Origin of the sequence: Spirabiliibacterium falconis (assembly GCF_014885015.1) — a bacterium.
GTDB classification, from domain to species: domain Bacteria; phylum Pseudomonadota; class Gammaproteobacteria; order Enterobacterales; family Pasteurellaceae; genus Spirabiliibacterium; species Spirabiliibacterium falconis.
This window is the reverse complement of record NZ_JABMIJ010000017.1, coordinates 57,672-99,761: the sequence shown is the minus strand read 5'-3', so window position 1 is coordinate 99,761 and position 42,090 is coordinate 57,672. Positions and strand designations below refer to the sequence as shown.

At 44.7% G+C, this 42,090-nt stretch carries 37 protein-coding genes (1 of these 37 cut by a window edge); 24 read left to right on the top strand and 13 right to left on the bottom strand.

What is annotated here, in order from left to right:
* Nucleotides 1-47: 47 nt before the first annotated feature.
* Nucleotides 48-1,499 (bottom strand): NAD-dependent succinate-semialdehyde dehydrogenase, encoded by a 1,452-nt coding sequence (locus HPC40_RS08710; RefSeq protein ID WP_208119105.1) that lies wholly within the window; start codon nt 1,497-1,499, stop codon nt 48-50.
* Between the two features lie 162 nt (nt 1,500-1,661).
* Between HPC40_RS08710 and HPC40_RS08705 the strand changes: the two genes are divergently transcribed.
* From HPC40_RS08705 to HPC40_RS08695, 3 genes are read left to right on the top strand one after another with little or no spacing between them, the layout of a single operon-like run.
* The gene (locus HPC40_RS08705) at nt 1,662-2,615 is read left to right on the top strand and encodes a transferrin-binding protein-like solute binding protein (protein ID WP_208119104.1); all 954 of its coding nucleotides are present in this window, start codon (nt 1,662-1,664) and stop codon (nt 2,613-2,615) included.
* Between the two features lie 8 nt (nt 2,616-2,623).
* The gene (locus tag HPC40_RS08700) at nt 2,624-5,020 is read left to right on the top strand and encodes a TonB-dependent hemoglobin/transferrin/lactoferrin family receptor (RefSeq protein WP_208119103.1); all 2,397 of its coding nucleotides are present in this window, start codon (nt 2,624-2,626) and stop codon (nt 5,018-5,020) included.
* Between the two features lie 21 nt (nt 5,021-5,041).
* Nucleotides 5,042-6,199, top strand: coding sequence for a factor H binding protein domain-containing protein (locus tag HPC40_RS08695; protein ID WP_208119102.1), 1,158 nt, complete (start codon nt 5,042-5,044; stop codon nt 6,197-6,199).
* Nucleotides 6,200-6,250: 51 nt separating this feature from the next.
* Here the strand turns inward: HPC40_RS08695 and HPC40_RS08690 are convergent, their stop codons facing one another.
* On the bottom strand, nt 6,251-7,114 hold the full coding sequence (locus HPC40_RS08690) for a YicC/YloC family endoribonuclease (protein WP_208119110.1): 864 nt from the start codon (nt 7,112-7,114) through the stop codon (nt 6,251-6,253).
* 117 nt (nt 7,115-7,231) lie between these two features.
* Here HPC40_RS08690 and rph point away from each other — a divergent pair, with 117 nt between their 5' ends.
* The 3 genes from rph to HPC40_RS08675 are packed head-to-tail and all read left to right on the top strand — an operon-like array spanning nt 7,232 to nt 9,035.
* On the top strand, nt 7,232-7,948 hold the full coding sequence (rph, locus tag HPC40_RS08685) for a ribonuclease PH (protein ID WP_208119101.1): 717 nt from the start codon (nt 7,232-7,234) through the stop codon (nt 7,946-7,948).
* 2 nt (nt 7,949-7,950) lie between these two features.
* Nucleotides 7,951-8,592: an orotate phosphoribosyltransferase gene (gene pyrE / locus HPC40_RS08680; RefSeq protein ID WP_208119100.1), complete on the top strand. Its 642-nt coding sequence runs from the start codon at nt 7,951-7,953 to the stop codon at nt 8,590-8,592.
* Nucleotides 8,593-8,594: 2 nt separating this feature from the next.
* Nucleotides 8,595-9,035: a DUF805 domain-containing protein gene (locus HPC40_RS08675; protein WP_208119099.1), complete on the top strand. Its 441-nt coding sequence runs from the start codon at nt 8,595-8,597 to the stop codon at nt 9,033-9,035.
* Between the two features lie 33 nt (nt 9,036-9,068).
* Here HPC40_RS08675 and HPC40_RS08670 read toward each other — a convergent pair whose 3' ends face one another.
* Both HPC40_RS08670 and HPC40_RS08665 read right to left on the bottom strand, forming a co-directional pair.
* A complete protein-coding gene (locus HPC40_RS08670; protein ID WP_208119098.1) occupies nt 9,069-9,563 on the bottom strand; it encodes a YfbU family protein in 495 nt (164 codons plus the stop codon).
* A gap of 13 nt (nt 9,564-9,576) precedes the next feature.
* Entirely contained in the window at nt 9,577-10,329 is a 753-nt protein-coding gene (locus HPC40_RS08665) for an MlaA family lipoprotein (RefSeq protein WP_208119097.1), read from the bottom strand.
* Between the two features lie 291 nt (nt 10,330-10,620).
* Here HPC40_RS08665 and carA point away from each other — a divergent pair, with 291 nt between their 5' ends.
* From carA to carB, 4 genes are read left to right on the top strand one after another with little or no spacing between them, the layout of a single operon-like run.
* Entirely contained in the window at nt 10,621-11,781 is a 1,161-nt protein-coding gene (gene carA / locus HPC40_RS08660; protein WP_208119096.1) for a glutamine-hydrolyzing carbamoyl-phosphate synthase small subunit, read from the top strand.
* Between the two features lie 42 nt (nt 11,782-11,823).
* Nucleotides 11,824-12,657 carry a PhzF family phenazine biosynthesis protein gene (locus HPC40_RS08655; RefSeq protein ID WP_208119095.1) on the top strand — a complete coding sequence of 278 codons (834 nt, stop codon included), beginning with the start codon at nt 11,824-11,826 and terminating at the stop codon, nt 12,655-12,657.
* A 50-nt stretch (nt 12,658-12,707) separates the two neighbouring features.
* Nucleotides 12,708-13,316 (top strand): GNAT family N-acetyltransferase, encoded by a 609-nt coding sequence (locus tag HPC40_RS08650; protein ID WP_208119094.1) that lies wholly within the window; start codon nt 12,708-12,710, stop codon nt 13,314-13,316.
* Nucleotide 13,317: 1 nt separating this feature from the next.
* Nucleotides 13,318-16,512 (top strand): carbamoyl-phosphate synthase large subunit, encoded by a 3,195-nt coding sequence (gene carB / locus HPC40_RS08645; RefSeq protein WP_208119093.1) that lies wholly within the window; start codon nt 13,318-13,320, stop codon nt 16,510-16,512.
* A 33-nt stretch (nt 16,513-16,545) separates the two neighbouring features.
* Here carB and argE read toward each other — a convergent pair whose 3' ends face one another.
* The gene (gene argE, locus HPC40_RS08640) at nt 16,546-17,688 is read right to left on the bottom strand and encodes an acetylornithine deacetylase (protein ID WP_208119092.1); all 1,143 of its coding nucleotides are present in this window, start codon (nt 17,686-17,688) and stop codon (nt 16,546-16,548) included.
* Between the two features lie 131 nt (nt 17,689-17,819).
* Here argE and argC point away from each other — a divergent pair, with 131 nt between their 5' ends.
* The 6 genes from argC to crcB are packed head-to-tail and all read left to right on the top strand — an operon-like array spanning nt 17,820 to nt 22,526.
* Nucleotides 17,820-18,821 (top strand): N-acetyl-gamma-glutamyl-phosphate reductase, encoded by a 1,002-nt coding sequence (argC, locus tag HPC40_RS08635; protein WP_208119091.1) that lies wholly within the window; start codon nt 17,820-17,822, stop codon nt 18,819-18,821.
* Complete coding sequence (gene argB, locus HPC40_RS08630; protein WP_208119090.1) at nt 18,821-19,597, top strand: acetylglutamate kinase; 777 nt, start codon at nt 18,821-18,823, stop codon at nt 19,595-19,597. Before argC ends, argB begins: the two co-directional genes overlap by 1 nt.
* A gap of 21 nt (nt 19,598-19,618) precedes the next feature.
* Nucleotides 19,619-20,998, top strand: coding sequence for an argininosuccinate lyase (argH, locus tag HPC40_RS08625; RefSeq protein WP_208119089.1), 1,380 nt, complete (start codon nt 19,619-19,621; stop codon nt 20,996-20,998).
* Nucleotides 20,998-21,303, top strand: a complete 306-nt coding sequence (locus tag HPC40_RS08620) for a DUF2288 domain-containing protein (RefSeq protein ID WP_208119088.1) — start codon at nt 20,998-21,000, stop codon at nt 21,301-21,303. The genes argH and HPC40_RS08620 overlap by 1 nt, the downstream gene beginning before the upstream one ends.
* A gap of 11 nt (nt 21,304-21,314) precedes the next feature.
* Nucleotides 21,315-22,133, top strand: coding sequence for a Cof-type HAD-IIB family hydrolase (locus HPC40_RS08615; protein WP_208119087.1), 819 nt, complete (start codon nt 21,315-21,317; stop codon nt 22,131-22,133).
* Between the two features lie 18 nt (nt 22,134-22,151).
* Nucleotides 22,152-22,526 carry a fluoride efflux transporter CrcB gene (gene crcB, locus HPC40_RS08610; protein ID WP_208119086.1) on the top strand — a complete coding sequence of 125 codons (375 nt, stop codon included), beginning with the start codon at nt 22,152-22,154 and terminating at the stop codon, nt 22,524-22,526.
* 46 nt (nt 22,527-22,572) lie between these two features.
* On the opposite strand, the gene adhE is transcribed toward crcB, so the two are convergent.
* Complete coding sequence (gene adhE, locus HPC40_RS08605; protein WP_208119085.1) at nt 22,573-25,203, bottom strand: bifunctional acetaldehyde-CoA/alcohol dehydrogenase; 2,631 nt, start codon at nt 25,201-25,203, stop codon at nt 22,573-22,575.
* Between the two features lie 203 nt (nt 25,204-25,406).
* Between adhE and rraB the strand changes: the two genes are divergently transcribed.
* From rraB to HPC40_RS08580, 5 genes are all read left to right on the top strand, one after another.
* Nucleotides 25,407-25,805 carry a ribonuclease E inhibitor RraB gene (gene rraB, locus HPC40_RS08600; protein WP_208119084.1) on the top strand — a complete coding sequence of 133 codons (399 nt, stop codon included), beginning with the start codon at nt 25,407-25,409 and terminating at the stop codon, nt 25,803-25,805.
* Between the two features lie 148 nt (nt 25,806-25,953).
* Complete coding sequence (locus tag HPC40_RS08595) at nt 25,954-26,664, top strand: helix-turn-helix transcriptional regulator (RefSeq protein WP_208119083.1); 711 nt, start codon at nt 25,954-25,956, stop codon at nt 26,662-26,664.
* A 2-nt stretch (nt 26,665-26,666) separates the two neighbouring features.
* Nucleotides 26,667-27,629 carry a sugar phosphate isomerase/epimerase family protein gene (locus HPC40_RS08590; RefSeq protein WP_208119082.1) on the top strand — a complete coding sequence of 321 codons (963 nt, stop codon included), beginning with the start codon at nt 26,667-26,669 and terminating at the stop codon, nt 27,627-27,629.
* Nucleotides 27,630-27,641: 12 nt separating this feature from the next.
* Nucleotides 27,642-28,889 carry an MFS transporter gene (locus HPC40_RS08585; RefSeq protein ID WP_208119081.1) on the top strand — a complete coding sequence of 416 codons (1,248 nt, stop codon included), beginning with the start codon at nt 27,642-27,644 and terminating at the stop codon, nt 28,887-28,889.
* Between the two features lie 91 nt (nt 28,890-28,980).
* Nucleotides 28,981-30,897, top strand: a complete 1,917-nt coding sequence (locus HPC40_RS08580) for an ABC transporter ATP-binding protein (RefSeq protein WP_208119080.1) — start codon at nt 28,981-28,983, stop codon at nt 30,895-30,897.
* Here HPC40_RS08580 and HPC40_RS08575 read toward each other — a convergent pair.
* The 3 genes from HPC40_RS08575 to recA form a co-directional block, all read right to left on the bottom strand.
* Entirely contained in the window at nt 30,894-31,379 is a 486-nt protein-coding gene (locus HPC40_RS08575; protein WP_208119079.1) for a GNAT family N-acetyltransferase, read from the bottom strand. The genes HPC40_RS08580 and HPC40_RS08575 overlap by 4 nt on opposite strands.
* Before the next feature lie 105 nt (nt 31,380-31,484).
* A complete protein-coding gene (gene recX / locus HPC40_RS08570; protein WP_208119078.1) occupies nt 31,485-31,928 on the bottom strand; it encodes a recombination regulator RecX in 444 nt (147 codons plus the stop codon).
* Nucleotides 31,929-31,972: 44 nt separating this feature from the next.
* On the bottom strand, nt 31,973-33,031 hold the full coding sequence (recA, locus tag HPC40_RS08565) for a recombinase RecA (protein ID WP_208119077.1): 1,059 nt from the start codon (nt 33,029-33,031) through the stop codon (nt 31,973-31,975).
* Nucleotides 33,032-33,214: 183 nt separating this feature from the next.
* Between recA and mutS the strand changes: the two genes are divergently transcribed.
* The 3 genes from mutS to HPC40_RS08550 all read left to right on the top strand — a co-directional run bounded on the left by mutS (nt 33,215) and on the right by HPC40_RS08550 (nt 39,216).
* Nucleotides 33,215-35,794: a DNA mismatch repair protein MutS gene (mutS, locus tag HPC40_RS08560; RefSeq protein ID WP_208119076.1), complete on the top strand. Its 2,580-nt coding sequence runs from the start codon at nt 33,215-33,217 to the stop codon at nt 35,792-35,794.
* Nucleotides 35,795-35,805: 11 nt separating this feature from the next.
* A complete protein-coding gene (locus tag HPC40_RS08555) occupies nt 35,806-36,663 on the top strand; it encodes a DUF808 domain-containing protein (protein WP_208119075.1) in 858 nt (285 codons plus the stop codon).
* A 171-nt stretch (nt 36,664-36,834) separates the two neighbouring features.
* A complete protein-coding gene (locus tag HPC40_RS08550) occupies nt 36,835-39,216 on the top strand; it encodes a polysaccharide lyase 8 family protein (RefSeq protein WP_208119074.1) in 2,382 nt (793 codons plus the stop codon).
* Nucleotides 39,217-39,256: 40 nt separating this feature from the next.
* Here HPC40_RS08550 and HPC40_RS08545 read toward each other — a convergent pair whose 3' ends face one another.
* The 4 genes in view from HPC40_RS08545 to rpe are tightly spaced (at most 15 nt apart) and all read right to left on the bottom strand, a layout consistent with a single transcriptional unit that may run on beyond the window.
* Nucleotides 39,257-40,000, bottom strand: a complete 744-nt coding sequence (locus tag HPC40_RS08545; protein ID WP_208119073.1) for a phosphatase — start codon at nt 39,998-40,000, stop codon at nt 39,257-39,259.
* 3 nt (nt 40,001-40,003) lie between these two features.
* Nucleotides 40,004-41,008 carry a tryptophan--tRNA ligase gene (gene trpS, locus HPC40_RS08540; protein WP_208119072.1) on the bottom strand — a complete coding sequence of 335 codons (1,005 nt, stop codon included), beginning with the start codon at nt 41,006-41,008 and terminating at the stop codon, nt 40,004-40,006.
* 15 nt (nt 41,009-41,023) lie between these two features.
* On the bottom strand, nt 41,024-41,686 hold the full coding sequence (locus HPC40_RS08535; RefSeq protein ID WP_208119071.1) for a phosphoglycolate phosphatase: 663 nt from the start codon (nt 41,684-41,686) through the stop codon (nt 41,024-41,026).
* A gap of 11 nt (nt 41,687-41,697) precedes the next feature.
* A protein-coding gene (rpe, locus tag HPC40_RS08530) for a ribulose-phosphate 3-epimerase (protein ID WP_208119070.1) crosses the window boundary here: on the bottom strand, nt 41,698-42,090 show its 3' portion. Its footprint extends 279 nt past the window's final position; the window shows 393 of its 672 coding nt (coding positions 280-672); the start codon falls outside the window, past its right edge; its stop codon occupies nt 41,698-41,700.

The window sequence follows — 42,090 nt, the reverse complement described above, 5'->3', positions numbered from 1 at the left end:
AATATACAAAAAAGCCACGCATAGCGTGGCTTTGAGCAAAACATAAATTAGATTTTTACGCAGATATATTTTAGCTCCATAAACTCCTCAAGCCCTTGTCGAGCACCCTCTCGTCCGATACCCGATTGCTTAATACCGCCAAATGGTGCGATCTCTGTTGATACCAACCCTTCATTAACACCTACGAGCCCGTACTCTAATGCCTCACTGGCTCGCCAAATGCGAGAGTAATCTTGGGTAAACAGATAAGCGGCTAGACCAAATTCAGTGTCATTTGCCATAGCAATGACCTCTTTTTCCTCATCAAACGCAAAAATAGGTGCAAGCGGTGCGAAGGTTTCTTCCTTAGCCACTGCCATTGCTTGAGTTACACCAGAGAGTACGGTAGGCTCAAAAAAAGTCTGTCCTAAGGCATGGCGTTTGCCGCCGCAATGTAATGTTGCCCCTTTAGCTAATGCATCTTGAATGTGGCTTTCCACTTTTTCGACCGCACTTTGATTGATTAACGGCCCTATGTCGGTGTTATCACTAAATGCGTTGCCTATGCGTAACAACCGCACTTTTTCGACAAGTTTCTGAGTGAATGCAGGCAGAATACCACGCTGTACATAAATGCGGTTAGTGCAAACACAGGTTTGCCCTGCATTACGGAATTTTGAGGCAATGACGCCTTCCACCGCATTATCTAAATCGGCATCATTAAAAACAATGGCGGGGGCGTTACCGCCGAGTTCAAGTGCAACTTTTTTTACACTGCTGGCACATTGCGCCATTAACATTTTTCCGACCCGTGTTGAGCCTGTAAAGGTTAATTTTTGCACATCAGGGTGTTCACTGAGTATTTTCCCGACGCGTTCAGCTTGTGTGGTCGGCAAAACGTTAAAAACACCTGCCGGAATACCTGCTTGTTGTGCAAGTTCTGCCAGTGCTAATGCGGAAAGTGGTGTTTCAGGCGCAGGCTTTAACACCATTGTACAGCCTGCAGCGAGTGCGGGGGCGGCCTTACGCGTGATCATGGCATTGGGGAAATTCCACGGCGTAATCGCTGCTACCACCCCGATAGGTTGTTTTAAAACTAAAATGCGGCGATCGGACTTGTCTTGCGGGATAATTTCACCATAAGCACGTTTACCTTCTTCGGCAAACCACTTGATGAAACTCGCACCATAAGCTATTTCCCCCAAACTTTCTTTTAGTGGCTTGCCTTGCTCGAGGCTTAAAATTTCTGCTAATGTTTGCTGATGAGTCATGATCAGGTCATGCCACGCCATCAAATAGTCTGACCGCACTTTTGCGGGTAATGCTGCCCATGATTGTTGTGCAGCTTTTGCACTGGCAATAGCACTTTCAGCATCAAGTTCGTTACAATCACTGACCTGTGCAATTTCGTCGCCAGTGGCAGGATTATATACCGCAAAGCGTGCTCCACTGTTGCTGGTCATAAATTTTCCGTTGATATAACTGTCCGTTTTAACAAGCGGTAATTGTGATAATGTCATTATTTTTATCTCCCATGTTATCCTCATCTTAGTTTACGACGATAGTCAAGAGATTGCGAATTTATCTCCGTATTCACTAATTAACCACCTATACGCGAACCGCACTTTATAATTTTCTATTGCAAATAATAATTAATATCATTATTATTTGATGGCTTGAGTATGTTAGTAAATAAACCTAAGGATATTGCATTTATGCCGAAACACACATCACTTTCAATTTTTGTATTTTCAATAATGTTGGCTTCCTGTTCTGGAGGTAGTGATGTTAATCCGCCCACAACAGTGGCCGATATTCCAACGGCCAAACCGTTTACTGAAAAACAGCGATTAGATGCAGTCCATAACATTGAGCCAACGTATGGCAAAGTGTTTTTTATTCAGTCTGATTTTAAAGATGAATTTTCATACGATAATGCGGAAGGATTTGCCTATCAGACACCAGATGGCAAAGTGTATCGTTTTAGCGCCTTTGCGACAATGATTGTGCCATCAACTTATACTGGACAATCACTTGCAATGCGTACGAAACATGCCATGCAACCACTAGATAATGGTGGGCAGTTATTTGTCTGCTGTGAAGGTAGCCCAAATCGTAATGCCTTTCCTGCTATGTGGACGGGAAGTGATTTTCGCTATGGTGTTTATGTTTCTCCTCAAGGTGTGCCTGATTACTTTGTGGGTGGCAATATTGCGGATAAAGATAAGTTCAATCATTGGGCAGATAAAGGCTCAGCAAGCTATGAAGTGTTAGCTGTGCGTTATCGCAATAAGAATGTGGCTACATCGGCTTATACACCAGCGGGAGCTTATAACAATAACGAATCAAAAGTGCGGTCGCTGCTGGTTGCGGATTTCGATCATAAAAAACTAGACGGTACGATTATTGGAAATGATGATTTTGGTGGCGATATTCATTTTACTGATGTTGCTATTAAAGACAATACGTTTAGCGGAACAGTCGAATCAGAGGGGCATCAAGGGAATGTTAATGGTGCATTTTTTGGTAATACGAGTTGGGGAGCATTCCATGTAGGCGACAAAATTGGCGGTAAAACGGAATTTGAGGACCGTGATCTTAATGCTGCATTTGGTGGTTCACAGGTTGAAAATTGAGGTTAATCATGCAAAAGAAATTCGCATTATCAGTAATTAGTACCGCACTTTTATTGACTTTTTCCGTACACGCAGAGGAGAAACTTGACACGATTGTAGTCGAAGGTGAACACAATAGGCAAGCGGAACAACTTAATGAAAAACTTGGTGAGGTAAGCACGACACGTTCACAGCTTGACCGCACTTTAACACAAGATATTCACGATATGGTTCGCTACAATCCTGGTGTGAGTGTAGTTGAAGGGGGGCGTGCAGGCTCTAACGGCTTTAGTATTCGTGGGGTTGATAAAGATCGGGTTGCGATTAATGTTGATGGGTTGCCACAGGCAGAAAGTCGCTCATCAAGCGCGTTCCAAGAACTGTTTGGTGCATATGGTAATTTTAATAGCAACCGAAATGCGGCAGAGCTGGAAAATATCCAGTCGGTTACTATTAAAAGAGGGGCGGATTCTCTAACGTCAGGCAGCGGCGCATTGGGTGGAGCTGTGAATTATGAAACCAAAATGGCAAAAGATTTTCTTAAGGATAAACCTTATTTTCTTAGTGCTAAAGGTGCATATAGTGGTAAAAATCGTGAATGGATGCGTTCGGTAACAGCTGCGGCTGAATACAATGGTGTTGATGCGCTGGTTGTATTAACTCGTCGAGATGGACATGAAGTGAAAAACCACAGCAATAATGTCAGTGAAGTCGTACAAGATGAAAATAGTGTGTATAACCCAGCAGGTGGCAGTGGATATTTTGGGGCTATTGGCACAGTTCGAGGGGAACCCGATCCACAAGATTATCATGCTAAAAGTGGTTTAGTTCGCTTAGGCTATCATTTTAATCAGCATAATTATTTAAATTTACTGTTTGAAGATTATCGTAAAGACAGTTATACCAAAGAATATTCTAACCTTTGGTCAGCTGATTGGCAGGGCAAGCCAAGTAATGAAGTACGAAAACGTAATGATGTGAGTTACCGCCAACGCTACGGTGTTGAGTTTGAAAATACGGCAGAAAACACGTTGTGGGATAAGTTTAATATTAAGTTTAATCATCAGCAGATCAATATGGATACCATGAGTTGGGACATGGCTGAAGATATGAGCAAAAGTCCAGCGGGCATTAATAGTGAAGTATATTATATTTATCGCAGCATTAAGCAAACCCTTGATCAAGGCAAGCTCACAGCGGAAAAATTATTAACATTTAATGATTGGTTATGGCAAATCAGAACAGGAGTGAGCGTTGGGCGTTCTCGTAATGAAAATGAAAATTTGTCTTATTTTGTACGAGCGTTTGATCCAAGTATAAAAACAACCAATACAGGGGAAGAAGAGTTTTTAATTGAGGCAAAATCACATAATCGCAGCCTATTTTGGGATAATACCTTTCTTATTGGTGAAAAACTCAAACTCAATGCAGGCATACGGTATGATTGGATCAAGAGTCAACCATTAGCAAATGATAAATTTATTACCGCTATGGCGGATTTAAAATTACTTAATCGCCAAGCTAAATTTCAAGCGATAAGTCAAGGGCTCTCATTTAGTTATCAATTACCCTATGGGTTTAATTTTCTTGGAAAATATAGTTCAGGATTTCGAGCACCAACGACAGATGAAATTTGGTTTAACTTTCCACACCCCGATTTTTATGTGAAAGCAAATCCTGATTTAAAAGCGGAAAAATCCCATAATATTGAATTTGGTCTTGCAAACCAAAGTGAGTGGGGCTATGGACAGCTTTCTACTTTTTATACACGTTATAATAATTTCATTGATTTTGCTTACCTTGGTAAACAAAGTGTGCCATTTTGGGATTCTGTCAATAACAAGTGGCGTAATGAAGATGCTCCTGCGTATCAAAATGTTAATCGCTGTAAAGCCGAAGTTGCAGGCATTGAGTTTAGTGGACATTTAGAACTTGCACCACTCGGTGCACCACAGGGATTTTATACCGCACTTAATGCCAGTTATACCAAAGGACGGCAGTTGCATGATTCAGGTGTGTATATTCCATTAAATGAATTAGATCCATTTAGTGGCACGCTTGGGTTGGGCTATCAGCATCCAGAGGATAAGTGGGGTTTGGCAACACATATTACCTATACTGCGGTCAAGAAATTAGTAGACACGTTTCATAATGACAGTGATGTTTATAAGCCTTGGCCTTATACAACACATTCACGCCATTACACGACGGTAGATATTAGTGGACATTACAAATTGAATAAGCATCTCACTATGCGTGCTGGTGTATTTAATTTATTTAACCAACGTTATTACACGTGGAATTCATTGCGCAGCATTCGTGAATTCGGTACGGTAAATCGGATCGATAATAAGACCCATGCGGGCATAGGGCGGTTTACCGCTCCTAGCCGCTATTTCAGCTTTATGATTGAAGCAACTTTCTAACCACCATTTTAAGGAGCAGACATGTTTAATTTACCCAAAAAAACCGCACTTTGTATTTTAGTTGCACTTGGAGCAACGGGATGCTTGTCAACCAATAATGATCAAGCACCAGAAAAACAACCCATAAATACCGCACAACAAGAGAGTAAAGAGAAAGGTAAACAAGCCGATACTAACGATAATGCTAATGCAAAAGAGGAAAGTGCGGTTAATCCAGATGTCTCAAAACCGACGACTGACGTTTCAACGGAAGTTGATAACACTAAAAAAGACGACAACGTTAGCGATGCTTCTGAGGACTCGGCCGCTAATGACAATACAGATACTTCACTCAATACAGGTGATACATCGGCAAATGATAATACGCATGATACAACGGATAATAATGCAGATAGTCCAGCACCAACCGTTGAGCCAGTTGTTGAAAAAACAGAAGATGATATCACGCGGGAAAAAGTTGCTGCATTCACACAGCGTAATTATCAAGAGAGTGCAAAATCATTACAAGCTCAGAACTATGATGGAGAGCCTCGTTACTATTCAGCTGATGTCAATGTTGAGATGGGGGATGGGACTTCAATCAATGTAGAAAAAGAAAAAGGATTTGTGAATTTACCACTCGGGGATTTTATGCTACCTACGCATGGTCGCGGTAATTATCGTAAAACAGAGTATGGTTATAATAATGTTTATTCCACCATCTTTTTCTCAGATTTTGATGCTAGAACCGCAGCAAGTGTTTATGGAACCCGATTAAATGAGCTAAATGAACTTCCTCAAGACGGTGTTGCGAAATATTATGGGAAATTTAAAGGAGCGAATGCACTTAATGGTAATGTGGTGCTTAATGCAAATTTTGCTGATAAGACCCTAGATGGAAAAATTATCGAGCTCAAAGACGCTAATGCGAGTATTCCTGATATTATTTTAGAAAAAGCCAGTATTAAAAGTGTGACAGATCCATGGTCTTTTGATGATGCAAGTGAAGTTGTGTTTGAGGGGAAAGCAACAGGGGGAAAATCTGAGTGGCAAGATATTAGCTATAAAGGACACTTTTATGGTCCAACGGGTGAAGAAGCCGCTGCTAAGTTGAGTACTGAGGTAGAGAAAGACTATAACGGTTATAAATACAAAGAAAACACAGCAATTGGAGTATTTACGACCACCCGTGATGAATAATAGCATCATTATGCCACATAAAATTAAAACAGCACGAATGTGCTGTTTTTTCTATTCAATATTCTGAATTTGTTCGCGCATTTGTTCGATTAAGACTTTTAACTCAACAGCGGCATTAGTGGTTGTGGTATTGATGGACTTTGAGGCTAATGTGTTTGCTTCTCGATTGAGTTCTTGCATCATAAAATCCAGTCTGCGGCCCACTGCTCCGCCTTTTTGTACGATGTTATGGATTTCTTTTACATGCATTTCAAGGCGGTCGAGTTCTTCTGCAACATCAATTTTTTGTGCCAGCAGGACCATTTCTTGTTCCAGACGTTGAGGATCAGCTTGCAGTTGAATTTCATTAAAACGTTGTTGTAATTTTGTGCGTTGCCATTGCAAAATGTCTGGCATTTGCGACCGCACTTTTGCAGTTTCTTGCTCAATGGCGAACAGGCGTTGTTCAATGGCATCGCGTAGTTTTTCACCTTCACGGGCTCGTGTTGCAATAAAATCATCTAGCAATGTTTCAAATCCGACGAGCAAATCATGGCTGATTTGATCCATATCGTGTTCTGGTGTTTCTATTACGCCAGGATAGCGTAGCACATCCATCAGGTTGATGTTGCCTTCGCCTGCTTGCGTTTTCAGCCAGTGCAAGGATTGCACAATTTGCGTTGCTAAGGTCTGATTAAGCTGTAGTTCAACCGCACTTTGGTTTTTTAATTCAAGGCGTAAGCTGCATTCTACTTTGCCACGAGTGATGCGTTGACGCACTTTTTCTCGTAGCGTATTTTCTAACGCACGCACGGTGTCAGGCAGACGAAAAAAGTTTTCTAAAAAACGCTGGTTCACGGATCGAATTTCCCAGACTGCATTGCCCCAGTTATGTTGTAGTTCAATGCGTGAAAATCCTGTCATACTGTAAATCATCATATTTTTCCTGTTTTTTATAAATATTAGCCATTGTACTGATAATTTCCTGCGCTGTCAGTGGCGAATATGGTTTGACGTGGTAGAATAGAACAATTTTGTGTTTAGGAGAGTGTAATGCGACCACATAATCGAGAAAATCATGCCACCCGCCCAATTACGATCACCCGTAATTATACCAAGCATGCTGAAGGCTCGGTGCTCATTGAATTTGGTGAGACAAAAGTATTGTGCAATGCCAGTATTGATAATAATGTGCCCCGTTTTTTGAAAGGGCAGGGGCAGGGCTGGATTACCGCAGAATACGGTATGTTGCCACGCTCTACGAATGTGAGAATGCCACGAGAGGCGGCGAAAGGTAAACAAGGTGGGCGTACGCTGGAAATTCAACGTTTGATTGGGCGTTCATTGCGCGCCATGATTGATTTAAATGCACTGGGTGAGCGTACCATTACCGTTGATTGTGATGTGATTCAAGCCGATGGCGGCACGCGTACGGCGGCTATCAGTGGCGCATGCGTTGCGGTGTGTGATGCGATTCAACATTTAATCGATAATAACGAATTGAAACGTAATCCCATCAAGGGGCTAATTGCGGCAATTTCGGTTGGCATTGTTGAGCAGACCGCACTTTGTGATTTGGAATATGTGGAAGATTCCAACGCAGATACAGATATGAATATCGTGATGAGTGAAGATGGACGCATTATTGAAATTCAAGGCACCGCAGAGGGCGAGCCATTTAGTGTCGTGCAATTAGAGCAATTGCTTACCCTCGCTAAAGGCGGCATTGCGCACATTATGGATAAACAACGAGACGCACTGGGTAAGTAATTATGCAACAATATAAACGTGATTTTATTGAATTTGCGCTAAATTGCGATGTGTTAAAATTTGGCGAATTTACCTTAAAGTCAGGGCGCATTAGTCCTTACTTTTTTAATGCAGGGCTGTTTAATACAGGGCAGAATTTAGCAAAATTGGGCGAATTTTATGCCGCTGCGATTATGGCACATAAATTGGATTATGACGTTATCTTTGGGCCTGCTTACAAAGGTATCCCGATTGCCACGACCGTCGCCGTCGCACTGGCAAATCAATTTGGCTGTGATAAGCCTGTTTGCTTCAATCGAAAAGAGGTCAAAGATCACGGGGAAGGCGGCAATTTGATTGGTGCAGCCTTATCTGGCAAGGTGTTATTGGTGGACGATGTGATCACGGCAGGCACTGCCATTCGTGAATCTATGGCGATTATTGAGACCAATCAGGCCATGTTAAGTGCGGTGATCATTGCACTTAACCGTCAAGAGCGTGGTAGTGGCGTATTATCATCGATTCAAGAAGTGGAGCAAGAATACGCCTGTCAGGTATTTTCGATTATTACTCTTGATGATTTGATGCAGTTTATTGCCCACGATTCGCGCTATATGCATTATTTACCGAAGATGCAGGCTTATCGTTCACAATATGGAGTATAAACATGAATGCAGGGCAATATTTTGTTTATTGTTTAAAACACACATTTGATTATCAAGGGCGGGCAAGACGCGCAGAATACGGCTGGTTTTTGCTTATTAGCATCATCATTAATCTTGTATTGGGCTGGGTGCAACAAGGTACGGATTTGGCATTGGTACAAATTCCGTTGGGGATTTTTTCCATTTGGTTAACCCTTTCAGGCATTGCGGTTACAGCACGTCGTTTGCATGACTTGGGGTTTTCAGGATGGTGGCAATTGATCCCGTTATTGCCACTTGTGTTAATGGGTGTTATCGCATGGGTGTTTAAGCCAGACGTTGGCATGATTTATGCAATATTGGCATTCTTATGGTTTGCTATGCTGTTGGGATTTCAGATGTTTATTCTCTTCAAGTCAGGGCAACCTTTCTCTAACCGTTTTGGCGAAAATCCGAAAGGCTAATGTAAAAGTGCGGTTAGACCGCACTTTTTAGTTTTACGCATTTAGCACTTGTTTAATTTCCGCTAAACTCAAATGGAACTTGCGTGGGCATTGATTCCAAGCATCAAGCATTTTGATGTATTTATCCCACATTGGTGTTTGTGCATCGCAGCCATTCGGGCATTGTACCAACTCACGGTAGTTTTTATCGGTTTGTGCTACAAAGCCGAGGTAATTGAGGTATTTTTTCTCACGAATAGCGCAGTAACCTAAAAATTTCAAACGATGTGACGTTAAATCACCTTTATCAGCAAGGTTGTTATAAGACACTTGCAAGGCTTGATACATTTCGAGCGTATCACGTACTGTAATACATTCTTCTTCACTTAACTCACTGAAATCTTTATATAACTCTTTCATTTCGAGCTTGTAGCCACCTTGAATAATGCGTTGCATACGTTTATATTCGGCGGCATTATCTTGGTCTAGACGTGCCATTAATTCATATTGATTGACTAAAATCAGGCGTTGGGTCAAGGTAATTTCCATTTATTAATCCTTATTAATCTACATCGTTGAGTATGTCGTTTGAAAGTTGTTCTTGGGCAGGTTTTTCACCGTTGCCGTCATGAATTTTAAATTCTAAATTTTGAAAGTAGGCTTCACGCACTGTTAAATAGGGATCTTGTGCTTGTGCTAAAATAGCATCTTGACTGAGCAATTTGGCACGAGCGTCCACGGCTTGAATGCCTATTTTTAGCCATGACCATGGCCCTAACATGGATAATGTTGGATAGGTGTAGTCAACTAGACGTCCAAGATCTTGGCGTGGCGTGGCAGGGCCGTAAAGTGGAAGCATAACATAGGAGCCTGTTCCCACTCCCCAAGTGCCTAAGGTATCACCAAACGTACGCTTATTTGTGATTTGCAATGGTGGGCTGGCACTGGCAATATCCATAAAGCCAAATAAACCAAAAATGGAATTGAGCCAAAAACGGTTAAAATGCACCATTGCTTTTTGAAATTCGCCTTCGAGTAAGCGGTTAACAAAGCTGGCAGGCTCATCAAGGTTATTTGCTGCATTCGTCAGTGCCGTAGTGAGTGGTTTTGGCACGTGATTTTTCCAGCCTTGTGCAACGGGTTTTAATAGGTATGGATCAGCGACTTTATAGTTAAAATCCCACATAGCGCGATTAAATTGTTGCAATGGGTCAGGGCGTTCGCCTGTGATAGGATCAATTTGTGATGAGCAGCCACTCAAGGCCCCCATCAACATGAGCCCGCAGAATAGTGCTTTTCCTTTTGATAAAAACATTTATCACCTCACTTCTTTATTTTAGTTATTTTAGCAAGTTTGAGCGTAAAGCACAGCATAAAATTTCAGCGTGATTTTTACTTGCATGTTAATAAAATGTTTTGCATAATAATTCAATATTTTTGAATAAAAATTTATTACAGGTAAGGCTTGAATTCTGTAATGTTGTCCATTACAATAATTTGCTCAATTTTGCTACAGTTGTAGCCGTTCAGATACCTATCTTGAATAACGTTGGGCGTTGAGCTTTGCTCTTAACACACAATCACAACATCATTCAGGGAGAGCGTTATGTCTGAACCTGCTATCTTAGTGCTTGCCGATGGATCGGTTTTCCATGGCACAGCGATAGGTCATCTTGGGGTGAGCGTCGGCGAGGTCGTGTTTAATACGGCAATGACAGGCTATCAAGAAATTTTGACCGACCCTTCTTATACTAAACAACTTGTCACCTTAACTTATCCGCATATTGGTAACACAGGCACTAATGATGAAGACACCGAGTCTAATCACGTTTATGCCAGCGGGCTAATCATTCGTGATTTACCGTTAATTCACAGTAATTTCCGAGCAACGCAAAGTCTAAGTGACTATTTAAAAACAAATAACGTGGTCGCTATTGCCGATATTGACACTCGTCGTTTAACACGTTTATTGCGTGATAAGGGTGCACAAGCAGGTTGTATTATGGCAGGTGAGGTGGATGAGCAAAAAGCGCTTGAGCTTGCGAAATCGTTTGGTTCAATGGCGGGTAAAGATCTTGCAAAAGAAGTCAGTTGTGCGAAGCCTTATGAATGGACGCAAGGACAGTGGGCATTAGGGCAAGGTTTTAGCCAGCCATTAGGTGCACGTTTTCACGTGGTTGCGTATGATTTTGGCGTGAAGCACAATATTTTACGCATGTTGGCGGAGCGAGGCTGCCGCATTACTGTGGTGCCAGCACAAACGCCAGCGTCAACCGTGCTAGCGTATAATCCTGACGGCATTTTTCTTTCGAATGGACCAGGCGATCCCGAGCCGTGCGAGTATGCAATAGAGAATATCAAAACACTATTAAACAGCAAAAAACCGCTCTTTGGGATTTGCCTTGGTCATCAACTGCTTGCCTTATCGGTTGGTGGCAGAACACGCAAAATGGTGTTTGGACACCATGGAGCGAACCATCCCGTGCAAGATCTTGACAGTCAGCAAGTGTTTATTTCCAGCCAAAATCACGGCTTTGAAGTGGATGAAACGAGCTTGCCCGATTATGTGCGCATTACCCATCGTTCATTATTTGATAATTCGGTGCAAGGATTGGAACTGACCACACAATCGGCGTTTTCATTTCAAGGGCATCCTGAGGCAAGTCCAGGACCACATGATTTGAGCGGTTTGTTCGACAAATTTATCCAAGAGATGGACAGGCTCCGCCACACTCACACAGCGGCAAGCTATGTGGTGCGGTACTAAACCTAAAGTGCGGTCAGTTGCGCGATAAAAGGAAGCCATGTTATGCAGACTTACGCCTATGTCATCGTCAACGTCTTTGCAGAAAGCCATTTTGGGGGGAATCCGTTAGCGGTTTTCCCCGAAGCGGATGGGCTATCACAAGAGACTATGGAATTGATCGCACGGCAGTTTAATTTATCGGAAACTGTGTTTGTGCAACAAGCGCAACAACAAAGTGCGGTCAAAACATTACGTATTTTCACCCCAGCGTATGAGCTGCCCTTTGCTGGGCATCCGACATTGGGCGCGGCTTTTGTGTTACACCAACGGCTCAATTTGCCAGATCATTATCTGTTAGAAACGCAAGCAGGAATGGTGGAAATTACTCATCAAAATGAACAGGTAACATTTGGTCTGCGTCATCCCGTGTGTATCACGCCAAGTGTCATTTCGCCTACTGAAATGGCGAATATGTTAGGCTTAATGCCTGAAAATATTGTCGGGGATGTGGTCAATGTGGATACGGGTAGCGTGCAAACGTTAGTACAATTGGACAGTGAAGACGCAGTAACACGTTGCAATATTGCGACCGCACTTTTCTTACCGTACTTTGCTCATCACGCTTTGTATGTGTGGTACGAAAGTCAAGGGCAAGTGACATCACGCTTGTTTTTCGCACAACAAGGGGCGGTGTTAGAAGATCCTGGAACAGGCTCTGCTGCGGCGAATCTCGGCGGCTGGGCAATCAAACATCAGCGTGCGCCATTGGCGTGGCAAATTGCGCAAGGGGATGTGATAAACCGCCCGAATCGGCTGAGTTTGAAAGTGGATAACGAGAACACCATTTGGGTGGGCGGAAAGGTCATCGAAGTGGCAAATGGTACGTTTTTGGTTTAGCTATTGGGTTAAAACCGCACGTTGACTGAAGTGAATGAAAAAGGACGATTATGCAGCAACAGTTTGATACTCCCGTCATCTTAAGCGATAGCAAAGTGCGGTTACGCCCACTGCAAGCACAGGATGTTGACGCATTTATACGCATTGCAAAAGATTGCCCACACACGTGGCGTTACTCGTTGGCGAACCCTGCGCAAAGTGAGCAGGCGATGCGAGATTATATCCAAACCGCACTTTCAGCCAAAGAACAAGGTGTAGCATATCCCTTTACGGTTGAGCTTTATGACACAGGTGAGGTGATCGGTAGCACCCGTTTTTATGAGATTGACCCATCACGTCAAAGCTTGGCGATTGGTTACACTTGGTTACATGAAAAAGAACGAGGAACGGGCATAAATAAACGTATGAAGTGGCTTATGTTAGATTATGCTTTTCGCCAACTTCAACTAGCACGCGTGGCATTTTATGCCGATGCACGCAATGAAGTGAGCCTTAACGCGATGAAAAGCATCGGCTGTATACTCGAAGGTGTACTACGTGAAAATGTGCAAGCGCCAGACGGCACTCGCCGCAACTCCGCCGTGTTGAGCATATTGGCTCACGAGTGGGAAGACAAATTACGCACGCAATTATTAGCAAAAATTAAAGGAAATCAGTGAGATGCCAAAACGTACAGACATAAACAGTATTTTAATTATCGGAGCAGGGCCGATTGTGATTGGGCAGGCGTGCGAGTTTGACTACTCTGGCGCGCAGGCGTGTAAGGCGTTGCGGGAGGAGGGCTACCGTGTGATTTTGGTCAACTCCAACCCCGCGACCATTATGACCGACCCGAATATGGCCGATGCCACTTATATTGAGCCGATCCGCTGGGAAACGGTGGAAAAAATCATTGAACGTGAACGACCTGATGCCATCTTGCCAACCATGGGCGGGCAGACCGCACTTAACTGCGCCCTCGATCTTGCAAAACAGGGCGTGTTGGAAAAATACGGCGTGGAACTCATTGGTGCCAGCGAAGATGCGATTGATAAAGCCGAAGATCGTGGGCGGTTTAAAGAGGCAATGGCGAAAATTGGCTTAAACACGCCAAAATCCTTTGTGGCACATACCTTTGAAGAGGCTTGGCAGGCGCAAAGTGCGGTTGGTTTTCCAACGCTGATTCGTCCATCATTCACTATGGGCGGCAGTGGCGGCGGGATTGCCTATAACCGCGATGAATTTCAAGCGATTTGTGAACGCGGCTTTGATGCCTCGCCAACCCATGAGTTGCTGATTGAGCAATCGGTATTGGGCTGGAAAGAGTATGAAATGGAAGTGGTGCGTGACAAGGCGGATAACTGCATTATCATCTGCTCGATTGAAAACCTCGACGCCATGGGCGTGCACACGGGGGATTCCATCACCGTCGCGCCTGCACAAACTTTGACCGATAAAGAATACCAAATCATGCGAAACGCTTCGCTGGCTGTGCTACGGGAAATAGGCGTGGATACGGGCGGCTCGAATGTGCAATTTGCCGTTAATCCTGAAAATGGCGAGATGATCGTGATTGAAATGAACCCGCGCGTAAGTCGCTCTTCTGCGCTAGCCTCCAAAGCCACAGGCTTCCCGATCGCCAAAGTGGCGGCGAAGTTGGCGGTAGGTTACACCCTAAACGAGCTGCGCAATGACATCACAGGCGGGCTAATTCCAGCCTCGTTTGAGCCATCGATTGACTATGTGGTCACCAAAGTGCCTCGCTTTGCCTTTGAAAAATTCCCGCAAGCGGACGATCGCCTTACCACCCAAATGAAATCCGTCGGCGAGGTGATGGCGATGGGGTGCACTTTCCAAGAGTCTTTACAAAAAGCACTGCGTGGGCTGGAGACAGGTATTTGTGGCTTCAATCTCAAAACGGAAGACACCGAAAAATTGCGCACCGAGCTTTCCAACCCTGGCCCTGAGCGTATTTTGTATGTCGCTGATGCGCTGGCGAGTGGCTGGGATATTGATGAAGTCTATCATTACAGCAAAATTGACCCGTGGTTTTTAGTGCAAATTCGCGATTTGGTGCTTGATGAGTTGGCATTGGAGAAAAAAACGCTCTCTGATCTCGATTACCACGAATTGCGTCGCTTAAAACGCAAAGGATTCGCGGATAAACGCATTGCACAGTTGGTGAAATGCGATGAAAGTGCGGTTCGTGCTAAGCGTCATGAGCTTGGGCTGCACCCTGTATATAAACGTGTGGACACCTGTGCCGCGGAGTTTACGTCCGATACGGCGTATCTCTATTCTACCTATGAGCAAGAGTGCGAAGCGCGCCCAACGGATCGCAAAAAAGTGATGATTTTAGGCGGTGGTCCGAACCGTATTGGGCAAGGGATCGAGTTTGATTATTGCTGTGTGCATGCCGCTCTTGCGCTGAAAGAAGCGGGGTTTGAAACTATTATGGTCAACTGTAACCCTGAAACCGTCTCCACGGATTTTGATACCGCCGATAGGCTCTATTTTGAACCCTTGACCTTGGAAGAAGTGTTGGAAATTGTACGCATTGAAAATCCGTTTGGCGTGATTGTGCATTACGGCGGGCAAACACCGCTCAAACTGGCGAATGCATTGCATGAAAATGGCGTACGCATTATTGGCACCTCAGCCGATAGTATTGATGCCGCGGAAGACCGTGAACGCTTCCAGCACATTTTACAGCAATTGAACTTAAAACAGCCAGAAAACCGCATTGCACAGAGCAGTGAACAAGCCTTGACGCTAGCGCAAGAGGTGGGTTATCCGCTGGTGGTGCGCCCGTCTTATGTGCTTGGTGGGCGGGCGATGCAAATTGTCTATAACGATGAAGAATTGATGCGCTATATGCGTGAGGCGGTCAAGGTCTCTGACGATAGCCCAATTTTGCTCGACCACTTCCTCAACGACGCGATTGAAGTGGATGTGGATTGCATCTGCGACGGGCAAGCGGTGGTTATCGGCGGGATTATGCAACACATTGAGCAAGCAGGCATTCACAGCGGTGATTCTGCCTGCTCGCTGCCGCCGTATTCCTTAAGTGGTGAGATTCAAGATGAAATTCGTCGCCAAACTGTCGCAATGGCGAAAGCCTTGAATGTGGTGGGCTTGATGAATGTACAGTTTGCCGTGAAAGATGGCACAGTTTATGTACTGGAAGTTAACCCGCGTGCCTCACGCACGGTGCCGTTTGTTTCTAAAGCGACAGGTGTGCCACTGGCAAAAATTGCTGCCAAAGTGATGGCGGGCATTTCGCTTGTCGAGCAAGGCGTGCTGACAGAAACGATACCGCACTTATATTCTGTCAAAGAGGCGGTATTCCCGTTCATCAAATTCCCAGGTGTTGACACGATATTAGGGCCAGAAATGCGTTCTACTGGGGAAGTAATGGGCGTAGGCGAAACCTTTGCTGAAGCCTTTGTGAAAGCGCAACTCGGTGCAGGTGAGCGTTTGCCAGCATCAGGTAAAATTTTCCTCTCTGTGGTGGATGGTGATAAAGCGAAATTGGTGCCATTGGCGAAGCAGTTACAGCAACTTGGCTATGGTTTGTGTTCCACCCGCGGCACTGCACAATTCTTGCGTGAGCAAGGCTTAGGCGTGCAAATCGTCAACAAAGTGCGCGAAGGTCGCCCACATATCGTTGATGCGATCAAAAATAGTGAGATTGCGATGATCATTAACACCGCTGGCGCACAGCCTGAATCGGTCGCGGATAGTCATTCCATTCGCACCAGTGCGTTGCAAATGCGTATTCCGCTTTACACCACGATTGCAGGCGGGGAGGCATTGAGCCAAGGATTGGAAAGTTTACAACACACGCACGTTTATCGCTTGCAGGATATGCACTAAAACATGAAAGTGCGGTTAGACCGCACTTTTGTGTTACCCACAGAAATGTTGGATCAATTTGGCAAGTAACACACGAGTCGGCTCGATGAATTTGGCATCGAGAAATTCATCGGGTTGGTGGGCTTGCTCTATGGAGCCAGGACCGAGCACCAAAGTGGGGCATAGTTCCTGAATAAATGGGGCTTCGGTGCAGTAGTTGACGGTTTCGGCCTTTTCGCCGACCAGTTTTTCCACCACCTGCACTGCCTGCGCACTGTGCTCGCATTCATAGCCTGGGATCGGCTCATAAAGTGCGGTCAATTGCACCCGATCGCCCCAGCGTTCCATCAGTGGGGCGAGTGCTTGTTGCATCATGTCGTTTAAGTCTTCCAGCTTCAAATTCGGCAGCGGGCGAATGTCGAATTGCAGCTCGCAGCAGGCGCAAATACGGTTGAGGGCATCACCACCGTGAATGTTAGCAAGGTTCATGGTTGGGTAAGGAATGGCAAATCCGTCGTGATGAAAGTGCGTTTTGAGATGATTGCGTAAATCAATCAGCTTAGCAGTGGCTTCGTGCATGATCTCGAGTGCGTTCACGCCTGCATCAGGATCACTGGAATGCCCCGATTTGCCTGTTACCCGAATCGCATTGCCGATGTAGCCTTTATGCGCCCGAATTGGTTTTAATGATGACGGTTCGCCAATAATGGCGCAGTCGGGGCGAATGTGGGCGTGCTTGGCGAAGGTGCGTGCACCGATCATCGTTGTTTCTTCATCCGCTGTCGCCAAAATGCGTAGCGGCTTTTTGAGTTGCGTTAAATCCAGCGTGGCGAGCGTATCCACGATAAAGGCGAAAAAGCCTTTCATATCGGCGGTGCCGAGGCCATAAAATTTACCGTCTTTTTCGGTTAAGGTGAATGGATCGCTATTCCAACGTCCTTCATCAAAGGGAACAGTGTCGCTATGCCCTGCAAGTAACAAGCCGCCATCACCTTGTCCATAGGTGGCGAGCAAGTTGAATTTGTTGCGTGCATTGTCAATGGGCAGAATGTCGCATTGAAAGCCGAGCGTTTCTAACCACGTTGCCAGTGTGTCAATAAAAGTGCGGTTGCTGACATCTTCACTTTCCACAAGGCTGGATACGGTGTTTTCGGCAATTAATGTGCGGTAAAGTGTAAGAAATGGGGGCAGTTGCATAAGGTCTCCTTCATCAATGAGGATACCAACATACTCAATTTTGCCTCAGCTCGCAATAAAATTTCGGCGAGTGTGGCAATATCAGTAAAATTGGTTACAATACGGAAAATCAATAAAAAAGAGGGCTTGAGATGTTAAATGCAGTGATTATTGGCGCAAGTGGCTATACTGGTGCAGAGCTTGCACGGATTTTAACTCGCCACCCCAAATTTGAGCTAACCGCACTTTATGTTTCACGCCAAAGTGCGGATGCCAACAAACCACTCAGTGTGCTTTACCCGCATTTAGCGAACTGTGTTGCGTTGAACTTGCAGCCACTTGACGACGTTGCCGCTGTTGCGGACAGTGCAGATGTGGTGTTTTTAGCCACCGCTCATGAGGTGAGCCACGATCTTGCACCGCACTTTTATGCCAAAGGTTGCCAAGTGTTTGACCTCTCAGGTGCGTTTCGGGTGAATGATCGTGATTTTTACCCGCAATTTTATGGCTTTTCACATCAATATCCTGAATTGTTAAAAAGTGCGGTTTATGGCTTACCTGAGTGGACGGGGGAGCACCTTCGACAGACAAATTTGGTCGCCGTGGCAGGGTGTTATCCAACGGTTTCGCAGTTAAGTTTGAAGCCACTCATTGAGGCGAATTTACTGGATGAAAACACCTTGCCTGTGATTAATGCCGTAAGCGGCGTGAGTGGCGCGGGGCGCAAGGCGAGCTTGAAGAGCAGTTTTTGCGAAGTGAGCTTGCAGCCTTATGGTGTGTTCAGCCATCGCCATCAGCCAGAAATCGCCACACATCTTGGGCGGGAAGTGATTTTTACACCGCACTTAGGGAATTTTAAGCGGGGTATTTTAGCCACCATTACCGCCAAATTGGCTGCGGGCGTGAGTGAGGCACAAGTGCAAGAGGCCTTTGAACACGCTTATGGGAATGCACCATTGGTACGCCTTTGCCGTGAATTGCCCGCGGTGGCACAGGTGCAACATACGCCGTTTTGCGACATTGGATTTCGTGTGCATAATGGGCATATCATTATCGTGGGGGCAGAGGATAATTTATTGAAAGGGGCGGCGGCACAAGCAGTGCAGTGCGCGAATATGCGTAATCAATTTGAACAAACACTAGGATTATTTTAATGCAAACATTGGTGCTAAAAGTCGGCGGTGCATTGCTCGACAACCCGCAGGCGATGGATAATCTCTTGACCGCACTTTGCACGTTTCGCCAGCACTCACGACGCGATGTGGTCATCGTACATGGCGGCGGCGTGGTGGTGGACAATTTAATGGCACAACTCAACTTGCCTGTGCGTAAAAAGCACGGCTTGCGTATAACGCCATCGGATCACATCAACCCTGTGGTGGGAGCGTTAGCGGGCACGGCGAACAAAACGCTACTTGCACAGGCATTACAGAAACATCTCAACGCAGTTGGGCTATGTTTGGGCGATGGGCATATGACGCACGCTGTGCAAATTGATGTGGATTTAGGGCATGTTGGGCAGGTTGAACCTTATGATGCAACACTATTGCGCACGTTGCTCCATGCGGGATTTTTACCGTTAATCAGCTCTATTGGCATGGATAGTCGTGGTCGGCTGATGAATATTAATGCTGATCAAGCGGCTGTGTGTGTGGCGAAATTATTGCAGGCGCAGTTGGTATTTTTATCCGATGTTGAGGGTGTACTGGATAGCACAGGGCAATGTATGCCACATTTAACGCGCACACAAATTGATGCCTTTATTCAAGACGGTGTGATTCGTGATGGTATGGCGGTGAAAGTGAATGCTGCGTGGCAGGTGGCGTATGATTTGGGGCAGCCTGTTATCATCGCGAGCTGGAAAAATAGCGACAAGTTGACCGCACTTTTGGCGGGTGAGCCAATTGGCACAATGATTCAAGCAAATTAATAATAAAAGAGGATAACGATTATGGCATTATGGGGTGGGCGTTTCACTCAAGCAGCGGATGTACGTTTTAAACAGTTTAATGATTCCCTGCGTTTTGATTACCGACTCGCTGAGCAAGATATTGAAGGCTCAATTGGGTGGTCAAAGGCTTTGTTGAATGTGGGCGTATTGAATGCACAGGAGCAACAGCAATTACAAACCGCACTTGAGCAGTTGCACCGTATTGTAGCGGAAAATCCAGAGATCATTTTGCAAGATGAGCATGAAGATATTCACAGTTGGGTGGAGAGCAAACTGATTGAGCGCGTGGGCGATTTAGGCAAAAAATTACATACAGGACGTTCACGCAATGATCAAGTCGCATTGGATATTAAGTTGTGGTGCAAACAGCAGGTAACAGCGTTGCAAAAAGCGATCCGCGCATTGCAACGCCAATTAGTCAGCACCGCCGAAAAAACACAAAGTGCGGTTATGCCAGGTTATACCCATCTGCAACGTGCGCAGCCCGTCACGTTTGCGCATTGGTGTTTGGCGTATTTTGAAATGCTGGATCGCGATTATTCTCGCCTGCGTGATGCCTATCAACGGATGAATACTTGCCCGTTAGGCTGCGGTGCATTAGCGGGTACAGCCTATCCCGTTGACCGTGAACAGCTCGCCCGTGATCTTGGCTTTGCTTGCGCTACTAACAACAGTTTGGATACGGTATCTGATCGTGACCATATTTTAGAATTGCTCTCCATTGCTAGCATCGGTCAAGTGCATCTTTCACGTTTTGCGGAAGATTTGATTATTTTTAACAGCGGCGAGGCAAATTTTGTGGAATTGTCTGACCGTGTAACGTCAGGTTCATCATTAATGCCGCAAAAGAAAAACCCTGATGCCTGTGAGTTGATTCGTGGTAAAACAGGGCGTGTAGTCGGCGCATTGACAGGTATGTTGGTCACGATGAAAGGGTTGTCGTTGGCATATAATAAAGATATGCAAGAAGACAAAGAGGGGATTTTTGACGCATTGGATAGCTGGCATGCATGTTTGGATATGGCGGCTTTGGTGCTGGATGATATTAACGTGAATGTAGAAAAAACGAAAGATGCTGCCCTTAAAGGTTATTCCAACGCCACAGAATTGGCAGATTATTTGGTTGCTAAAGGCATTCCGTTTCGGGATTCACACCACATCGTGGGTGAGGCAGTGGTGTATGCTATCAGTCAAGGCAAAGCATTGGAAGAATTGAGCGTGCAGGAGTTTCAGCAGTTTAGCGATGTGATAGGTGAGGACGTTTACACCGCACTTTCATTAGATTCATGCCTTGCACAACGTTGTGCAAAAGGTGGTGTTGCACCTGAGCGTGTTGCTGAGGCGATTGCCAATGCAAAAGTGCGGTCGGAGCAGGATTAATGCAAAACGATTCATTAGAAGAGCTCGATCTTAACCAAGAGATTGCCAAAATTCACTGGCACGAGTTGCAGGTGCATTTTGCCCGTGGGCGAGTGGTTTATGTTGCGCCAGAATTGGATTTGGTCGCATTGGGGCAGCAGATGCTAAATGATGACAGTGCGAGCATCGCCGCATTGATTGAACAAGGGAAAATCCATGCGGTGACCGCTGAACAGGCGCAGTGCTTTTATGCAGAAAATCACGAGCTGTGGGCGGTGGTGTTGCCGCCGTGGATCTTGGTGCAGGAAATCATCACACAGCAATAACAGGAGAATTTATGGCGTTTAATAACACATTTCGCGCGGTGGTGTCGGATTTGGACGGCACGCTACTGAATGCCCAACATTCTGTGGGTGATTTTACCATTGAGACGTTGCAACGCCTTGAACGCCAAGGGGTTGATATTGTGCTTGCCACTGGACGCAGTTACCCTGATGTGGCAGGCATTGTTAAGCGTATTGGCTTACAACGCGGTGTAATGATTACCGCGAACGGTGCACGAACACATGATATTTCAGGGAATTCGCTTGATGCGCACTTTCTGCCAGATGCTGTCGCACAAGCGTTGCTTCAAGTGCCGTTTGATCGCCAAAATGTGGTCATGAATACCTATCAAGATGGGCAGTGGTACATCAACCAAGCCGTACCAGAATTTGAGCGTTATTTTACAGATTCAGGCTATGGCTATAATGTGGTTGATTTTGCAACGCATTCACTACACACCTGTGAAAAAGTCTTTTTTATCGCGCGTGAGCCTGAATTTCTTGTGCCAATAGAGCAACATGTACAAGCGCAATTTGGGGACATTGTGAGTATTACCCACTCTGGCCCACGTTGTGTTGAGTTTATGCACAAAGGCGTAAGTAAAGCGGCGGCCTTGACCGCACTTTTGGCGCAGCGAGATTATACCCTTGCAGAGTGTGTTGCGTTTGGTGATGGGCTAAATGATTTGGCGATGTTGCAAGCGGTGGGGCGTGGTTGCATGATGGGTAACGCTGACCCACGTCTGAAAGCGCAGGCGAGCGGGGTGGTGCAGATTGGCACGAACAGCAATGAGTCTGTCGCCAGTTATTTGCGTGCATTGTTTGGGGTATAACCGCACTTTGGAGGAAAAATGAAACTGGTGTTGCTCATCGCGTTGGGTGCCAGCATTGGGGCGGTGTGCCGCTGGTTGCTCTCGTTGTGGCTGAATCCACTTGGCGAGCAATTTGCCGTTGGAACATTGCTTGCCAATCTCATTGGGTGCTTTATCATTGGGATAATGATGGCCGTATTTTTTACGCACCCCAACATCAGTGCGCAATGGCGTGTTTTTATTGTTACGGGCTTTTTAGGGAGCTTAACCACGTTTTCGTCATTCTCAGGTGAAGTGCTGGAAAAATTACTCAGTGAGAAATGGCTGAATGCCTTTGGCGTGATGGCGATACATTTAGGCTTGGGGCTTGCGTGTACCGCACTTGGTTATGGGCTTTGGCGTTGGTGGCACTAAAATAAAAAAACCGCACGTTAAAGTGCGGTTTTTGTTTGCCAATAGATTACTGGCGTTTTTCAGGGCCGTAGTAGGCATCAGTTAAGATCTCTACCATATCATCGACTAACGGCAAACGTGGGTTAGCTGGTGAGCATTGATCTTCAAATGCCAACAGCGCAATATCACGCCGTGCATCAAGCCATGTTTTTTCATCAATGCCTTGTGCTTTAAACGACATCTCAATGCCGACTTTCTCTGCCAGTTCAGTACAGGCCTTAGCGAACGATTCTACCCCTTCCGCCGGTGTGCTGGCTGGTAGGCCAAGCATTTTAGCGATATCTTGATATTTCACATCCGCTTTGTAGAAGTTGTATTTCGGCCAGGTCGCCGTTTTTTGAGGGCGTGTACCGTTATAACGGATCACGTGCGGCATTAAAATCGCATTGGTGCGCCCGTGTGGGGTGTGGAAATGCCCACCGATTTTGTGTGCTAATGAATGGTTCATGCCCAAAAACGCATTAGCAAATGCCATACCCGCAATGGTGGACGCATTATGCATGCGCTCACGCGCTTCTGGATCTGACGCACCATTTTTCACAGACCGTTCTAAGAATTCAAACACCAATTTAATGGCTTGCAGTGCTAAGCCATCAGTGAAGTCGTTGGCAAGCGTTGATACATACGCCTCAGTTGCGTGGGTTAATACATCAAGCCCTGTATCTGCGGTGACTTTCGCAGGTACAGTCATCGTGAAAGAGGAATCCACGATCGCCACGGTTGGGGTGAGTGAGTAGTCAGCGATTGGATATTTTTTGTCCCCTTCCGTAATCACCGCAAATGGTGTGACCTCAGAACCCGTCCCCGACGTGGTTGGAATGCCAACAAAACGTGCTTTGCGACCTAATTCAGGGAATTTAAACGCACGTTTGCGAATATCCATAAATTTTTGTACTAAATCGCGGAAATCCACTTCGGGTTGTTCGTAGAACAGCCACATCACTTTCGCTGCATCCATCACGGAGCCGCCGCCGAGCGCAATAATGGTATCAGGGCGGAAGCTGCGTAATAGCTCGGTGCCACGGCGTACAGTTTCAATGCTCGGATCAGGCTCAACATCAGCAAATAATTGATAGGTTACACTATTGCGGCGAAGGTTTAATTGAGCGACCACTTTTTCCACAAAACCGAGATCGACCATTGAACGATCGGTGACGATAACCGCTTTTTCTACCCCTTTCATGGATTTTAAATACTGAATTGAGTCACGCTCAAAGTAGATTTTCGATGGCACTTTAAACCATTGCATATTATTTCTCCGTCTGCCCACACGTTTAATATTTAAAAGATTGACCGCACTTACATTATTGCCGACGGAGTTTTTACCGTATGTTCCGCAGCCGAGTGTCAACGATGGCAAGAACGAGTTATACACATCTCCAATGCCTCCAAAGGTGGATGGCGAGTTCCAAATCACACGGATGGCTTTCACTAATTTGCCAAAGTTTTTGGCAAGTTCTGCATCTTGGGTATGAATGGCAGCCGAATGCCCAAGTCCGTGGAATTCCACCATTTGTTCAGCCATTTTCAAGCCTTCTTCGGTGCTATTGGCTTTTAAAATGGCCAACACAGGCGAGAGTTTTTCGCGTGTTAGTGGCTCTTTTGGCCCGACTTCTGCGCAGACTGCGGCTAATATGTTGGTCTTTTTAGGGACTGAAAATCCTGCTTGCTCGGCGATCCAATGTGCGGATTTGCCTACCACATTTGGATTAAGTTTTGCACCACCGCAGTTTTGGCTATTCGCTTTTGCTCCAAAAATAAATTCCTCCAACAAGGCTTTTTCTTTTTTATTAACAAAATATACACCGTAGGATTTCAGCTCTGCGATGAAGTCGTCATAAATTTCTTTGTCAATGATGGCGGCTTGCTCACTGGCGCAGACCATACCGTTGTCAAAGGATTTGGACATCACAATATCGTGTGCAGCTTGTTGAATATTGGCAGATTTTTCCACATAAGCAGGCACGTTACCTGCCCCCACGCCAAGGGCAGGTTTGCCGCAAGAATAAGCTGCTTCCACCATCGCATTTCCGCCAGTTGCCAAAATGGTGGCAATGCCAGGGTGTTTCATCAATGCGTTAGTGCCTTCCATAGATGGGGTTTCAATCCATTGAATACAGTTTTCAGGCGCACCCGCTTTCACTGCGGCATCATAGACAATGCGTGCGGCATGTGCGGAGGATTGTTGTGCTGATGGATGGAAGGCAAAAATGATGGGATTGCGTGTTTTAAGGGCGATTAAGGATTTAAAAATGGCGGTAGAAGTCGGGTTAGTCGTTGGTGTAACACCGCAAATAACCCCAACGGGATCGGCAATTTCAGTGATGCCAGTAACATCGTCTTCACTGATGACGCCCACCGTTTTCAAATGGCGCATATTATTCACCACATATTCGCAGGCGAACAGGTTTTTGGTGGCTTTGTCTTCAAACACGCCCCGCCCAGTTTCTTCCATTGCGTGCATAGCAAGTGTGCCGTGTTGATCTAAGGCGGCGACAGAGGCTTTGGCAACAATGTAATCCACTTGTTCTTGATTCAATGTGCGAAATTGCTCTAAGGCTGCTAAACCTTTTTCAACCAAGTGATTAACTTCGGCTTGTGCTGGGCTGATGTCAGCCGTTTGCATGGCTTTTTTCATTGTTTTCTCCTAAAAGTTTATGAATTATTTTACTGAAAAAAATTATAAAACGAGGAGGTTAAACGTGTCAGCTCATCTCTACCCATAAAGTGTGATTTAGATCAATAAAAATGAAAACTTTTGCCATTGCATAAAAGGGAAAAGACATTGAGAAAAAGAGAACCGCACTTTACAATACAGCATTCACGCAATAGGAGAGTATTATGAACGAGCAACAACGCCAGCAAGAAACACGCCAAATTATTACCGATTTATTGAATGATGGCAGCGATCCGAGAGCACTTTATATTATTGAACATCATGTTTCTCATGAGGATTTTGACAAACTCGAAAAAATTGCTGTTGATGCCTTTAAAGCGGGTTTTGAGGTGTCTGAGGCGGAAGAAATGGAAGATGAGCAAGGCAATGTGTTGTTTTGTTTTGATATTATCAGCGAAATAGAACTCAATGCGGAGCTGATCGACGTGCAACAAGCCCAACTATTGCCGTTGATTGCTAAACATCATGGGCACTACGATGGTTGGGGGACGTATTTTGAAGATCCGAATGCCGATGAGGATGAATATGGTAGTGATGGTGAGTTTTTTGATGAAGAGGATTGATTTATAGTCGCTTAAGTATGCTAAGTGTTGATCTAACATACTCAAAAAAATGTTAGATCTTTATCACATAATCAAAAAAATTTTATTTACATAGCTATTCATATAAAAAATAATTGAGTCAAATTCATTGATGTGATTATTTTTTAGTATGACTTCACCTAATTCTATCGATTTTCCTATCTTAAAAACCCCATTAACACGGGTAGATAAGCTCATTTTGCAATCATATGAGCCAGTGTTAGCGATGCTCAAAAATTTTTTAGGCGAGCAGTGTGAAGCAGTTTTGCATTCTTTAGATGATTTACACCATTCCGTCATTAACATTGTTAATCCGCACTTAACGGGGCGGCGAATTGGCTCACCGATTACAAATACGGCATTGCAAATGTTGAAAAAAATGAATGAGGAACATGTTTTTGTGACCGAGTCTTATTTTACCCATACCAAATCGGGGCAAAAAATGCGCTCAATTACACAGGCTATTATTGGGGAAAATGAACGTGTTATTGGGCTGTTATGTGTCAATTTAAATCTTGATACATCGTTGAACCAATTTATGTCATTTTTATTAACGCCTAATCAAAGCTCTAAGCCAATGGTTGAGCAGGCTATTGAACAGGAACAGTTTGCGGAAAGTATTGATGATCTCTTTACTCAAACTATTTCAAAGGTATTAGAAGATATTCATACTCGTTCCGATATAACAGCAAATAATAAAAATAAAGTCATTATTAGCCGATTATATTCACAAGGGTTGTTCGAATTAAAAGGGGCGGTAAAAATCGTCGCAACAATCTTAAATATTTCACAGCATACTGTCTATTTGCATCTTAGAAACCAGAAATCTAAGGAGGTATAAGTATGAAAATTGGGCTTGAGACGGAATCTTGCCATTTGCTTTTTCAACATGGAAAAATGGATGTTTTTTCATTTATTGATACTGCTTGGGAATTAGGGCTAGATGGTGTTGAGTTAAATATTATTCCAGACTTGAATTTACATCCTGAATTAGGTGTTTTAGAGAGTGATGATAAAGCCTATTTACATCGCATAAGAGAAAAACTTGAACGCTATAATTTATATTGTGAAATCGATACGCGTTTTTGTCATAAAGAGAGTTTATTACGAGGATTAAAAATTGCCAATGAATTAGGTGCTGATGTGGTGAGAACTTATGTCAGTAATGGTAATTTTAATCCTGAAAGAATGGCTCTTGCACCAGCACAGTTAAAAGAAATTGTCCCTTATTTAAAAAAATATCGCATTAAATTAGCACTTGAAAATCATGAACATGAAACATCGGATGAAATCATCAATATTATTAAAGCGGTAAATAGTATTTGGGTAGGTGCGCATTGTGATATTGGCAATTCAATGATGGCGTGGGAAGATCCTGTTGCGGCGGTAACCGCACTTGCACCTTATACATATTCAACGCATTTTAAAGATCATATTATTACCCTGCACGATGATATTCCAGTTGTGTGTGGCGTGCCGATTGGTAAAGGCAGTATTGATATTGATACGTGCTTTAAATTATTAGTAGATCACTCACCTGTTACACGCATTAATATTGAAAACTGTTATCCATATTGTGCGAAATTTGCACGCCCTATTGGCACTGGGGGCGTAAGGCATTTAGACGGTGCATTTGAAATAAAACCACCACCATTTTCCCCCGATTTTATCAAACCACTGGACTATTATTATCCACACACTATATCACAGGAGGCACTGGACACATTAACGCAAGCGCAAATCAACGCATTACACATTTCAATAGGTGCATTAAATAAATTGAAGCAAAAATATTGTGCATGTTAAGGGAGAAATCGTATGACTATACGGGAAGGACTTTTTACCAATAAATGGGTTCAACTGGGCTTTTTAGTGTTAGGCGGAGGAACAGTTTATAAATTATCCAGTATTAAAGATGTATTTTATGTGCCGATGCAGCAGGATTGGGGGCTAACCAATACCCAAATTGGTTTGGGATTTACGGTGTATGCGATAGTGCAAACCATTGGTTACTTCTTTTCGATGTATATGGCAGATCGCTATTCTAAAAAATATTTATTACCAGCGGGATTGCTTGGCGTTGCATTGTGCGGGGCTTATTTAACGACGTTGCCCGATTTTATGGGGTATCTTATTGCCTTTGGTGGTTTAGCCTTTTTTGGTGAGGTTGTCTATTGGCCTGTTTTGCTTAAAGCGGTACGATTATTAGGCACAAAAGAAGAGCAAGGGCGATTATTTGGCTTTTTAGAAGCGGGTCGCGGTGTAGTTGATGTGATTGTGGCATTTGGTGCGTTAGCAGTATTTGTCTGGTTTGGTGAAGGGAAAATTGGTATGCAAGCTGGGCTTATTTACTACACCATTATGACCGCACTTGTTGGTGTAATCACCTATTTCTTAGTCGATGATGACGATAAATTACACGTTGAAGGTAATGCAGCGAATGCACAAGTGTTTTCTGGCATCTTGTATGTCATCAAAGACGTGAATACATGGCTGGCTGCTTTTGTCATTTTCTTCGTTTATTCTACTTATACAGGATTAACATACTTTATTCCGTTTTTAAAAGATATTTATGGCTTGCCTGTTGCCTTGGTTGGTGCATACGGCATTATCAATCAATATGGCTTAAAAATGGTGGGTGGCCCTGTTGGTGGCTTTTTATCCGATAAAATCTTCCATTCACCTTTAAAATACTTGCGTATGGCGTTTTTAGTGGCTTTTATTGGCATGCTCCTCTTTATTCAATTACCCCATAGCAGTATGAATGTTTATTTAGGCATGGCAGCGACACTTGGTTTTGGTGCGATTATTTTCACCCAGCGGGCCGTATTTTTTGCACCGATGGAAGAAATCGGAGTACCAAGAGAATATGCGGGCTCTTCAATGGCACTGGGCTGTCTGATCGGTTATATGCCATCAATGTTTGGCTATGCACTTTACGGCTATATGCTTGATACATATCCAGGTATTAGCGGTTACGACAAAGTCTTTTATATTATGTCGTCGTTTAGTTTACTGGGCTTTTTCTGTGCAACCTTGTTGCTTAAACGGCTGAAACAATCATAACCCTATTTATGCTAAGCCTAGCACCGCTAGGCTTTTTCTTATCGTCTCGTTTCGTGATATTATGGCGTTTTTGGTTAATTAAGAGCGAGCAATGATTGCTTTTCAGAATTTAACATTAAAGCGCGGTGTAAATACGTTATTGGAAAATGCCAGCGCAACCATTAATCCAGGACAAAAAGTTGGATTGGTTGGGAAAAATGGCTGTGGTAAGTCCACCTTATTTGCGTTATTGAAAGGGGAGATTAGCCCTGAAAATGGCGATATGCAGCTCCCCAGCCAGTGGGCATTGGCGTGGGTAAATCAAGAAACCCCAGCGTTGGCGATCAGTGCACTAGACTATGTGATTCAAGGCGATCGAGAATATACTGCGTTGACAGAGGCTCTTGCTCAAGCCAATGTGGACAATGACGGAGAGCAAATTGCACTTTTGCACGATAAACTCGATCAGATTGATGCTTGGACAATTCAAGCACGTGCTGCGACATTATTACACGGTTTGGGCTTTGAGACTGCACAATTGCAAAGTGCGGTTAAATCGTTCTCCGGTGGTTGGCGAATGCGCCTGAATTTAGCGCAAGCATTACTGTGTCGCAGTGATCTGCTACTTTTAGATGAACCGACGAACCACTTGGATTTGGATGCCGTGATTTGGCTTGAACGCTGGCTGAGCCGCTATACAGGCACGTTAGTGATCATTTCCCATGACAGAGATTTTCTCGATCCGATAGTGAATAAAATTATCCATATCGAACAACAAAAACTCTTTGAATATACAGGTGATTATTCCTCATTTGAACTTCAGCGCGCGGCTAAATTGGCGCAACAGCAAGCACTGTATCGCCAACAACAGCAAAAAGTGGCTCATCTTCAGCACTATATTGATCGTTTTAAAGCCAAAGCATCAAAAGCAAAACAGGCACAAAGTCGTGTGAAAGCCTTGGAAAAAATGGAGTTAATTGCGCCTGCTTATGTGGACAATCCATTTCGGTTTGCTTTTCGCCCGCCACTGGCATTACCAAACCCGATCATCACCCTTGAAAAAGTGAATGCAGGGTATGGCGATAAAACCATTTTAAATTCGGTCAAATTAAACCTTGTGCCAGGTTCTCGCATTGGTTTATTGGGGCGTAATGGTGCAGGAAAATCCACCTTGATCAAGCTATTAGCTGGCGAGTTGACCGCACTTTCGGGAACGGTGGGGTTAGCGAAAGGGGTGAAACTAGGCTATTTTGCCCAACATCAACTTGACACATTACGTGCCGATGAAAGTGCCCTTTGGCACTTAACCCAGCTTGCGCAAGATAAAACGGAGCAAGAACTGCGTGATTATTTGGGTGGTTTTGCGTTCCATGGTGATAAAGTGAAGCAAGCAGTGCGTGAATTCTCAGGTGGCGAAAAAGCCAGGCTGGTGTTGGCATTGATTGTATGGCAACGTCCCAATTTATTATTACTGGATGAGCCAACTAACCATCTGGATTTGGATATGCGTCAAGCATTAACGGAAGCACTCGTTGATTATCAAGGCTCTCTGGTAGTGGTTTCCCATGATCGTCACTTGTTACGCAACACAGTAGATGATTTTTATTTGGTGCATAAAGGGTGTGTCGAGCCGTTTAATGGCGACATCGCTGATTATCAAAAATGGTTGAGCGACATCAATCTTGAGAGTGATAATACGTCAGAGCAGAACGCGCCAGAGCCAAAAGAAAATAGTGTGAATCGAAAGGCACAAAAACGGCTCGAGGCACAATTACGCCAGCAAACTGCGCCGCTACGCAAACAGTTAGCACAGCTAGAGGATAGATTAAGTGAATTACAACAGCAACTGGCTGAAATTGAGCATCAGTTAACCGATACCGCACTTTATCAAGATGAGAACAAGACCCAGCTGACCGCACTTTTAAGCCAACAAGTGACGGTCAAAAAATCACTCGAAGAAACAGAAAATCAGTGGTTGCAAAGTCAAGAAGCATTAGAGGAGATGCTGGCACAAAGTGCGGTGCATTAGCGGATGCGTCGGCTGAGAACGGAATTACTGCGTTTGCGTTTGATAATAATGCGCCCTACGGCTTGAAAACCTGCTTTACAATAGAGTTGGTAGGCGGATCGGTTTAGCGGATTGACTGCCAGTACGATTTCATTATACTGCGGAGAAAGATTGTAGATGATGGGATCAATTCGTTCTGGACGAAGTGATTCCAACGCAATGCCTTGCCCCTGAAAATCAGGATTGATGGAAAAGGAACGTAATAAAATTGCTTGATTATTTTCAGTATAAGCCAATTTGTGGTGGCTACGATCTAAAATAAAAAAACCAACAGCTTTGTCATCTTTCAAAATAGAAACTGCGGTCATGCCAATTTCAAGCAACAATGTCTGCCCTTCAAACCACTGCCAGGGTTGTAGGGTATATTGTGCTTGTTCTGGAGGCAGTTGATAACTCACGAGATCATCAAAATGCGAAAAATTGTATTTTTCAACGCGAATCATAGCGTATGTAATCGTTCGTTTTCTCTACGATATGTTGATTAAATCAGCATTAAGCCATAAATGAGAAGAGATCGCAAGTAAACTTGGATTCTTTACATAACGCAGCTACTCATCGTATGACTGGCGAATCAAATATGAGAAGTGATCCGCTAAAAAACCGCGATTGGTCATAAATCGCCATGCTTTTTGTTGTGTGTTGAGCTTACCGTCAAAATGCGTGAATTTTTTCTTAAAAACGGTTTCGGCTAGTGCAAACCAATCAAGGTTTAATGATGCAAAACGTTCTGTGATTAGGGCACTTTCGATGCCTTTTTGTTTTAATTCTTGTTGAATGCGTAATGGTCCGTAGCCACGCTGAACACGAGAACGGATAAAACTATCACAAAAGCGTTCATTAGATTGCCAACCACGTTGCTGACAATAGCTCATTACTTCGGCAATAGTGTGTTCGTCAATGGCTTTTTGCTGCATTTTTTGCTGTATCTCTAATGCAGAATAATCACGGTGTGCAAGCAATCCAACGGCGTAATGTAAAGCAGTTTTATCCATAGTGGGTTAGTAGTAAAGTGCGGTTTGACCGCACTTTATGTTATCTAGTCTTCCATAAAATCATCAACGGTATCATTATTGTCAGGCTCAACCGTTGCTGTCAGCGCTTTTTGTGGATTTTCAAGCATGTCTTGACGGAGTTTTTGTTCCATATCTGCAGCAATGGTAGGATTTTCTTTCAAAAACTTAATTGAGTTGGCTTTACCTTGCCCAATTTTTTCATTGTTATAAGAATACCATGCACCTGATTTTTTGGCGATTTTATGTTTGACTGCCAGCTCAAGTAATTCACCTTCGCGTGAAATCCCTTCACCATACATAATTTGAAATTCAGCTTGGCGGAATGGAGCGGCGACTTTATTTTTGACAACTTTCACGCGTGTTTCATTACCAATGACATTATCTCCCTCTTTCACGGCACCTGTGCGACGAATGTCTAAACGCACCGACGCATAGAATTTCAGTGCATTACCACCTGTTGTTGTTTCAGGATTACCGAACATCATGCCGATTTTCATACGAATTTGGTTAATGAATACCACTAAACAATTTGCATTTTTGATGTTACCTGTCAGTTTACGCAGTGCTTGAGACATTAAACGTGCTTGTAGCCCCATATGGGAATCGCCCATATCGCCTTCAATTTCTGCTTTTGGTGTAAGTGCGGCCACCGAGTCAACAATGACAACATCCACCGCACCTGATCGCACCAACGCATCACAAATTTCCAGTGCTTGTTCGCCATTGTCAGGCTGAGACACTAAAAGTGCGGTAACATCTACGCCAAGTTTAGCGGCATAAATAGGATCGAGTGCGTGTTCGGCATCAATAAATGCGCACGTTTTTCCTGCTTTTTGTGCCTCGGCAATCACGGAAAGGGTCAGTGTCGTTTTTCCTGATGACTCAGGGCCATAAATTTCGACGATACGCCCCATCGGAAGACCGCCGATGCCTAATGCTAAATCTAATCCTAATGAGCCTGTTGAAATGGCTTCTACGTCTAAGGTTTTGTTATCGCCCAAGAGCATAATTGCGCCTTTTCCAAATTGCTTTTCAATTTGACCTAATGCGGCTTCAAGTGCCTTTTGTTTGTTCTCGTCCATCTTATCCTCGATACCCACGTTTTTCAGTGTAACATTAATGGTTCTATTATACTGTATAGTTATACAGTATCAAGAGCTAAAATGATCTTTTTTTTATTTTGTGAGCTTGATTCCAAATTGCGATGCTAGATTGTGGGGCAATATCCTAGTATTATTTCATTTTTAATCACTGAAGGTGCGCGCATGTCAAAAGACGATTTAAGTCAACACACGCCTATGATGCAGCAATATTTACGGATTAAAGCGCAAAATCCTGACGTTTTGCTGTTTTATCGTATGGGCGACTTTTATGAACTTTTTTATGATGATGCGAAAAAGGTTTCTCAACTGATTGATATTTCTCTCACTAAGCGGGGACAATCAGCTGGGCAGCCTATTCCCATGGCAGGCGTGCCATATCATGCTGTTGAGGGCTATCTTGCGAAGTTAGTCAATTTGGGGGAATCGGTTGCCATTTGTGAACAAATTGGTGATCCTGCAACGACCAAAGGCCCTGTTGAGCGGCAAGTTGTGCGCATTGTTACACCTGGCACGATCAGTGATGAAGCACTATTACCAGAGCGGCAAGATAATCTCATTGCGGCATTTTTCGCACATAAAAATCAGTACGCACTTGCCACGTTAGATATGGCATCTGGGCGTTTTCAAATCAGCGAGCATAGCGATAAAGCCAGCATTAAATCTGAGCTGCAACGGCTTAATGTAGCGGAATTACTTTATCCTGAAACCTTTGACGATATGGCATTGCTTGAGCCTTATTCAGGATTACGTCGGCGTAGCGAATGGGAGTTTGACTATCAAACAGCCATCGATCGCTTAACGCGTCAGTTTGGTACACAAGATCTCAGTGCATTTGGCGTGCAACATGCAAAGTGCGGTTTGTGTGCTGCTGGGTGTTTGCTACACTATGCACAAGAAACACAACGCACCGCACTTTTGCATATTCAATCCATTTCATTAATTAAATCAAGCGATTATATTGAGCTTGATGTGGCAACCCGACGTAATTTAGAATTAACGCAAAATTTAGGTGGGGGAAGCGAATACACGCTGGCGTGGGTGTTGGATCACTGCATTACCCCGATGGGCAGCCGTTTATTAAAGCGTTGGTTGCATCACCCGATTCGTGATCGTCAGCAGTTATTAAAACGGCAAAATGTGATAAAAGCCTTATTGGCAGAAGAGCTGGTGATGCCGTTGCAGACGGTATTGCGTGATGTGGGGGATATGGAACGTATTTTAGCACGTCTTGCGTTGCGTTCAGCTCGCCCCCGCGATTTCACACGCTTGCGCACCGCACTTGGACAACTGCCTGAAATTAAACGCCTGTTAGATAATGACAATAAACCTGTATTACAAGCGATTTCCGCGAAGATCGAGGATTTTACCGCACTTTTTGATCTCTTGCAGCGAGCAGTGGTGGAAACGCCACCATTATTAATTCGTGATGGCGGTGTGATTGCCGAAGGGTTTAACGCAGAGCTGGACGAATGGCGTGCCTTAAGTGCGGGGGCTACGCAATTTTTGCAAGCGTTAGAGGTGCGTGAGCGGGAAAGCACGGGGCTTGATAGCCTTAAAATTGGCTACAATGCCGTGCATGGCTACTTTATCCAATTAAGCCGCAGCCAAGCACAACGTGCACCCATGCATTATGTGCGTCGCCAAACCTTGAAAAATGCGGAACGTTATATTATCCCTGAATTAAAAACTTACGAAGATAAAGTGTTGAAAGCGAAAGGGGCTGCGTTAGCGTTAGAAAAACGACTCTATGAGGAACTATTTGACCAGCTTTTACCGCACTTAAGTGCCTTGCAGCAATGTGCGGCACAGCTGGCATGGCTAGATGTCCTCTCCAATCTTGCTGAGCGTGCACAAACATTGGATTACAGTGCACCGCACTTTAGCGATCAGCGTATTGTACATATTGAGCAAGGGCGTCATCCTGTGGTGGAGCAGGTAATGACGGCACCGTTTATTGCCAACCCGTTATCATTGGATGAACATCGTCATTTTTTGATTGTAACAGGCCCGAATATGGGGGGAAAAAGCACCTATATGCGTCAAACGGCGTTGATTGTGTTATTAGCCCATATCGGGAGTTTTGTGCCTGCCACACGTGCGGTGATTGGTACGATTGATCGCATTTTTACGCGTATTGGTGCATCAGATGATCTTGCTTCTGGACGCTCCACATTTATGGTAGAAATGACCGAAATGGCGAACATTTTGCACCAAGCAACGGATCACAGTTTAGTCTTAATTGATGAAATTGGGCGTGGAACATCAACCTATGATGGCTTAGCACTTGCATGGGCCTGTGCACAATGGCTTGCACAAAAAGTGCGGTCGCTCACACTGTTTGCTACACATTATTTTGAATTGACGGTCTTGCCTGAGCAATTTAAAGGGGTGTTCAATGTGCATTTAGATGCCCTTGAACACGATAATACCATAGCCTTTATGCACAACGTGCAAGAAGGTGCGGCAAGCAAAAGTTATGGCTTAGCAGTGGCGGCGTTGGCTGGCGTGCCTAAAACGGTGTTAACGCTTGCCCAACAAAAATTGACCGCACTTGAGTCACAGCCAATGCACGCACAACGTGCCGCTGATCTGAAAAATCAGCCACAATTACCATTACAACTGGAGCAAGCTCCAGATGTTATCAGAGCACAACTCGATGCGTTAGAACCTGATGAACTCAGCCCAAAACAGGCGTTGGAAGTACTTTATCAGCTTAAAGCATTGGCGAAAAATCACAATTAATAGGAGAGATTATGGCGTTTGCATCACTTTTAACGCTGTTAGATGACATTACCGCAGTGCTGGATGATGTGGCGTTGATGACGAAAGTCGCTGCGAAAAAAACCGTTGGCGTGGTGGGCGATGATCTTGCGTTGAATGCCAATCAAGTCACAGGTGTGAATGCAGAACGTGAGCTACCTGTGGTATGGGCAGTGGCAAAAGGCTCATTGCTCAATAAGGTCATTTTAGTCCCGTTAGCGTTATTGATTTCTTATTTTTTGCCCAGTGCGATCCCTTATCTTTTAATGGTGGGCGGGGCATATTTGTGTTTTGAGGGCGTAGAGAAAATCGCACACAAACCGAAAAAAACAGCACAAGACGATGAAAGTCATGCCATAGCCCTTACGCCTGAGCAGGAAAAAGTCAAAATCAAAGGTGCAATTCGCACTGATTTTATTCTCTCAGCGGAAATTGTAACGATAGCATTGGGCATGGTAAGCGAGTACACCTTGCTGACGCAAACATTGGTATTGGCATTGATTGCGTTGGGAATGACGGTGTTTGTGTATGGTTTAGTTGGTATTATTGTTAAACTTGATGATATTGGATTGTGGCTGATGCGAAAGCAAAGTGCGGTCAGCCGAGCCGTTGGGCGTGGGCTTATCCAAATAATGCCTTATTTCATGCGGGCGTTGAGCGTGGCAGGCACATTAGCAATGTTTTTGGTTGGTGGCGGGATCATTGTGCATAATCTTGATATTTTGCACCATTTTTTCGCACGATATGCGCTAGATAGCGGATTTTTAAACATTATTGCCACCCTTATTTTCGGCATTCTCTGTGGCGCAGCGATATTGTTGATGACCAAGCTCTGGGCTAAAAAAGCCTAATATCTCTCCACAATAGAAAGTGCGGTCGGCAGAAAGTTGACCGCACTTTTTCTTTGATGAAATGTGACAGTACGCACAAAATAAAGTAAACCCTATGGAATTTAAAACATTGTTTTACTAACATAACAAAAATAAATTTGTGTTATTAAAAAATCAAAATGGGAGTTTACTATGGGGTTAGATCGTCGTTCATTTTTGGCGGGTACGGCAGGAGCGGGGGTATTGTTCGCTTTTTCTGGGGTGTTTAATGCACTAGCAAACGCTCGTCCGCAACTGAATGCAGAGCAATATAACGCACTTTGTACTCGCTGGGGAGATATTATCACGGGGCGCAATTTGCTCAAGGATGGCGATGAACGTTTTGCCAAAGCCATTGCAGGCTTAGATCGCAAAGTGGAAAAAACACTAGCAGATTTAATTCGAGAACCCGATCGCACAAGTGTGTTTAATGAGTTTGATTTAAGTGAAGAGAAATCACCAGCCATCACGAAAACGGCCCGCGCTGCACTTGATTTAGCATTGGGCTGGGCAACACCTGGTTCAAAATTTTATCAAAATGAAGAGGTCTTAAATGATGCTATTGCGGCACTGCGTGATTTCTTGAAATTGCGTTATCACCCAGGGCAAGAGGAATACGGTAACTGGTGGGATTGGGAAAGTGGTGCCTCACGTGCAGTGGGGGATATGATGTGTTTATTGCACGATAAATTACCAACCGATGTGCTGCAAGCTGCCGCTGCTGGGATCAATTTCTTTGTGCCAGATCCGTGGTATTTACGCACAACGAAAGCGGCTGGCTCTGATCATAAAGAAGGCGATAAAACATTGGCCACTGGTGCCAACCGTTTAGATCTTTCGCGCGCCGTGATTTGCGCCGCCCTCGCCACACAAAACCCTGAACGTGTTTATCATGCACTTGAAGGGTTACCTGAAACGTGGAAATTAGTTACCGAAGGCGATGGTTTTTATCAAGATGGTTCGTTCATTCAACATAATACTATTCCTTATACCGGGTCATATGGCGATGTGCTAATCAGTGGGCTTGCCATGTTATTTAGTCTGGTAAGTCATTCTGCCTTTGATGTGCCAGCAAAACAGCTTGAACAAGTGTATTGGACGGTTGATGAAGCATTTATTCCTGTTATTGTAGACGGACAAGTGCTAGATTGCGTACGTGGACGGTCGGTTTCACGCATAACAGAGCCTGCTTCAATGCACGGTGCGTCAATTATGAAAGCGATTTTACAGCTCGCCCAAGGCGCACCTGAGGCGATTGGAAAACGCTGGAAAGGCATCTGTAAAGGCTGGATTGAGCGCAACAGTTATGACCCTCTGGCAAGCAAAGGTGCCATTCCATATCTTGCGTTAGTGGGTGATGCGTTAGCACAAGGTGTCAGTGTGCCAGCGAGTAAAACACCGAAAATGTTTAATTCAATGGATCGCTTAGTACACCGCACGGGATCGTGGTCAATGGCCATTGCCATGTGCAGTAAACGTATTGCATGGTATGAGTGCGGAAATCAAGAAAATGAGTGGGCGTCACGCACAGGATCAGGTATGCGTTATTTATATTTGCCTGATGATATGGGGCAATTTGAAAATGGCTTTTGGCCAACGTTAGACTACGCCGCACCTGTAGGTACAACGGTTGATACGCATCCGCTTGAACGCCAAGCCGCAGGCGAATGGGGACACGAAACGCCTGATAATTTATGGACGGGGGGATTAACCTATAATGGCTTTAGTTTTGCGGGTATGGACTTGATTGGCCCTGATAAAGATGGCTTGCATGCCCGTCGAGTCTGGTTTGGTTCGCCAAACGGTATGCTGGAAATGGTTAGTGATGTGAGCACTCAAGCTGAACAAGCACTTACTGTGGTTGAAGGACGTAATCTTGGTGAAAAATCAGATAAAACATGGGTGATTGATGGAACGAAAGTGCGGTCAGAAACCACACTTGAGTCGCCAAAATGGGCGCATCTTGACGGTGTAGCAGGTTATGTGTTCTTACAATCAGGGACAGTAAAAGCCCATGTGGCAGAACGCACAGGTTCTTGGATTGAAATCAATCCTGCACGCAAATCGGCGGGCACTGAAGATAAACTGAGCCGTCAATGGGCGTCTCTGCACTTTTTGCACGACAAAAAAGGTAGCCCTGCTGCGTGGGTGATTCTGCCACAAGCCAGTTTGGCAGACACGGAAAAACACGCCAAAAACACCCCATTTACGATTGTACAAAATGATGCGAAAGCACAGGTTGTGAAACACGATAATATAACAGCGTGGGCGGTGTGGGAAAAAGGTAACTATGCTGATCTGGCCTTTGAGCAAGCTACGATTGCCTTGTGTGATAACACTGCGGCAGGTTTGCAATTATTGCTCGCCGATCCAACACAAAATGCAGCACAAATCACGGTAGGCGTGAAAGGCGCGTGGGAAGTTGCCAATAATGAGCGTGTGAAAGCGAAGCAAAATGGTGATACAACTGTGTTGACAGTTGACACCAAAGCCCTTGCAGGGCAAGCGGTCGCTGTACAGTTACGCAAAGCCTAATATTAAACGAACAGATAAAGTGCGGTTCAAACCGCACTTTTTATTTGAGGGGAGACAACTCCACAACAGGATTATGCCCACGGGCTTCAAGAAAGTCGAGTACCGCACGCACACTTCGATTGATGATGCGATCAGCTGGAAAATCAATACTCGAGAGCATTGCCCAAGCGTGATCAAAACCACCGAGATAGCTGGCAAAATGAGAATCTGAGCCCAGTGCAATCATCCCGCCTTCATCTAAAATACACTCTGCGATAGCAAGGCAGTTGGGAGCACTACCAATGCGTGAATGCACCAGTGAGGAATTGTTAATTTCCAGAGCCACATTGTGTGCCTTGGCGGCGTGCACCACAGGCGCGATTTCAATAGGAAAGCGTGGATTGCCAGGGTGGGTAATAATATCCACTAAACCACTTTCAATCGTATTGATCAACGCATGGGTGTTGGCGAGTTTATCACCAGCAACAATATCAGGGGCGTGTAATCCTGCCAGAATAATATCGAGGCTGCGCCGCATTTTTTCGTCGCAGTCAATCTCCCCTTGTTTGTTGAGAATATTTGCCTCAATGCCGCGTAAAATGCCTACGCCGTCGATAATGCGAGGGATAATACCAAGGTTTGAAAAATGCCATGGGTGAGGCGAATCCGCTGTGCTCGGCCCGTGATCGGTGGTCGCGAAGAGTTGCACACCGCACTTTTTAGCCTGTGCAACATATTCCAGCAACGTGCTGTACGCATGGGTACTGGCGACAGTGTGCGTATGTAGGTCAACAGGGAAGTGCATGGGTTATTTTTCCGCCACAAATCCAACAGCGTGATAAACCGCACTTAGGGTTTTCGCCGCACGGCTGCGAGCTTTTTCTGCCCCTTCACGAATAATGCGTTCAAGTAATGCTTCGTCGTTGCGGAAGTGGTGGAAGCGTGCTTGTAGCTCGGTGAGCATATTGGAGACTTCATCGGCGACCGCACTTTTGATATGTCCGTACATTTTGCCGTCAAATTCCGCCTCAAGTTCTGCGATAGATTTGCCCGTTACGCCCGAGAGAATATCCAACAAATTGGACACCCCCGCTTTATTTTTAACATCGTATTTCACCACAGGCGGCTCATCGGAATCGGTCACCGCACGCTTAATTTTTTTCGCCACTGCTTTAGGATCTTCGAGTAGCCCAATCACGTTGTTGCGGTTATCGTCAGATTTTGACATTTTTTTCGTCGGATCCAGCAACGACATTACACGTGCGCCTGCTTTCGGGATAAAGGCTTCAGGAATGGCGAAAAGATCGTTATACAGTGCATTAAAACGTTGCCCAATATCGCGTGAAATTTCAAGATGTTGGCGTTGATCGTCGCCAACTGGCACAAGATTGGCTTGATACAGTAAAATATCAGCCGCCATGAGCACAGGATAGGTGAACAAACCAACGTTAACATTTTCTTCGTAACGGGCGGATTTGTCCTTGAACTGCGTCATGCGGTTCATTTCGCCAAAATAGGTGTAGCAGTTGAGCACCCACGCCAGTTGGGTGTGTTCTGGCACATGGGATTGAATAAAAATGGTACTTTTTTCAGGGTCAATACCACAAGCAAGATAGAGTGCAAGCGTGTCAAGCGTGGCTTTGCGCAGCGTGGCAGGATCTTGTCGCACAGTGATGGCGTGCAAATCCACGATGCAAAATAGACAGTCATAGTCGTCTTGCAAATTCGCCCATTGGCGCAGTGCGCCGAGATAGTTTCCAATGGTTAATTCACCTGAGGGTTGAACGCCAGAAAAGACAATAGGTTTGCTCATAATGTATCCTTAAATTTATTTTGCTATATCCAGTAGTTGAGCGAAATCGTCGCATACCCAGTCAGGCTTGGATTCACTAATGGGAATGTTGTAATTATAGCCGTAGGTCAAGCCGACAACGGGGCAACCTGCATTATTCGCCGCCAAAATATCATTGCGCGAGTCGCCCACAAATAGCAGTTGTTTTGGGAATATGCCGAATTTGCCGCATAAATAAAAGAGCGGTGCAGGGTGTGGCTTGATGCTCGGGAGAGATTGCCCGCCTAAGGTTTCGCTAAAAAGGTCGTCAATGCCAAAGGCGTTTAACACAGGCACAACGTGGCGAGTGGGCTTATTGGTGACTACTGCCAAGGTGTAGCCCCGTGCTTTTAACGTTTCCAGTGTTTCTTTCACGTGGGGATAAAGGCGGCTTTTATTACAGATATTTTCCCCATAATAATGCCCAAAGCGTGCTTTAATGTTGGCGACCGCACTTTGGTCCAGGTCTGCGTTTGTCCATGCGATGGCACGGCTAATTAGCACATCTGCACCGTTACCAATCCATGTGAGAACAAGCTCTTCTGGTGCTTGTGGTAAGTTGTGCTCGGCGAGGGCTTGGTTAACCGATAAGGCTAAGTCAGGTAAGCTGTTAACCAATGTGCCGTCTAAATCAAATCCAATCAGTTTAAATTGACTCATAATACTCTCTATTATTTTTTCACTTGTGCGAGATTGGCACGCATGGCGTCAATCACGGATTTATAATCATCTTGCTCGAAAATGGCAGAGCCTGCCACAAACATATCAGCACCCGCTTGTGCGATTTCAGCAATATTCGCCACTTTTACGCCACCGTCCACTTCAAGGCGGATGTCAAAGCCACTGGCATCAATGCGTTTACGCACCTGCTGGAGTTTTTCCAATGTGCTTGGAATAAATGACTGCCCGCCGAAACCGGGGTTGACCGACATCAGCAAAATGACATCGAGTTTATCCATCACATAATCAAGATAACTCAGCGGTGTGGCAGGGTTAAACACTAGTCCTGCTTTGCAGCCACAATCACGAATTAATTGCAAAGTGCGGTCGATATGTTCGCTTGC

Coding starts and splice junctions, on each gene's coding strand:
- HPC40_RS08705 (WP_208119104.1), top strand. CDS start 1,662: ATGTTAGTAAATAAACCTAAGGATATTGCATTTATGCCGAAACACACA.
- carA (WP_208119096.1), top strand. CDS start 10,621: ATGTCTGAACCTGCTATCTTAGTGCTTGCCGATGGATCGGTTTTCCAT.
- HPC40_RS08595 (WP_208119083.1), top strand. CDS start 25,954: ATGACTTCACCTAATTCTATCGATTTTCCTATCTTAAAAACCCCATTA.
- adhE (WP_208119085.1), bottom strand. CDS start 25,203: ATGAAAAAAGCCATGCAAACGGCTGACATCAGCCCAGCACAAGCCGAA.
- argH (WP_208119089.1), top strand. CDS start 19,619: ATGGCATTATGGGGTGGGCGTTTCACTCAAGCAGCGGATGTACGTTTT.
- HPC40_RS08615 (WP_208119087.1), top strand. CDS start 21,315: ATGGCGTTTAATAACACATTTCGCGCGGTGGTGTCGGATTTGGACGGC.
- trpS (WP_208119072.1), bottom strand. CDS start 41,008: ATGAGCAAACCTATTGTCTTTTCTGGCGTTCAACCCTCAGGTGAATTA.
- carB (WP_208119093.1), top strand. CDS start 13,318: ATGCCAAAACGTACAGACATAAACAGTATTTTAATTATCGGAGCAGGG.
- HPC40_RS08695 (WP_208119102.1), top strand. CDS start 5,042: ATGTTTAATTTACCCAAAAAAACCGCACTTTGTATTTTAGTTGCACTT.
- rph (WP_208119101.1), top strand. CDS start 7,232: ATGCGACCACATAATCGAGAAAATCATGCCACCCGCCCAATTACGATC.
- recA (WP_208119077.1), bottom strand. CDS start 33,031: ATGGACGAGAACAAACAAAAGGCACTTGAAGCCGCATTAGGTCAAATT.
- HPC40_RS08670 (WP_208119098.1), bottom strand. CDS start 9,563: ATGGAAATTACCTTGACCCAACGCCTGATTTTAGTCAATCAATATGAA.
- argC (WP_208119091.1), top strand. CDS start 17,820: ATGTTAAATGCAGTGATTATTGGCGCAAGTGGCTATACTGGTGCAGAG.
- HPC40_RS08575 (WP_208119079.1), bottom strand. CDS start 31,379: ATGATTCGCGTTGAAAAATACAATTTTTCGCATTTTGATGATCTCGTG.
- HPC40_RS08535 (WP_208119071.1), bottom strand. CDS start 41,686: ATGAGTCAATTTAAACTGATTGGATTTGATTTAGACGGCACATTGGTT.
- HPC40_RS08675 (WP_208119099.1), top strand. CDS start 8,595: ATGAATGCAGGGCAATATTTTGTTTATTGTTTAAAACACACATTTGAT.
- HPC40_RS08580 (WP_208119080.1), top strand. CDS start 28,981: ATGATTGCTTTTCAGAATTTAACATTAAAGCGCGGTGTAAATACGTTA.
- HPC40_RS08585 (WP_208119081.1), top strand. CDS start 27,642: ATGACTATACGGGAAGGACTTTTTACCAATAAATGGGTTCAACTGGGC.
- HPC40_RS08620 (WP_208119088.1), top strand. CDS start 20,998: ATGCAAAACGATTCATTAGAAGAGCTCGATCTTAACCAAGAGATTGCC.
- crcB (WP_208119086.1), top strand. CDS start 22,152: ATGAAACTGGTGTTGCTCATCGCGTTGGGTGCCAGCATTGGGGCGGTG.
- HPC40_RS08665 (WP_208119097.1), bottom strand. CDS start 10,329: ATGTTTTTATCAAAAGGAAAAGCACTATTCTGCGGGCTCATGTTGATG.
- recX (WP_208119078.1), bottom strand. CDS start 31,928: ATGGATAAAACTGCTTTACATTACGCCGTTGGATTGCTTGCACACCGT.
- rraB (WP_208119084.1), top strand. CDS start 25,407: ATGAACGAGCAACAACGCCAGCAAGAAACACGCCAAATTATTACCGAT.
- mutS (WP_208119076.1), top strand. CDS start 33,215: ATGTCAAAAGACGATTTAAGTCAACACACGCCTATGATGCAGCAATAT.
- pyrE (WP_208119100.1), top strand. CDS start 7,951: ATGCAACAATATAAACGTGATTTTATTGAATTTGCGCTAAATTGCGAT.
- argE (WP_208119092.1), bottom strand. CDS start 17,688: ATGCAACTGCCCCCATTTCTTACACTTTACCGCACATTAATTGCCGAA.
- HPC40_RS08550 (WP_208119074.1), top strand. CDS start 36,835: ATGGGGTTAGATCGTCGTTCATTTTTGGCGGGTACGGCAGGAGCGGGG.
- HPC40_RS08690 (WP_208119110.1), bottom strand. CDS start 7,114: ATGATTTACAGTATGACAGGATTTTCACGCATTGAACTACAACATAAC.
- HPC40_RS08545 (WP_208119073.1), bottom strand. CDS start 40,000: ATGCACTTCCCTGTTGACCTACATACGCACACTGTCGCCAGTACCCAT.
- HPC40_RS08590 (WP_208119082.1), top strand. CDS start 26,667: ATGAAAATTGGGCTTGAGACGGAATCTTGCCATTTGCTTTTTCAACAT.
- HPC40_RS08710 (WP_208119105.1), bottom strand. CDS start 1,499: ATGACATTATCACAATTACCGCTTGTTAAAACGGACAGTTATATCAAC.
- HPC40_RS08655 (WP_208119095.1), top strand. CDS start 11,824: ATGCAGACTTACGCCTATGTCATCGTCAACGTCTTTGCAGAAAGCCAT.
- HPC40_RS08650 (WP_208119094.1), top strand. CDS start 12,708: ATGCAGCAACAGTTTGATACTCCCGTCATCTTAAGCGATAGCAAAGTG.
- HPC40_RS08555 (WP_208119075.1), top strand. CDS start 35,806: ATGGCGTTTGCATCACTTTTAACGCTGTTAGATGACATTACCGCAGTG.
- argB (WP_208119090.1), top strand. CDS start 18,821: ATGCAAACATTGGTGCTAAAAGTCGGCGGTGCATTGCTCGACAACCCG.
- HPC40_RS08700 (WP_208119103.1), top strand. CDS start 2,624: ATGCAAAAGAAATTCGCATTATCAGTAATTAGTACCGCACTTTTATTG.